Raw genomic sequence first — 57,671 nt, forward strand, 5'->3', positions numbered from 1 at the left:
CAGCGGCGCGTTCAGCGAGGCTGCCAACACCACCGGCTCGACCGCGCCGGACACGGCCTCGGGTTCGATCGCCTTTGCCGATGTCGACCTCTCCGACCACCACACGGTGAGCGTCACCGGCGTCACCGCGAGCGGCACCACCTCCGGCCTGGCCGGCAACGCCACGCTGCTGAGCTGGTTCACCCTGGGGGCGGAGACCGACTCCACCAATGGTGCCACCGGCACGCAGGCCTGGAGCTTCTCGGCACAGGACAAGAGCTTCGACTATCTCGCCAATGGCGAGAGCGTCACGCTGACCTACAGCGTGCAGGTCGATGACGGCCACGGCGGCACGGTTTCGCAGCCCGTCACCATCACCGTCACCGGCACCAACGATCTGCCGACCATCGTCGCCGGCTCGACCACCGCCAGCGGCGCGTTCAGCGAGGCTGCCAACACCACCGGCTCGACCGCGCCGGACACGGCCTCGGGTTCGATCGCCTTTGCCGATGTCGACCTCTCCGACCACCACACGGTGAGCGTCACCGGCGTCACCGCGAGCGGCACCACCTCCGGCCTGGCCGGCAACGCCACGCTGCTGAGCTGGTTCACCCTGGGGGCGGAGACCGACTCCACCAATGGTGCCACCGGCACGCAGGCCTGGAGCTTCTCGGCACAGGACAAGAGCTTCGACTATCTCGCCAATGGCGAGAGCGTCACGCTGACCTACAGCGTGCAGGTCGATGACGGCCACGGCGGCACGGTTTCGCAGCCCGTCACCATCACCGTCACCGGCACCAACGATCTGCCGACCATCGTCGCCGGCTCGACCACCGCCAGCGGCGCGTTCAGCGAGGCTGCCAACACCACCGGCTCGACCGCGCCGGACACGGCCTCGGGTTCGATCGCCTTTGCCGATGTCGACCTCTCCGACCACCACACGGTGAGCGTCACCGGCGTCACCGCGAGCGGCACCACCTCCGGCCTGGCCGGCAACGCCACGCTGCTGAGCTGGTTCACCCTGGGGGCGGAGACCGACTCCACCAATGGTGCCACCGGCACGCAGGCCTGGAGCTTCTCGGCACAGGACAAGAGCTTCGACTATCTCGCCAATGGCGAGAGCGTCACGCTGACCTACAGCGTGCAGGTCGATGACGGCCACGGCGGCACGGTTTCGCAGCCCGTCACCATCACCGTCACCGGCACCAACGATCTGCCGACCATCGTCGCCGGCTCGACCACCGCCAGCGGCGCGTTCAGCGAGGCTGCCAACACCACCGGCTCGACCGCGCCGGACACGGCCTCGGGTTCGATCGCCTTTGCCGATGTCGACCTCTCCGACCACCACACGGTGAGCGTCACCGGCGTCACCGCGAGCGGCACCACCTCCGGCCTGGCCGGCAACGCCACGCTGCTGAGCTGGTTCACCCTGGGGGCGGAGACCGACTCCACCAATGGTGCCACCGGCACGCAGGCCTGGAGCTTCTCGGCACAGGACAAGAGCTTCGACTATCTCGCCAATGGCGAGAGCGTCACGCTGACCTACAGCGTGCAGGTCGATGACGGCCACGGCGGCACGGTTTCGCAGCCCGTCACCATCACCGTCACCGGCACCAACGATCTGCCGACCATCGTCGCCGGCTCGACCACCGCCAGCGGCGCGTTCAGCGAGGCTGCCAACACCACCGGCTCGACCGCGCCGGACACGGCCTCGGGTTCGATCGCCTTTGCCGATGTCGACCTCTCCGACCACCACACGGTGAGCGTCACCGGCGTCACCGCGAGCGGCACCACCTCCGGCCTGGCCGGCAACGCCACGCTGCTGAGCTGGTTCACCCTGGGGGCGGAGACCGACTCCACCAATGGTGCCACCGGCACGCAGGCCTGGAGCTTCTCGGCACAGGACAAGAGCTTCGACTATCTCGCCAATGGCGAGAGCGTCACGCTGACCTACAGCGTGCAGGTCGATGACGGCCACGGCGGCACGGTTTCGCAGCCCGTCACCATCACCGTCACCGGCACCAACGATCTGCCGACCATCGTCGCCGGCTCGACCACCGCCAGCGGCGCGTTCAGCGAGGCTGCCAACACCACCGGCTCGACCGCGCCGGACACGGCCTCGGGTTCGATCGCCTTTGCCGATGTCGACCTCTCCGACCACCACACGGTGAGCGTCACCGGCGTCACCGCGAGCGGCACCACCTCCGGCCTGGCCGGCAACGCCACGCTGCTGAGCTGGTTCACCCTGGGGGCGGAGACCGACTCCACCAATGGTGCCACCGGCACGCAGGCCTGGAGCTTCTCGGCACAGGACAAGAGCTTCGACTATCTCGCCAATGGCGAGAGCGTCACGCTGACCTACAGCGTGCAGGTCGATGACGGCCACGGCGGCACGGTTTCGCAGCCCGTCACCATCACCGTCACCGGCACCAACGATCTGCCGACCATCGTCGCCGGCTCGACCACCGCCAGCGGCGCGTTCAGCGAGGCTGCCAACACCACCGGCTCGACCGCGCCGGACACGGCCTCGGGTTCGATCGCCTTTGCCGATGTCGACCTCTCCGACCACCACACGGTGAGCGTCACCGGCGTCACCGCGAGCGGCACCACCTCCGGCCTGGCCGGCAACGCCACGCTGCTGAGCTGGTTCACCCTGGGGGCGGAGACCGACTCCACCAATGGTGCCACCGGCACGCAGGCCTGGAGCTTCTCGGCACAGGACAAGAGCTTCGACTATCTCGCCAATGGCGAGAGCGTCACGCTGACCTACAGCGTGCAGGTCGATGACGGCCACGGCGGCACGGTTTCGCAGCCCGTCACCATCACCGTCACCGGCACCAACGATCTGCCGACCATCGTCGCCGGCTCGACCACCGCCAGCGGCGCGTTCAGCGAGGCTGCCAACACCACCGGCTCGACCGCGCCGGACACGGCCTCGGGTTCGATCGCCTTTGCCGATGTCGACCTCTCCGACCACCACACGGTGAGCGTCACCGGCGTCACCGCGAGCGGCACCACCTCCGGCCTGGCCGGCAACGCCACGCTGCTGAGCTGGTTCACCCTGGGGGCGGAGACCGACTCCACCAATGGTGCCACCGGCACGCAGGCCTGGAGCTTCTCGGCACAGGACAAGAGCTTCGACTATCTCGCCAATGGCGAGAGCGTCACGCTGACCTACAGCGTGCAGGTCGATGACGGCCACGGCGGCACGGTTTCGCAGCCCGTCACCATCACCGTCACCGGCACCAACGATCTGCCGACCATCGTCGCCGGCTCGACCACCGCCAGCGGCGCGTTCAGCGAGGCTGCCAACACCACCGGCTCGACCGCGCCGGACACGGCCTCGGGTTCGATCGCCTTTGCCGATGTCGACCTCTCCGACCACCACACGGTGAGCGTCACCGGCGTCACCGCGAGCGGCACCACCTCCGGCCTGGCCGGCAACGCCACGCTGCTGAGCTGGTTCACCCTGGGGGCGGAGACCGACTCCACCAATGGTGCCACCGGCACGCAGGCCTGGAGCTTCTCGGCACAGGACAAGAGCTTCGACTATCTCGCCAATGGCGAGAGCGTCACGCTGACCTACAGCGTGCAGGTCGATGACGGCCACGGCGGCACGGTTTCGCAGCCCGTCACCATCACCGTCACCGGCACCAACGATCTGCCGACCATCGTCGCCGGCTCGACCACCGCCAGCGGCGCGTTCAGCGAGGCTGCCAACACCACCGGCTCGACCGCGCCGGACACGGCCTCGGGTTCGATCGCCTTTGCCGATGTCGACCTCTCCGACCACCACACGGTGAGCGTCACCGGCGTCACCGCGAGCGGCACCACCTCCGGCCTGGCCGGCAACGCCACGCTGCTGAGCTGGTTCACCCTGGGGGCGGAGACCGACTCCACCAATGGTGCCACCGGCACGCAGGCCTGGAGCTTCTCGGCACAGGACAAGAGCTTCGACTATCTCGCCAATGGCGAGAGCGTCACGCTGACCTACAGCGTGCAGGTCGATGACGGCCACGGCGGCACGGTTTCGCAGCCCGTCACCATCACCGTCACCGGCACCAACGATCTGCCGACCATCGTCGCCGGCTCGACCACCGCCAGCGGCGCGTTCAGCGAGGCTGCCAACACCACCGGCTCGACCGCGCCGGACACGGCCTCGGGTTCGATCGCCTTTGCCGATGTCGACCTCTCCGACCACCACACGGTGAGCGTCACCGGCGTCACCGCGAGCGGCACCACCTCCGGCCTGGCCGGCAACGCCACGCTGCTGAGCTGGTTCACCCTGGGGGCGGAGACCGACTCCACCAATGGTGCCACCGGCACGCAGGCCTGGAGCTTCTCGGCACAGGACAAGAGCTTCGACTATCTCGCCAATGGCGAGAGCGTCACGCTGACCTACAGCGTGCAGGTCGATGACGGCCACGGCGGCACGGTTTCGCAGCCCGTCACCATCACCGTCACCGGCACCAACGATCTGCCGACCATCGTCGCCGGCTCGACCACCGCCAGCGGCGCGTTCAGCGAGGCTGCCAACACCACCGGCTCGACCGCGCCGGACACGGCCTCGGGTTCGATCGCCTTTGCCGATGTCGACCTCTCCGACCACCACACGGTGAGCGTCACCGGCGTCACCGCGAGCGGCACCACCTCCGGCCTGGCCGGCAACGCCACGCTGCTGAGCTGGTTCACCCTGGGGGCGGAGACCGACTCCACCAATGGTGCCACCGGCACGCAGGCCTGGAGCTTCTCGGCACAGGACAAGAGCTTCGACTATCTCGCCAATGGCGAGAGCGTCACGCTGACCTACAGCGTGCAGGTCGATGACGGCCACGGCGGCACGGTTTCGCAGCCCGTCACCATCACCGTCACCGGCACCAACGATCTGCCGACCATCGTCGCCGGCTCGACCACCGCCAGCGGCGCGTTCAGCGAGGCTGCCAACACCACCGGCTCGACCGCGCCGGACACGGCCTCGGGTTCGATCGCCTTTGCCGATGTCGACCTCTCCGACCACCACACGGTGAGCGTCACCGGCGTCACCGCGAGCGGCACCACCTCCGGCCTGGCCGGCAACGCCACGCTGCTGAGCTGGTTCACCCTGGGGGCGGAGACCGACTCCACCAATGGTGCCACCGGCACGCAGGCCTGGAGCTTCTCGGCACAGGACAAGAGCTTCGACTATCTCGCCAATGGCGAGAGCGTCACGCTGACCTACAGCGTGCAGGTCGATGACGGCCACGGCGGCACGGTTTCGCAGCCCGTCACCATCACCGTCACCGGCACCAACGATCTGCCGACGGTGACGGTGACGGCGACCGGCTCGGTGACGGAAGATACGCCGGCCGGCGCCACCGAGGCGACCTCGGGCACCATCAGCTATGCCGACGCCGATGTGACTGACAGCCACACGGTATCGGCGACGTTTGTGTCGTCGACCAATGCGGGCGGCGTCCAGCTGGGCGCGTTGACTGCCTCCAAGACGCTCGACACGTCGGGCGGTACCGGCGGCACGGGAAGCTGGAACTACAGCGTCAATAACTCGGCGATCCAGTTCCTGGGCGCTGGCCAGAGCATTCAGGAGACCTACCAGGTCAAGGTTGACGACGGCCATGGCGGCACCGCCACCCAGAACGTGGTGGTGACCATCAACGGAACCAACGATGCGCCCACATTGACCGTCACACCAGAAGCCTTGAGCAACGAAGCGCAGAATTCAGGCGCTCCGATCGGCGCCGTTGGCACGTTGGTGTCCTCCTTGGTCAGCATTGGGGGCAACGTAACGGACGTCGACAGTGATTCTGTCACTGGCGTCGCCATTACTGCAGCCGATACCTCGCACGGCACTTGGTTCTATTCCACCAACAACGGAAGCACATGGACCGCTCTGAGCGCCGTCAGTGTTTCGTCAGCACAACTGTTAGCGGCCGACGCCAACACGCGTATTTATTTTCAACCCACCTCCGGCTTTGCCGGAACGATCTCCAACGCCATTACTTTCCAAGCCTGGGATCAAACGAACGGAAGCAACGGCGGAACGGGCAACGCTAGCGTTAGCGGCGGATCGACCGCTTTCTCGACAGCCTCCGATATAGCTTCAATTTCCGTTGTCAGCACGACACCCTTCACGCTAACGACAGGCGCTGATACGGTGTTCTTCCTCAGCGGCACCAACACGGTCAGTGGTGCAATCGGGGCGGGCGCGACGCTCAACAATGCCGACAGTCTGACCGGCGGCAGCGGCACGGATACGCTGGCGATCTCGGGCAACAGCGGCACGTTCAACCTCAACAGCCTAGCGAGCTTCACCGGCTTCGAGAACGTGACGCTGAGCGGCACAGGCGACAGCCTGACGCTGAAGAATGGTCAGAACCAAACGATCAATGCCGGCAGCGGCAACACGATCACGCTTGGCACCGGCAATGACACCGTGTCGTTCACCTCGGGCACCAATACCGTGAACGCCACGAGTGCGACGCTCAACGCCGGTGACAGCCTGACGGGTGGGTCTGGTACGGATACGCTGGCACTGAGCGGCGGCGGGACCATCAACTTGAATACGACGCCGGGTGTGTTCACCGGTTTCGAGAACGTCACGACCGACAATACAGTTACAACGCTGACGCTGAAGAACTCCGCCACGCTCGCGGTGACGCTCGGCAATACGACGGGGACGGCAAGCACAGTTACGGGCGGCACTGGATCCGCCAACGCCACGGTGACGCTCAACACTGGCACGGCTACGGTGAATTTGGGCGCCGGCAGTGGCACCAATACCGTGAATGGGGTGATCGGGACGGGAGCCACGCTGCTCGCGGCCGACAGCCTGACTGGTGGGTCGGGAACCGATACGCTGGCGATCTCGGGCAACAGCGGCACGTTCGATCTCAACAGCCTGGCGACCTTTACCGGCTTCGAGAATGTGACGCTGAGCGGCACAGGCGACAGCCTGACGCTGAAGAACGGTCAGAACCAGACGATCAATGCCGGCAGCGGCAACACGATAACGCTTGGCACCGGCAATGACACCGTGTCGTTCACCTCGGGCACCAATACCGTGAACGCCACGAGTGCGACGCTCAACGCCGGTGACAGCCTGACGGGTGGGTCTGGTACGGATACGCTGGCACTGGGCGGCGGCGGGACCATCAACCTGAACACGACGCCGGGTGTGTTCACCGGTTTCGAGAACGTCACGACCGACAATACAGTTACAACGCTGACGCTGAAGAACTCCGCCACGCTCGCGGTGACGCTCGGCAATACGACGGGGACGGCAAGCACAGTTACGGGCGGCACTGGATCCGCCAACGCCACGGTGACGCTCAACACTGGCACGGCTACGGTGAATTTGGGCGCCGGCAGTGGCACCAATACCGTGAATGGGGTGATCGGGACGGGAGCCACGCTGCTCGCGGCCGACAGCCTGACTGGTGGGTCGGGAACCGATACGCTGGCGATCTCGGGCAACAGCGGCACGTTCGATCTCAACAGCCTGGTGACCTTTACCGGCTTCGAGAACGTGACGGTGAGCGGCACAGGCGACAGCCTGACGCTGAAGAACGGTCAGAACCAGACGATCAACGCCGGCAGCGGCAACACGATAACGCTGGGCACTGGCAACGACTCAGTGTCGTTCACGTCCGGTATCAATACCGTAAACGGGGCGATCGGAACCGGCGCGACGCTCAACACGGGCGACAGCCTGACCGGTGGCACCGGCACGGACACGCTAGCGATCTCCGGGAGTAGCGGCTCGTTCGATCTCAACAGTCTTGCGACCTTTACCGGCTTTGAGAACGTGACGCTGAGCGGCACGGGCGACAGCCTGACGCTGAAGAACGGTCAGAACCTGACGGTCAACGCCGGCAGCGGCAACACCATAACGCTGGGCACTGGCAATGACGCCGTGTCGTTCACTTCCGGTACCAATACGGTGAACGCGACGATCGGAACGGGGGCGACGCTGAACAGCGGCGACAGCCTGACCGGCGGCACGGGCACCGACACGCTGGCGATCTCCGGCAATAGCGCGACGTTCGACCTGAACAGTTTGGCCGTGTTCAGCGGGCTCGAGAATGTGACGCTGAGCGGCACTGGCGACAGCTTGACCTTGAAGAACGGTCAGAACCTGACGGTCAACGCCGGCAGCGGCAACACGATAACCCTGGGCACTGGCAACGACACAGTGTCGTTCACTTCCGGTGCCAATGCGGTGAATGCGATAAGCTCGACTCTTAACAACGGCGACAGCCTGACCGGCGGTTCGGGTACCGATACGCTCGCCCTGACCGGTGGCGGCGGTTTCAATCTGAACAGCCTGACCGCATTTACCGGATTTGAGAATATCACAGTCGACAACGGCAATACGACGCTGACGCTGAAGAATGCGGCGACGATCAATGTCACCTTGGGTAACGGCACTGATTCGTTGACCGGCGGCACAGGCGTTGCGAACACCACTGTCACCCTCGGAACGGGTACAGACACGGTCAACTTGGGCAGCGGCAGCGGCAGCAACACAATCAATGCAACCGCTACGGCTCTCTCCGGCTTTGCTGATAGTCTTACGGGTGGCAGCGGAATCGATAGATTGGTCGTGACGGGGGCGGGGTCGAGCGGTGCGCACCTTCTTGGCGGACTGGCTACTGGGTTGCCAAACTTCGAACAGGTTGATCTAACGGGGTCGATCTTTGTCGATCTTCAGTTGGGCGGCAGCAGCCAGACGATTACGGTTACTGAGGGAAGCAACGACACCATTGCCTTCTCAGGAAACAGCAATCTCATAACACTAGGTAGTACGGGAGGTACGCTCAACTTCATTGGCGTAGCGTCTTCAGGTAACACCGCAACACTTGGTACTGGGGTCGACACTGTTTCGTTCGTCGCTGGCACCAACGCGGTGAACGCGACCAGCACGACGCTGAACAGCACCGACAGCTTGACCGGCGGGTCGGGCACGGACACGCTGACGTTGATTGGTGGAGGAACGTTCAGCCTGAACAGTCTGGCGGCGTTCAACGGGTTTGAGACCGTGACGGTCGACAACGCGGCGACGTCTCTCACCTTGCGGAACGGCGGCACCATTGCGGTGACGCTCGGCAACGGCACCGACACCGTGACGGGTGGCACCGGCGCATCGAACGCGACCATTACGCTGGGGACCGGCACCGACACCATCAGCCTGGGTGGCGGCAACGGCACGAATGTCGTCAAGGCGACGAGCGCTACCCTGGTTTCGACGGACAGCCTGACCGGCGGCACGGGGGCGACGGATACGCTGGCGCTGAGCGGCGGCGGGACGTTCAACCTGAACAGTCTGGCGGCGTTCAACGGGTTTGAGACGGTGACGGTCGACAACGCGGCGACGTCTCTCACATTGCGGAACGGCGGCACCATTGCGGTGACGCTCGGCAACGGCACCGACACCGTGACGGGTGGCACCGGCGCATCGAACGCGACCATTACGCTGGGGACCGGCACCGACACCATCAGCCTGGGTGGCGGCAGCGGCACGAATGTCGTCAATGCCACGAGCGCTACCCTGGTTTCGACGGACAGCCTGACCGGCGGCACGGGGGCGACGGATACGCTGGCGCTGAGCGGCGGCGGGACGTTCAACCTGAACAACCTGGCAGCGTTCACCGGGTTTGAGACCGTGACGGTCGACAACGCGGCGACGTCTCTCACCTTGCGGAACGGCGGCGCCATTGCGGTGACGCTCGGCAACGGTACCGACACCGTGACGGGTGGCACCGGCGCGTCGAACGCGACCATTACGCTGGGGACAGGCACCGACACCATCAGCCTGGGTGGCGGCAGCGGCACGAATGTCGTCAATGCCACGAGCGCTACCCTGGTTTCGACGGACAGCCTGACCGGCGGCACGGGAGCGACGGATACGCTGGCGCTGAGCGGCGGCGGGACGTTCAACCTGAACAACCTGGCGGCGTTCAACGGGTTTGAGACCGTGACGGTCGACACCGCGGCGACGTCTCTCACGTTGCGGAACGGCGGCTCCATTGCGGTGACGCTCGGCAACGGCACCGACACCGTGACGGGTGGCACCGGCGCATCGAACGCGACCATTACGCTGGGGACCGGTACCGACACCATCAGCCTCGGAGGCGGCAGCGGCACGAACGTCGTCAATGCGACAGCAAGCACACTGCTTGCCGGCGATAGCCTAACAGGTGGCAGCGGCACGGATAAACTGGTGCTGACCGGCTCGGCAACCTTGGCCGTCGCGAGAATTAACCTGAGCACGGGTCACTTTTTGGACAGCTCAGGCTCACTGCTGTCAGGAGGTATTTCTGGATTCGAAACGATAGACGCGACGAATTATACCGGCACCACTGGCCTGGTCCTGACAGGCACACCCGGAGCCAATACGCTGATAGGTGGATCGGGTGCCGACGTTCTGAATGGGCTTGGCGGTGCCGACACCCTGACCGGCGGTAGTGGCAACGATCAATTCCGGCTGCAGACTAATGGAGGTGGAGTCGCAACGATTACGGATTTCAGCAAAGTAGCCGGTAATCAAGATACAATCGGATTCCTCGGCGGAACGGGTGCTGGTGCTGTGTCGTTTGCCAACACGACAGCCACCAATGCAGGCGCAACAATTTCTGCTGCAGACTTCGATAAAACACAGAACAGCATATCTGCTATCGCAAACGATGAGTCAAATAAGGTCATCGTCATACAAGCTTCACTGACGACTTCGCAGATTCAAACTCAGACTGGCGGAAACGGGCCGCATCCACCCCTCAACGATTATGTTGTCGTATTCAACTCAACTGACGGCAAGGCTGAAATTTGGTTTGACACTAATTGGGCCGATACAGGGAGCAGGGTGCAAGTAGCCACCCTAAACAACATCACTACACTTGCGGGCGTCACCAGTCTAAGTGCGTCGGATTTCGTAGTCTACACTAGCACCTACGCTACGCAGCCTGCCGGTATCTCTGGCGCCCCGATAAATCTTGGTCTGGACAGCCAGGCGCCCGACGACTCGCTCGTGACTGTTTCTGCCTCGGATCTTCTCCCTGGATGGACACTCAATGGCGCTACCCAAAATGCGGATGGCTCCTGGTCGCTGCAGACTGGCGACGTGCGATCGTTGACCGTTAATACGCCGGCCAACTTCACAGGCGCGGCAGTGCTTCACCTGTCACTCACCTGGACGAACCCGGACGGGACAATCGGCAACAGCTCCGTGCCGGACAACGTGGAAGCATATGCACCGGGCTCACCGATATTTGCATGGTCCGGAAACGACCATCTCACCGGATCAAGCGGCAACGACCTGTTCGTCTTCTCTCAACCGATCGGCAACGATGTCATCCATAGCTTCGACATTTCAGCCGACACTCTCGACCTGATCAGCTACGGCTGGCAGAGCTTCAGCGACGTTCAGGCCCATACCGCCGACGATGGCAACGGAAACGCCGTGGTCACGCTTGCTGATGGCCAGACGATCACCCTCGACGGCGTCCATGCGGCAGACCTCACCGCAGCAAACTTCGAATTCGACGTAATGCCCACAGTCGAAAATCCGGGCGCGATGACCATCGGCGACGGCGCGATGCTACCGCTGTCGGGGGTCATCCACAACACCGGCGAGATCGACTTGCAGGCCTCCGGCGACGACACGCTGCTGCAGCTGATCCAGACCGGGATCACGCTCAACGGCGGCGGTCATGTGGTCCTGTCCGACGATGACCACAACGTCATCGCCGGCACGGCCTCCAACGTCACGCTCGACAACGTCGACAACGTGATATCCGGTGCGGGCCAGATCGGGCAGGGCAGCCTCACGCTGAGCAACGAGGGCATCATCGATGCCACCGGCACCCATGCCCTGGTGATCGATACTGGCGCCAACCTGATTGCCAACGACGGCACGTTGGAAGCGACCGGTGCGGGTGGGCTGGTGCTCGCCAGCGCGGTGGCCAACAGCGGCCTGATCTGGGCCAATGGCGGCGCGGTCACAGCGGAGGGAGAGGTTACCGGCAGCGGCAACGCCTTGATTAGTGGGGCCGGCACCATCGAGTTCGGGTCAGCCTCGGCGGCAGGCGTCACCTTCGACACGACCGCCGCTGGTCACCTGATCCTGGACGATGCCTTCCACTTCTCCGGCACGGTGAGCGGCCTCGATGGCAATGACGACATCGACATCAAGGGCGTCGGCTTCGGCGCTGGCACCACGTTGAGCTTCACGGAGAACCAGGCGGGGACCGGCGGCACCCTGTCGGTGTCGGATGGCGCTCACACGGCCAACATCGTCCTGCTCGGTCAATACGATCCGACCGGCTTTGCCGAGAAGGCCGACACCACGAACGGCACGTTGATCACCTATGATCCGCACCACGTCGGCTGAGGGGCGTGAACGCATCTACCATGGGAGAGAACCACGCGAGGAAAAGGCGAACCCCGTATGTTTACTCTCCTGCCTGTTTTGCGCCGGCGGCGGCTATCAACGCGGCCGCCGCCCATGCTAAATGGGGGGATTGGATGATTGATTTTTTTGAATCGTTCGACTGCTGCCCAGGGCAGCCAGCGATCATGTTTAGAAGGTGGCTCCGGCCAATTTCCGCGTGAGTATTTCCCGTAAAAAAGCGGATGAATTCCGGCAGTCGCTGCAAGCCTGCCAGACCTATTTTGTCACTGCGGCCATATTCAGCCTGGCCATTAACCTTCTCTATCTGGCTGGCCCACTTTTCATGCTGCAGGTCTATGACCGCGTGATCTCAAGCGCCAGCGAGATCACGCTCCTGATGCTGACGCTTGCGCTGTTGCTGGCGTTCATGGCGCTAGCTGGACTCGATGCGGTCCGCGCACGTGTACTGACACGCACCAGCATTCGCCTCGATCGGATGATCGCGCCGCGGGTGATGACCGCCATCATCGACCATTCGGCAAAAATCGGCGGCGCGCGCAGCCAGCTGCTGCGCGATTTTGATACGTTTCGCCAGTTCATAACCGGGTCTGGAATTCACGCAGTCTTCGATCTACCGTGGTCGCCCATCTACATCGCGGTGATCTTTTGCCTGCACCCGTTCCTGGGCGCTTTTGCGCTGGGGTGCTCGATTATCCTAGTTCTAATGGCCTTTCTCAACGAATCGATCGTCAAACCTCCGCTCTCCGAATCCAGCGAGGCGGCAAATCGAAATTACAGTTTTACGGAGATGAGCCTGCGCAACACCGAAGTGGTACGCGCCATGGGGATGACCGCGGGCCTTCTGAATCGCTGGAGTAAGGACCGCGACCGAATGCTGGAGCGCCAGGTCGCCGCGAGCGATCGCGCGGCAACGATGCAGAGCATGATCCGTTTCCTGCGGCTGTCGATGCAATCGTTGATCCTTGGTCTCGGTGCCTATCTCGTGATAGAGCGCATGACCACCGCCGGTGCCATGTTTGCCGCCAGCATCCTGCTTGGCCGTGCGTTGCAGCCGATTGAACAGATCGTCGGATCCTGGCGCAGCCTCATCTCCGCCCGCGGTGCATTCCTGCGGGTGCGCGAGTTGTTGGGAGCCAATCCGCCGCGCCAATCTGGACTGACGCTGCCGCGACCCGAGGGCCGTCTTTCCGTCGAAGCGCTGTCTTTTGCCGCGCCTGGAACATCAAAGCCCATTCTGCGCGGCGTCACCTTCCAAATCGAACCGGGTGAAGTCTTGGGGATTATCGGCCCCTCTGGCGCCGGCAAATCCACGCTCGCGCGCCATATCGTTGGCGTTCAGGCACCGTCCGCAGGTGCCGTCCGGCTTGACGGATCCGATGTTTCGACCTGGATCAGGTCGTCACTTGGCCAGCATCTCGGCTATCTTCCGCAGGATATCGAGCTGTTTGCCGACAGTATCGCGGCCAACATCTGCCGGTTCGATCGAAAAAAGGACAGCGAGATCATTGCGGCGGCGAAGATGGCCGGTGTGCACGAGATGATCCTGCGGCTGCCCGAGGGTTATGATACGCAAGTCGGGGAGGGCGGCGCAATTCTGTCCGGTGGCATTCGCCAGCGCATCGCCCTTGCTCGTGCGGTTTACGGCAATCCGAGCCTCGTTGTACTCGATGAGCCAAGCTCGAACCTCGATTCGGAAGGGGATGCCGCGCTCTCAGAGTGCATCATGGAGCTAAAAAAGCGCGGAACCACCGTGGTGATCATTTCGCATCGGCCGGCCACCATCGGCGTGGTGGATAAGGTCTTGGTGTTGCGTGAGGGCGTCGCCGAGATGTTCGGGCCCCGCCACGAAATCCTCTCGCGTCTCACGCGGCCCGTGCCGGTTCCGGCGGTTCGGGGAGCGGCCGGTTAGGAAAAATCATGGCATTGCTTGATGTCCCAGACTTATCGATGCGCCCCGCCGCCCCACGCGGGACAAAGCGCGCGAACCAGGACAGCGCGCCAAGCGACTCCATTCGCAAGATTGCGTTGGCAGGATGGCTGATCATCGCCATCTTTTTCGGCGGTATCGGGACCTGGGCGGTGACAGCGCCGCTCAACGGCGCGGTGGTTGCGAACGCGGTCGTGAAGGTCGATGGCAACCGCAAGAGCCTCCAGCACCTCGATGGCGGGATCGTCAAGGAATTGCATGTGAGGGAAGGTGACAGGGTGCTCGCAGGCGATTTGCTGATCGTCCTGGACGAAACCCAGGCTCGCGCCGAACATGAGGTGCTGACGCAGCAATATGCCGTGCTTCGTGCGTCGGAAGTCCGGCTCCTAACCGAGCTCGACCATGGCTCCCAACTTGTCATGCCGCCGGATCTGAAGGCGCGCTCTGACGATCCCTATTTCAAGAGCGTCTGGAACGGGCAGCTCAGTCAGTTTGACACCCGCCGAGCATCGCTCGAAGGGCAACGAAGCGTTGTCCGCGAGAAGATCAATCAGCTGGGGTCCCAGATCGTTGGCGCGGAAGCGCAGGTGAAGTCGTACACCAACCAGATCGACTCAGTGCGCAAGGAGGCCAAGGACGTCGCTCCGCTCGTCGAGCGAGGGCTAATCGCCCGTCCACGCATCCTGCAGCTGGAGCGGACCGCGTACGGCCTCGAGGGCCAGATCGCCGATGCAAACGCCAGCATCGCCAAGGCGCGCCAGGCGATTGCGGAACAGGAACAGCAGATCGCGCAGTTCGACAACGACCGGATGACCGATGTCACCAAGGACTTGCGCGACACCCAAGCCAAGCTGCTGGAGGTTATCCCGAAGGCGATGAACGCCAAGGCGGTGCTGGGCCGAATGGAAATTCGTGCGCCCTATACCGGACGCGTGGTTGGCCTTAGCGTGTTTTCGATGGGAGGCGTGATCCAACGCGGCGACAAGATCCTGGACATCGTACCTGATGAGGATTCGCTGACGATCGAAGCGCAGGTGGCGGTCGAAGATATCAGCGACGTCCATCCGGACACGCGCGCCGAAGTTCACCTGACGGCCTACAAGCAGCGCATCGTTCCAATCATTCACGGCGACGTCATTCAGATCTCGGCGGACCGTTTGACGGATCCCAAGACCAACAACCCCTACTACACGGCCTTCGTTCGGATCGACCAGAACGAATTGGCCGCCATGCCCAACATCCGCCTCTACCCGGGGATGCCGGCAACCGTGATGATCCCAACGGTCCAGCGAACCGCTTTTGATTACATCGTGGGGCCGCTGGTGATGTCGTTCAATCACGCGTTCCGGCAGAAGTGAGTGAGTCTTGGACCGATCCCTTGAGGCCAGTCTGGTTCGCTGGCGCCCAATTGTTTTGAAGTCGCTGTTGCACCTTCGCCACCAATAACGCTGCTGTGCAGGTCTATGCTGCTCCCTGCAACAGGGCGCTCTCATGTATGACGTATATTTGGGTAGGAAAAACGATCTGCTGGTGATCCGGCGTGGGCTTCCCATCCCTTCGAAGTTGGGCGGAAGCTGGCGCAAAAAGAAGCGCACCGTGTGATCGGTGAGCAAAAGTATTCGGGAGGACGCCGAAAAGCGTGGCTACCACTGGCGCAAGCTGGCCAGTCGGGTTCGGTGAGACAGCTACGTTGAAGAGCACGTTCTGCTCTAACGCTCGCCTTAAGGCTCTGGTTACCGTTTTCGGCCAGCATTCGCTATTGTAGGTAGGTCGTGATCAGCGACAGCGAAGTTTCGATCCAATGTGAAACTCTGACAGCCCGGTTGGCGGTCTCTTTCGTAGGGGGGCCCATTATGATCAAGGGCTTTGCAATAGCCGCATTGGCGATGTTGGGAGCATCGCAGGTAGATCAGTATCTCACACATGGTCGGTACACCGACGCGACGCTGGCCATGCTGAGGCAGATCAGGCACTCATTTCGCATTTGAAACGCCCGGCGCGTCAACACACGCAGCAGCTCCAGCCTCTCTGCCTGTTCGAGCGAACATTCAGGTCCAGAAGCTTCATTCGCAGCTCCTCGACGAGGAACGCAGCAGGCAATCCGCGGCGCCGGTGGGCGCGAGCAAGCCGCCGCTGCCGATCACGCAGTAGCGACAATCGATGAGCGCCATCATCGCTGCCATACTGGACTAATGCAACGCGACAGATCGATCCCTAGCCCGCTGGATGCCACCGGCAAGCGCCTTTGCGTATAGCTCGCGTGCCTTCGTCACATCGCCGCGTGTTCCGTACGTCTTCCACGTGGAAAGAACGAGGGGATCATATGTCTCCGCGAGCATGAAGCTCGCCTGTGCGTTACCCGTCTCGACAGCGTGTTCGAGCACGATCCGCGCTGCACCGATATCCCCCTGGCCGAGCAGGGCGCTGGCGCGCATCAGCAACCTAGCCGCTTCCGGACCGCCTTGCGCCTCAGCGACCGCTGGCTGCTCTGTCGCAGCCGCCTCCGCGGCTTGAGCCAGCGTGGGTTCGCGGCCCGGCGCCTCGGTCCGGTCACGCTCCTTCTTCAGAGACTGTCGCAGCTCCGCCGTCATGCTCTCGGCAGCTTCCTTGAGTTGCTTGAGCTGCGCCGCTTCGTCACCCGCCCTGCTCGCCAGCGCCACCTGCCTCTCGATGTCCCGCTGCGCCCTCGCGAGCTCGCTCGTCAGTGCCTCGGCCCTGTCGTGCTCTTTCTGCAGAGACTGTCGCAACTCTGCCGTCGCGCTCTCGGCGGCCTTCTTCTCCTGCGTAGCCACGTCGCCCGCCTTGCTTGATAGCGCCACCTGCGTCTCGAGGTCCCGCCGCACCCTCGCAAGCTCGGCAGTCAGTGCCTCGGCCCTGTCGTGCTCCTTCTGCAGAGACTGTCGCAGCTCCGCGGTCGCGCTCTCGGCTGCCTTCTTCACCTGCACCGCTTCGTCACCGGCCTTGCTTGACAGCGCCAGCCGGGTCTCTAGGTCCTGTCGCGCCCTCGCAAGCTCGCCAGTCAGCGCCTCAGCCCTGTCATGCTCCGTCTTCAATGACTGTCGGAGCTCCGCCGTCGCGCTCTCGGCGGCCTTCTTCACCTGCATCGCCTCGTCACCGGCCTTGCTTGACAGCGCCAGGTGCGTGTCGAGGTCCCGCCGGGCCTTCGCGAGCTCACCAGTCAGTGCCTCGGCCCTGTCGTGCTCCGTCTTCAAAGACTGTCGAAACTCCGCCGTCGCCTTCTCGGCGGCCTGATTGCGCTGCGCCGCCTGGTCGCGCGCCTTGCTCGGCACCGCCAGTTGCGTTTCGATGTCACGTCGTGCCTTCGCCAGCTCGTCCGCCAGTGCCTCGGCCCTGTCGTGTTCCTTCTGCAGAGACTGTCGCATCTCCGCCATCCCGCTTTCCGCGGCTTGACGGAGCTGCGTCGCCTGATCGCGCGCCTTATTCGCCCGCGCTACCTGCATCTCAATGATCTGCTTCGCGCTCGCCAGTTCATTTGCTGGGGCCTCTGCGCGGCGCCGCTCCTTTTCCAAAGACTGCTGCGCTTCCGGCTGCATTGCCTCCGCACCTTGCTTGCCCTGCGCAGTATCCCGCGGTGCCGGTGGGATCGCTCGGTCGGCTTGCTGATGAGGAGCCGAATCCCGCGCCGATGAACCGGCTTTTTGGAGGTCCTCTACTGGGACTTGGGTCTCTTGCTTGACGGCCTCCACGCCAACTGTGCCAGGGCTGACGTTATCCTGCTCACCAATGTATCGCGTCACATAGGAGCCGAGCTCGGCGTGGAAATACCAGCCGATGAGCGACGTCCCGACCATCAGCGCGGCGATCGAGGCGATGGAGCGCCGCGCAGTCGGTCCGCGCTGCTGTCTGCTCTGCGCGGCCCGCACATCAGCGAGGACGCCAGTGACCGAGTCCGCGTTCGTAACCAGACGAGTTAATTCCGTCACCCTCGCGCGTTCGGCCAGGCCCGAGGGGAAACAAAAGGAGCGCGGCGACGCCGGGGGAGCGATCGATCCAGTTTCCCTCGGCGGAAGAGATTCATCTTGCAGAATAAATTCATCACCTTCCTCGGGAAGGTGCATTGTTAGCCAATGCGTCGCCGTGATCTCGCTTGGCTCGCCATTTTTCTTAATCCACCCGCGCCCGTCGGCCGACCACTGAGCAGATTCGAAGCTTCCGCTCACGTCATCCTCAAGAATGACGAATGTCCCATCCTTTGGAGCGGTGTCGATCAAGCGGCGCATGAAAAAGACGCCTATTCGAAGCGGCTATCCAATTTTTCAGAAGGACTTCGCGAATACACAGACCGTACTCCACCCCATCAAAGGCCTCAAGATAATAGTCATTTGGGTGCCTGAGCTGGAGGCGGACTCGCTGCAGAGCGCGAGGGGCTGGAGACTTCGGTTGCGGTCCGATCGTGGATGGCGTGGCCCGCATCCGATCTACCAGGCTGCGCGCGCCACGGCCGCGAGCCGAAACTTGTCCGCCCGTGCCGCCAAAGCAGATTACCGCTTATGCGCGTCGACGCGGAGCAGGTTCAAGCAAGAACAATGTCCTGCCGGAGCGAAACGTCCAGAAGCTTCATTCGCAGCTCCTCGAGGAAGAGCGCAGCAGGCAATGGGCAGCGGCGGCCAACGCGGAAAAAGCCGCCGGCGGTCACCCAGTGGCGGCAATCGACCGCCGAGAGTTGCGGGGGCCCGGAGGGATTCCGGGACCTGTTTCTGAGACGTGCGAACCTTGAGAACGACGGATTTACCGATTTTTCCCGGAAAGACATGCCGTCGATCGGATTTTGAGGCTTCATTTCGGATGGTCGTTTTCGCGGAATCTTCCTCGGTTTCGAACTTGGCGGGCTGTCACCGTATTTGCACGGAGCAGCCAGGCTTGCAATGTCCTGAAATGCAAAAACCCCTATAATTCAAGAGATTTCGCGCGTTCGGCTCGAAGCATCCTCCGCCAAAGAGGCTGTCAGCAGCTGCACCGGTAGGGTTAACGAACGATTACCAATCGACAGCATTCTCGCAGCGGATTATAAGAAAATCCTAGTTGGCACCGGATTTTGCCCCGCCAACACGTTGCGTAAATTCATTCGTAAAAGGGATATTTTCCTATGCTCAAGATTTACATTCAGACCTCGGAAGCCTTCAAGCGTCTCGGCTCGGACAAGGACGGCGTTGTGTCGTTCGAGTACGTGATCGTCGCTGCCTGTATCGTCGGCGCCGTTGCCGCTGCGTTCGGCACCGACGCTAACGGTGCCATCGGCAAGGCGCTGACCACTGCGATCGGCAAGATCACCACCGCGGTCGCCAACGCGGCCTGATTGATCAGCTGCAGCCAGAGGCGCGACCTGGGCTCGTTCGCAGCCGACCCGTTGGCGGGTTTTCTGCCAACGGTGCCTTACGATTACGCGCATCATTCATTGTCAAAGCAGGGATTACCTCTATGCTCAAGATTTACATCCAGACCTCGGAAGCCCTCAAACGTTTCGCCTCGGACAAGGACGGCGTTGTGTCGTTCGAGTACGTGATCGTCGCCGCCTGTATCGTCGGCGCCGTTGCCGCTGCGTTCGGCACCGACGCTCAGGGTGCCATCGGCAAGGCGCTGACCACTGCGATCGGCAAGATCACGACCGCGGTCGCCAACGCGGCCTGATTGATCGCCTGCGGCGAGAAGCGAGCCCTGGGCTTGTTTGCAACCGATGCCGTTGACGGGATTTTCTGCCAACGGTGCTTCACGATTACGCGCATCATTCATTGTCAAAGCAGGGACTACCCCTATGCTGAAATATCACATTATGCTGAAATATTACATCAAGGCGAAAGAAGCCTTGGCACTTCTGCGCACGGACAGGGACGGCGTTGTGTCGTTCGAGTACGTGATTGTCGCCGCCTGCATCGTCGGCGCCGTTGCCGCTGCGTTCGGCACCGACGCTCAGGGTGCCATCGGGACTGCGCTCACGACTGCAATCGGCAAGATCACCACCGCGGTCGCCAATGCCGCTTGAGGCAGAGACCGTCTGACGATGGGGGCATTGCTATGTGCCCCCATCTCGCCCGAGGCAGAGTTTCATGAGCTGGATTGCGTCCACGACCTCGTGTCTGGAAATCGCATTGTTGTTGTATGTCGCAACGATCGATATCGCGACACGGTTGATCCGCAACGAAATCTGTCTGGCACTGGCGCTCCTTGGGATCGCTGGTCAATTGGCCAGCCCGATGCAGATCGGCCAGTCGTTGATCGTTGCCGCAATCCTGTTTCTGGTGCTGTTCGTGATGTACCAGCGCGGAATGATCGGCGGCGGTGACGTCAAGTTGCTGGTTGCTCTGGCGGTCGGTCTGCCTTTGGAAGGCGTGATTGGGCTGTTGACCGTAACTGGATTGGCCGGCGGCGTCCTCGCTGCGGTGCACCTGATGATGCGCCGCCTGCCGCATCCGAAGCTGGCGCCCGCCGGATCGTCGCTGGTGCGAAGGGTCTACGCGGTCGAGCGCTGGCGTCATTTGCGACATGCGCCGCTGCCCTACGGGGTTGCCATCGCATGCGGCGGTATCTGGACTATTTTGAACGAAGGACTTTTTTGAGCAAAGGATTTTGACATGTCGTCCGCTTTGCGCGTCTCAATCATTATGGTGCTGTTGCTTGCGGCTACGGCGCTCGGGCTAATTGCCTTCAACCTGAACCAGCCGAGAGACGCTGTCGTGGCGCAGGTGGTCGCGGAAAAGGCGCCGCCCGCGCCGGCGACCGTCGGTTACTTTGTTACGACACGTGCGCTTTCGAAAGGGACGCTGGCGCGCGACGAGGATTTCGCGGTGCGCCAGGCGGCGCCGAACCGCATCCCCGCTGGGGCGATCCTCGAAACGCCTGACTCCAAGGCCGGACTTCCCGGATCTCTGGTTCGCAAGTTCGTCGAAGCCGGCAGCGCGATTACCCTGGAGGACATTCTGCGTCCGAAGGATCGTGGCTTCCTTGCCAGCGTTCTGGCGCCGGACAGCCGCGCGATCAGCATCAAGGTCGACGAGGAAACCGGCGTCTCGGGGCTGATCAGGCCCGGCGACAATGTCGACGTGGTGTTGACCCAGGTGTTCGAGAAGGTGGATCCAGCGCGTCGCGCCGTGAGCGAGACCGTTCTTTCCAACGTTCGCGTGATCGCGATCGATCAGGAGATCGCGCAAGGCGGGCGTACCGTCACAAATGCTGTTGTAGGCAAGACGGCGCAAACCGTATCATTGGAGCTCACTCCGGAGCAGGTCAAGAAGGTCTCGGTCGCAAAACAGCTTGGAACGCTCTCGCTCGTGGTTCGAGCGGCGGCTGAGCAGTGGGACAGGGCCGATACGGGTGCGACATCTAGCTGCGATGTGTCGCCCGAACTGGCGCGACAGAACGCGGTCGCCGGCCAGAGCACAACGGTGGCGATCTACACTGGCAGTGACGTCAAGCAATACTCGGTCAGGAAACAGGACCAGGGTGGCTCCGTCCTCGTCGGTTGCGACGGAGTATCAGAGGTCCGTCAGTCGAGAGCGGTGGTGGGTGACGCCAGCAAGGGGCCGGAGAAACGTTGATGAGTGTGAACATGGCTGTGATGGAAACACCCGAAGAGACGACGTCTGTTCTCACGCGTAACCGTATCGTCTGCTTCGTGAACGATGAGCTGAGCGCTGCGGCCCTGCGCAAGGGACTCGATGGCAGTAACCTGGTGATCCGGCGTGGCACCATCCGTCATGCAACACGCATGCTCGAGACCGACACCGAGCTGTCCGCGCTGGTGACCGATATCAGCGGGATGGATGATCCCTTTACTGAACTTGAGCGTCTGGCCAGCGTCTGCCCGCCCGATGTCAAGGTGTGCTTGATCGGCGACAACAGGGAGATCACCTTCTACCGCGAGTTGATGGAGATCGGTCTTACCGAGTATCTTCCGACGCCGATTACCCGCGACATGGTGCTCGACCAGTTGCGTCCCAAACTGGTCGGTGATGTTACGCCGACCCAGAATGATCGTGGCGGCCATGTGGTCTCGATCTGTGGTGCGCAGGGTGGCGCAGGTGCCACGAGCATCGCCATCAATCTCGCGCTGCAACTGGCCGAAACCACAAAGGCCAAGGTTGCGCTGCTCGACCTGCATCTGCAGAACGGCGAGACCGCGGTGATGCTAGGTGTCCGTCCGGGACCTGGCTTGCGCATTGCCCTTGAAAACCCAATGCGGGCCGACACGCTGTTTCTGGAGCGGACGGCGATCGAAGTGAACGATCGGGTTGTCCTGATTTCCGGCGACGAAGAGCTTGATGCCAAGCTCGACATCACCGAGGCGGGCGTGCGGCATGTGCTGGGTCTGCTCCGCCAGCGGTTCAACTACGTCGTCGTCGACGTGCCGGTGCCCTTCCCGGCCTCGATCTATCCGGTCATCCAGATGTCGCGTCACGTGCTGGTGCTGCTGGAAGCCGAGGTGACCGGTCTGCGAAACGCGCACGCGCTGCGCAACGCGGTCACCAACATCGCGGGCAAGGATCGTGTCTTTACGTTGCTCAATCGTGCCGACCGCCCCGGCGGTCTGCCCAGAGCGACCATCGTCAAGGCCCTCGGTGCAGAGCCGGATATGATCATCCCCGATCTCGGCAAGGGAATGACCCAGGCGGTCAACCTCGGAATTCCGGCGCTGAAGCACGTATCCAGGCTGCGGCGTCACCTCGCGCCGATCGTACGGGAGATCACTGGCGTCGGCTCCATGAAAAAGGCCGGCTGGAAGAGGTGGCTCGGGCTATGAAAAGGTTTGGCAGGCGCGCAGACGACGCACCACTTCGTTTGCCCACACTGATGAAAGGTTCGCCGACGGCTGCACCCAGCGTGCCGCCGGTGCTGCTTGCCACGTCGCCCGCCGCGCCAGATGTGGCGGCGTCGGCGCCGCATGTGGAGCCACCGCCGCTGCCCACGTCGATGCCGAGGCGCGAGGAGCCTCCGACACATCTTCCGGCGATGTCGGCCTCGTTGCGCGAACGCGTTATCGAGCAGATCGAGCCGGCAGCAGCCGCGTCGGTCTCGCGCGAGGTACTTCGGCGGCAGATCGAGGAGATCATTCACGGCATAGCCAACCAGGAACGACTGGAGTTGTCGGGCCGCGAGCAGTTGCTGTTGGCGGAGGAAATTGCGGACGACATGACTGGCTACGGGCCGCTTCGTCCGCTTCTGCTCGATGAGACCATCAACGACATCATGATCAACGGGCCGAGCAACGTCTACGTCGAGCGGAGCGGCAAGCTGGAGCGGATCGCGGTGCGGTTCCGCGACAACGACCATATTGCCGCGGTCGGGCAAAAGATTGCCGCGCAGGTCGGCCGGCGCGTGGATGAATCCAGCCCGATGGTGGACTGCCGCCTGCCGGACGGCAGCCGCGTCAACATCATCCTGCCACCGCTGGCCATCCACAGTCCCTGCATCTCGATCCGAAAATTTCCGAGCCGGCGTCTGAACATCAATGGGATGATCGAGAACGGATCGATGACCCCCGCTCTCGGACAGCTGTTGGAAATTGCCTCCCGCTGCCGGCTCAATGTTCTGGTCTCCGGCGGCACGGGGTCGGGCAAGACGACACTACTGAACGCCCTTAGCCAGTTCATCGACCACAGCGAACGCATCGTTACGATCGAGGACGCCGCTGAGCTGCAATTGCAGCAACCGCACGTGATCAGCCTGGAGACGCGGCCGCCCAGCCTCGAGGGTACGGGGCAGGTCACGCAACGCGATCTCCTTTGGAACGCCCTGCGCATGCGGCCGGATCGCATCATCGTGGGCGAGGTCCGCGGCGCCGAAGCATTCGACATGCTGCAAGCAATGAACACCGGCCATGACGGATCGATCTCGACGGTGCATGCAAACAGTGCGCGCGATGCGTTGACGCGCGTCGAGAACATGGTGCAGATGGGGCAGGTCAATCTGCCATCGCGCGCGATCCGCTCCCAGATCGTCGCCGCGCTTGACCTGATCGTGCAGATCGAACGCATGCGGGACGGACAGCGTCGGATCGTCCAGATCACCGAGGTGATCGGGCTGGAAGGCGAGGTGATCACCACCAACGACGTCGCGTTGTTCGAATACAAGGAAGAGGATGTGCACGGACGGATATCCGGCACCTATCGATCCACTCAGGCAGTCCCGAAATTCAAGAGCCGCCTTGTCTATTACGGGCTCGATCGAGCCTGGGCCGAGGCGATGAGGCACATCTGATGTCGGCGCCCCTGATCATCGTTCTGCTGCTTCTGCTGTGCGCGACGGTCAATACGCTGTGGCTCGACTCGCGACAGCGGCAGATGGACCGCCAGATTGAGATTGCTCTGCCGGCGTCCGAGGCGGCAACTCTGGTGTCCATCCGTCGTGCGGAAAAGGCTTCGCGTTGGGATATGCTCCGGCGCGTCGCCAATTATCAGCCTGACATCACTTACGTTCTGCATCCGGCCTACGTATTTCTGGCTGGCGCGACGGCCGCAGGTCTGGTCGTTTACGCCAATCATCGCCTGCTGCAATGGTCCACGCCCACGGTATCGATCGTTGCTGGTGGCGTCGCCCTGCTGGTGGTGCGGGGCATGTTCGGATGGCAGCGCAGTCGCTTCATTAATCAGCTTTTCGGCCAGCTTCCCGACGCAATCCAGCTGGTGACCAGCACTGTTCGGTCGGGATTGCCCGTCAACGAGGCCTTTCGCGCCATCGCTCGGGAAATGCCGGAGCCAACATCCGGCCAGTTCAAGATCGTCTGCAGCGAGCTGGCGATGGGGGGGGCTCCGGAAGAGGCTGTCGAAGGCATCTATCAGCGAACGCTGGTTCCTGAATACGCGATGTTTGCAGTAACGCTTGCAGTCCAATTGAAGGCCGGCGGAAGTCTGGCAGAAACCTTGCAGATCCTGGCCGACACCGTAAGCCAGCGGGTTGCGTTGGCTGCACGTGCGAAGGCTCTGGCCGGAGAGGTCATCTTCTCGTCGCGTGCGCTTTCACTATCGCCGTTCATCATTGGCGGATTGCTCTACGCGATCAATCCACAATCGGTCGACCTGCTGTTCTATGACCCAACCGGAAATATGCTGCTGGCGTACGCGCTCGGATCGGTCGTTGTCGGACACTTCGTGATACGCTGGATGATCAAGAGGGAGACGGCCCTATGACTGCTGTCTTCGGTTTTGCTGCCCTTGCCACGGTCGTTGCAGCCGCAATGTGCATTCTGATCATTCGCGAAGTGCATAGCCGCGCGCTGGATACGCGCGTGGCGAATGCCGTGCTGGGCATCCCACACCGCTCAAGTTCCTCGCAGGACCTGATCGGCTGGCTTTCCTCGATCGGCGCTCGCTATAAGCGCTTCTATGCCGAGGAAAATCTTGAGCAGCTCAGAACCGTCATTCAGGCGGCGGGCTTCAACCATTACCGAACCTTGCCGATCTGGATTGGCGTCAAAGCGGTCAGCATGTTCCTGTTTCCGTTGGCGGCCTTCTTTGCGGCGCAGTTTCTCAGAAAGCCGTTCTCGGAAGTGATGATCTTCACGCTGTTCGGGGTGGTCGCCGGAATCATGGGGCCGCGTTTGATCCTTCTGTTCATGAAAAGGCGCTTTGATGCCGCCATTCGGCTCGGGACTCCGGATACCATCGATCTGCTCGTTGTATGCAGCGAGGCGGGAATGGGCCTTGAGGGCGGGCTTGAGCGGGTGGCGGCGGAGATGAAGCAAACGAACCCGGCGATGACCCAGGTATTGCGCGGTCTGCTCGACGATCTCCGCATATTGCCGAACCGCACCGAGGCGTTCGAGAAACTGGGCGCCAAGTCGGAAGGGCTTCGCCGCTTCGGAACGGTGATCGCTCAAAGCCTGCAGTATGGAACGCCGCTTGGGCAGGCCCTGCGCGGCATCGCCGTTGACCTGCGGCGGGAGCGCATCACCAAGCTGGAGGAGCGGGCGCACAAGCTCGGCGCCAAGCTGACCATTCCGATGGTGCTGTTCATGCTTCCCGCCATGTTTGTCATTCTGGGCGGGAGCCCGTTTTTGCATCTCATTAATGCGTTCAAGTAGGAAAATTCATGAGCACCGTCACTCTATCGAATAATTCGACTTACGAGCGGACGATGCAACTGCTCGGCGGCATCTGGTTCATGCTGCTGGCGCTCTGCTACGCCATCAAAGTCGGATCGTTTTCTGATTCCTGGCTGGTGCTCCTGTCGAGTTTTTGTCTCGCCAGTTTCTACGTCGTTCTCGGGCTGTTGGTCATGACTCGGCCGCCGGCAAAGGCGCTTGCGGATGGTTGGCTGCCAAGAATGGCGGCATTTGTCGGCACCTATATGCCATGGACGATCGGCTTCTTCGGCGAGACCGATAAAGCGTTGCCAAACCTTGCGTCCACAATTTGCGTGTTGATCGGCATGTTCATGATGTTCGTCACGATCAGGCACCTCGGCAAGTCCTTCAGCCTGGTGCCGCAGGCGCGCTCCGTGGTGCAAACGGGTCCGTATCGATGGATCAAGCACCCGCTCTATCTGGCGGAGGAGATCGCAATATTCGGCGTGGTGCTCAAGGTCATTTCGCCGGTGACGCTGGCGCTGTTTGTGCTACACATCGGCGTTCAAGTATGCCGGATTTACTACGAGGAGGATTTGCTCCGGCGCAACTGCCCAGAGTACGCGAGTTACGAGGCCTCGCGCTGGAGATTGATACCGTATGTCTGGTGATCGGCGGGGGGGGGCGCGAGATTTGCCGCGGGCGATACGTTTTGAGATGCATCGGTCTAGCTGAAGTGTGAGGGTGCCAACGTGCTGCATTCTTTGCTCTGTCGAAAAAGGATTGTGAGAGGCAAACGCTCTCTGATCGCCGATCAGCGCGGCAGCGTCGCGTTCGAGATGCCGTTCGTCTACCTTATTCTGCTGATAGTGATCCTTTTGCCGCTGGCTGATCTTGCAGTGGCCGGCTACCGCTACATTTCTGCGCTTGCGGCGTTGCGCGCGTTCGGGCAATCCATCCTGTATTCCCCGCCACCCGACGTCACGAATGCGTCCAGTTGGGCATCGGCCGCGCTCGCGAAGGCCGATAGCCGCTTTCCGATCCCCAGCATCACACTGATTTGCGGCGACAGCAATGCGGTCTGCACGTCGGCAAACTCCGGTCCTGCGCTGGCGAAGTATTATTCGTACTCAACGACGATCACGTTGGCGCCGATCGTGCTGACGTCCGTGTTGTGCACGAGCACCAGCGGCAATGCCTGTTCGTTCACACTGACTTACTCAGAACGGTTTCAATAGGTGTCCCATGCGTAACATGCTTCGTTGCCGTCGAGGGTCCGCCGCGTTCGCGACCGTGGTTGCTCTTGTGCCGTTGATCGGAGCGATGGCGCTCGGCGGTGAGGCTGGCTCCTGGTACGTGACCTGGCAACGCGCCCAGGGCGCGGCCGATGCGGCTGCCTATTCGGGGGCCTTGCGGCTGGCGTGCGACAATGCGCCGCAGCCTGGCGTGACCTGCAGCAATACACAGACGGTCGATTGGCGCGGCAAGCAGGTTGCAGCCCAGAATTCGTTCTGCAATTCAGGCGACACGTCCTATCCCGGCGCCACCTGCGCTGCGAGCCTTCCGACAGGCGTGTCGAAAACGGTCCAGATCGCTACATTGGGGTCATGGAACGGGACCGCGGGAAATTATGTCCAGGCCACTGTGAGTCAGCAGCAACCGACATACCTGGCCCAGTTGCTTGGCTTATCGACGATCAATGTGGTCGCGACGGCGGTTGCCGGCGTTGACAGCTTGGCGAAACCTCCATGCGTGTTGTCGCTGAAGGACCCCATTACGTTCCAGGGAAGCCCCACGGTATCGTCGCCGACGTGTGGCATCTCGTCGAACAGTACGGCCGACAACGCAATTGGCTTCAAGGGCAATTCCGGCATCCAGGTGAATGCGCCGAGCTACACGGTCGGCGGCTGCTCCCAGACGGGGGGAAGCCAATGCACGGGCGTGAAAACCTATCAGCAACCGATTCCCAATCCGCTGAGTGGATTAAGCGCAGCGATCGGAGCTTTGAAGGTGCCGGGTAGTTTTCCCAACGGGTCGTGCGGTGGGACAGTCAAATCGTATGAGACGGGTGCCTGTTACAATACTGCCACCTCGCTCCCTTCGACGCTGAGCGGCACATATTATTTTACGGGAAATGTCAGAATCAATGGCAGTCCAACCATAACCGGAACGGCTACCTTGATATTTTTCAGTGGAGGATCGCTCACCATTACGGGAAACCCGACGATCCAACTGACAGCGATGAAGTCACCGACGGGGCCGTCCGCATTGTCAGCATCGGCAAAGGCTCTGATGAAAGATCTTCTCATCTATGATGATGAATCGACCCCGGGCGGTGTCAACATCAGTGGCAGCTCCACTAGTTATTTCAATGGCACGGTCTACGTACCGAATAGTCCCATCACGTACGCAGGCAACAGCTCGGGTGCGCCCGCTACCGGGTGCTATCAGGTCATTGCCTATTCGGTGAAATTCCAGGGCAATACGTCGCTGGACAATTCCAACTGTACAGGCGATGGGGCGGTCAGGCCGAATATTCAAACCGTGCGTTTGGTGCAGTGATGAGAAAGCTCGACCAGCGCGGGGTGGCGGCCTTCGAGTTCTGTCTCGTCGGCGGGTTCTTGTTCACGCTGATGTTCGCCATCATTGATTTCGGGCGATATGCGATCACGGTGCAATCGTTGCGCATGCTTGCGAGTGCCGGCGCGCGGGCGAACATCGTGACTTGCTACACGCCTGCGGTGATAGCGGGCACATCCCCATCCGCTTGTACCGCCGACTATCTGTCGGCCGCACAGAAGCAGGCTATCTCTCCCTTCCTGTACGGCGGGAATGTCGCTGCGCCGACAGTGACCACGACGGCCGGAGCCTCCGCGCTGACGATAACGGCATCGCAGACGGGCTTCACCATGCTGGTGCCCGTATGGGGCACGTCGCTCAACGCGCCGAGCGTGTCCACCCAAATTCCGTTCTGAGGAGACCCGAATCGTTGGAGTTTATCGGGGGAGCAGCCTGGCGGAGGTGGCCAGGCCGGGCTCGGCCCGCTGGCGATTGGCCCAAGTGGGCTACGGAAGTGGTGCGCGCTGGCAACATCGCGGAGTTTTCTCCCGAGTTGCCACGGCCTTACGAAGCTCTCTCCTTGCAATCAGGGCGCGCGGCGGGAGATGATCTGGGAGCCGCCATTGCGGCCTGGCGCCGGGACGGGTCCGGACCGAACGGGGTGGTTCCTCAAAGGCGTGCCAGGGAATGGGAATTTGCGAGTAACGATTTGTAGTCGGACAGACTGTAAGCTCTGCGGCGTGGTGCGCGAAGGAGAGCGATCAGGAAGTCGGGGGCCGTAAATCTACGGGATTGGCCGTAGGCAACACGGCAAAGGGGATTCGCATGGTTGGTGGTCGCGTTTGGGGTAGCGCGGGACACGTGATTGTCGCCTTGAGCATGACGGCTCTTGGCGCTTCGGTCGCCTTGTTTGATTCCACGGACCGCGCAAGGGCAGCAGACCGCCGGGGCAATTCGGGCGGCGGCGTCTTCGTCAACGAAATGAGCGACGTCCAGCGGGTCCGGGTGACAGTCAACAAGTCACGCACGTTCAGGGTCGATTCGGCGTTTGCGACGATCGTCGCAGGCTCGCCGGATGTTGCCGACGTGAAGTCGCTGAGCGACCACCTGATCTATGTCCAGGGCAAGAAGACCGGCACCACCAACGTTATCCTGTTCGACAGCTCGATGAAGCAGATCGGCATTCTCGATGTCGAGGTCACCGTCGATATCGGCAATTTGCAGCAGAACATCGCGTCGAGCACGGGCACGCGCGGCATTCGCGTGTCAGCCTCCGAAGGCCAGGTGGTGCTGAGCGGGACGGCATCCGATGCGGTCGTCGCGGAGCGGGCGATGACGATCGCCAAGGGCAGCGTTCCCGAGGGCGGCATCGTCGTCAACGCCATGAGCGTTGCGGCGCCGCAGCAGGTGATGCTCGAGGTGCGCTTCCTTGAGGTCAACCGGCAGGCGGGACGCGACCTCGGGGTGAACCTTTGGGCGGCAAACGCCAATGGCACGAATGTCGCGAATACGGGATTGGGGTCGGCCACGGCGGCGCGAGTGCCGATTGGTGGCATCAATACCAACGGCAATGTCGGTGCTCCTCCCACCGGGAGCCTTCCCGTGCTTGCTACGGCAGGCACGCTGATAGGTTCCGCCAGTGGCGTAGCTCCAGCTCCGTTCGGAAGCCTGCTGACGAGCATCTTGCGGACCAACAACGGCAGTTCGGTGGACCTGCTGATTACCGCACTGGAAACGAAGGGACTGATTCGCCGACTGGCGGAGCCGAACCTGACCACGCTTTCCGGCGATGCCGCACGCTTCCTGGCCGGCGGCGAATTTCCGGTGCCGATCCCGAACACAACGACAAATGGCTTCCCCACTGTCACGATCGAATACAAGAAGTTTGGTGTCGAGCTGGCCTTCGTGCCCACCGTGCTCTCGCGGGGCGTGATCAACCTCCGCGTCGAGCCATCGGTCAGCGAACTCGACTTCACCAATGCGATTACGATCCAGGGCACCACCGTTCCCTCACTAACTCGCCGCGACGCGCGTACCACGGTCGAGCTGCGCGATGGCCAGAGCTTTGCCATCGCCGGCCTGCTGCAGACCCGCAACCGGCAGGATGTCTCGCAACTGCCCTGGATCGGCTCAGTGCCGGTGATTGGAAGCCTGTTCGGCAGCAAGTCGTACCAGCAGGAGGAAACCGATCTGGTCATCATCGTGACGCCGCGCCTGGTCGCGCCGGCGGCACCCGGCCAGCAACTGGCATCACCGCTGGACTCGCGCCTGCCGGCCAACGACGTCGATTTCTTCCTCAACGGCCAGATGGAAGTCCGCAAGCGTTACGACGACTACGTCAATTCCGGCGGCGAGGTGAAGGGGCCCTACGGCCACATCATTGCGCCCGATGCGGTCGTGCGCGCTCCACCACCGGCCGTTGGTGCGAACCAGCCGGTCGTGAAAACCCTGAACTAGAGGAGCCGGGCGATGACCATCAGGTATCTGGCTCTGCTCGCACCCGTCCTGCTCGGCGGCTGCTACGGCGTCTACGGGCATGACGAGATGGACCGCTACGTCCAGCGTTCCGACACCATCACGATGAGTGCCGGCAATGCGAAAGAGGTCAACGCCGTCACCCACACGATCCACCCGTGGCCGGCCTATGTCGGCGATCGCAGGATCGCGTACGACGCGCGGCGGACGGGTGAGGCCGTGAAGCGCTACGGCACCACAACACGGCCAGTCGATCAGCTTCCCGACATGGGTGATCCGACCAAGGCGATGGGTCAGCCGCCGCCCGTCACCACCATTCAGAATGTCAACACAACCGGACTGGGGGCAGGGACCGGAGGATCGGTGGCCGTCGGGGTAGGCAAGTAACCAGCTGAAGGTTCAGCCTCTCAGGTACGTCCGTCTGTTGGGACAGAGAGTCTGGAAGTGAGGCTGTGACGTTGTGTTCTGGCGCTGACAGTGTCGTGCCGTCTGTTTCCTTTAGGTAGTTTCACAATGGTTTGTCTGATGACGCAGGGAAGTCGCCGGAGCTGGGACATGGGACGAGGATTGCGGCGTCTCATTCCGGCGCTTGCCTGCTGCTGGCTGGCGGTGGGCCTTGGGGCCTGCGACTACACGACGCGGGAGGCCGCGATCGTGGCGCCGGTGGATCCGCCCGGCGGCGACCCCGTGCAGGAGCCGACCGACGTCAAATACTATCCCTCCGATGAGCCGGTGCGGATGGGGCTCGAGCAATACAACCGCGGCAATTACGGTATCGCCCAGCGCTATTTCAAGGACGCCGTCGAGAAATCGCCGAAGGACATCACGGCTTGGGTCGGGCTCGCGGCGAGCTATGATCGGATACGCCGCTTCGATCTTGCCGACCAGGCCTATGCGTCGGCGATCCGGCTTGGCGGCGAGACCGTTCAGATCCTGAACGACCAGGGATATTCCTACATGCTGCGCGGCAATCTGAGCGCGGCGCGGAAAAAGTTCGAGAAGGCGTATTCGCTCGATCCGGGCAATCCGGTGATCGCCAACAACCTTGAGCTTCTCAACGGCAGCCGGAAGTTCATCGAGCGACCGCCGAACAATCAGCCATAGGCTGATTGCGAAACGGTAGCCTGATCTTAACGAGGCGTTTGGACGGTGGGGTCGATGCTTCACCAGCGCCCGAGCTTGGCATCGAGAACGGCGCCGAGAATGTTAGCATAGTCATCGGTCCAGGCAACCCGCGCGCCGGGATCGAGGCGCGTCCATCCCTGCGACGGTAGATCGCCAAGGTCCTTTACGTCCCGGGCAAACACGACCACGTCAGATGCAGTCCTTGCATCTTCTTGTGGAGTCGTCGGGGGAAGCTCAGCTTTGCCAAAGGCGACGAGGCCTTCGGCAAGGCCGACCGCGGCGGCCGGCCCCCGCAGCGCCATGTGCCGGTTCGAGATGTGCAGAACGATGACGCCATGGGCAGTGAGGTGTGCCATATATCCGGTAAACGCTTCGCGGGTCAGCAAGTGCACGGGAATCGCATCGGAGGAGAAGGCGTCGAGCACGATCAGATCGTAGCGCTCCGGTGACGCCGTCAGGGTGAGCCGCGCATCTCCGAGCACAATGCGGATATCCGGTCCGCATTCCGACAGGAAATGAAACAGTGCCGGGTCGCGCGCGATGCGGACCACTTGCGGATCGAGTTCGAAGTACGTCCACTCCTCGCCGTCCTGCCGATGGCAGGCGAGGCTGCCGGTGCCGAGCCCCACTGCTGCCACGCGCGTCAGCCGCCCCTGTGCATGCCGGGCCGCCGCGATCGCGTCGCTGATCGGCCCGCCGACATAATAATACGTGGTCGGTTCGGGACGGCCTTTGATCGGCGTCCCATCGGCATTGCGTACACGCTCGGCGCCGTGCGCGGTCGTGCCATGCATCAGGAGACGAAATTGCCCGGAGCGGTCCTCGACCACGCGATGCACGCCGAAGAAGCTGCGGACTTGCTCAATCGGTGCGAAGAGGGGATCGATCCTGGCAATCGCGAAGGCGAACACCGCAAGGCCGAAGAATACGGCCGGTTGCCGACGCACCAGTACCATCGCGCCGGCCAGCAAAATTAGCACGATGTCGATCGGCCGCGCCGCGCTGGCCGGAATGTGAAGGTGCAGCCAGACGATGCCGAGGGTCAGCGCGGCCAATGCCAGACCGGGGCCACTTTGCCGCAACATCCGGTGCGGCCCACCGTCAAACGCGCCGGGCATTGCCAGCAACGCGGCCAGCACCAGGATGGGATACTCGGCGACACCATCAAATATGTGCGGCGCGATCAACCCGGCAAAGATTCCGCCGATCATGCCGCCGAATGATGTCCACAGGTAGAATTCCGTCAGGCGCGCCGGCTCAGGCCGGCGGCGATAGAGTTCGCCGTGGCAAGCGAGTGCGATCACCAGGAAGCTCGCGAGATGCATCACCAGCAGGACGCCAAAATACGGCCGCACCACGACAGATGCAGTGGAGACGAGCGCCACAGCGGCAAACGGCACCAGCTTCAATACGGTCTTGTGCGCGACCCAGGCACGCTCGCGAAAGATCGCCACAAAGGTCAGAAGGTAGAGTGACAGCGGCAATACCCACAGAAACGGCGCTGCCGCCAGGTCGACTGAGATCGCAGCCGTGACGGCGACCACGAGGCCGGCCGGAATCGCGGCGAGCACGGTCCACATCGTTCGTTCGGCGGCCGTGGGGGCAGCGGCCGTTCCGGGACTTGCCTGGTCGATCGAGCGCCCGGCCGCGCCAGCGACGACGATCGCCGCGGCCACGATCAGCAAGGTCAAAAGAAAATAGCCGAACGACCACAGCTGGATCTGTGTCCGCAACGTCAACAGCGGCTCGACCACAAAGGGATAGGTCATGAGCGCGACGAACGAGCCCAGATTGGAAGCCGCATACAAGAGGTAGGGATTGGCAGCCTGCGGATGACCGCTCGCCGCGAACCAGTTTTGCAGCAGGGGAGCGGTCGCGGCGAGTGCGACGAACACCAAGCCGATCGAGGCGGCAAATAATGCCAACAGCCAGAGTTCGAGCCCTTGCTGTGACGCCGCTTCGAAGCCATGAGCTATGCCGACCGGCAATGTCGCGGCGGCAATTGCCAGCAACCCCAGATGAACGAGAGCCGATGGCCCTGGCGACAACGTACGGCTGAGCACGTGAGCGTAGGCGTAGCCCAGCAGCAGCGCTGACTGGAAGAAGACCATTGCAACCGACCAGATGGCTGCAGCACCGCCAAGCCGGGGCAGCACCATCTTTGCAAACATCGGTTCAATCGCAAACAGCAGGAGCGCAGAGAGGAAAAGCGCCGCAGGATATATCACGGGCGCAAAACGCAGTGCGGGCGCGGATATCATCGTTTGGAGGTTTACCTGGCCATCAAAATGCATGTTGTTTCTGAATTGTCATGCGGCACGCCGTGCCAAACTAACGTCTAAAAATCGCCGGTATCGAAACTGAAAAGGCTACGAGATCGCCAGGATGGTCTCATCCCCGAAGAAAAACATGTCCAAGAATAGCATCATCGCGTGGATTCAGGAAACTCTACCTGTCGGGCCTACCAAGGCACCCAGAGTCCGGTGGTGTGACCCTAGTTCGGCATCAACACCGCATCGACATGGCGGCTGTTTCTTCCGCTGATGATGATCGCGCCTTTGCGGGTCGCTAATCTCGCACCGATCAGTCGCGGCATTTTCTCCGTCAGCGGTGACGGCAGCGGAATCATTCCGCCGGTGACGGGATCACCGACGTTGATCGGCGTTCCGCCGGCGCCGGCCGAAGGGGTTGCCCGGACGCTCGATGCCGCAAATGTCGGATTGGCCAGATCACGCTATTGATGATGTCCACGCGTTCGGCCGGCACGAGCCCCGTTGCAGGATATTCGTCTGGTTTCGGCACGCACGCCGTGCCAAACAGAATGTCCCAGAACGGAAAAAAGGCGGCAAAGTTTTTGTCCCGATGCTCGGGCAGGACCGAGTGATGGACGCGATGCCATTGCGGGTTGTTGATCCACGTCACATACCGACCGAGCGGGATGCGCACGTTCAGGTGAGCACAAGCGTCGGGAAGAAAAAAGATGACGCCCGTGGCGATCGCTATATCCGGTGGGATTCGAAATAGGATCGCCAGAATAGGAAGTAAGGCGTCAGCCAGGACGCGCTCGAGCCAATAGTGCCGGGCACCGGTAATGAACGTCACGGCGTTTGCGCTGTGATGGAACGAATGCATCGACCAAAGAAACGGGATGGCATGCTGGAGACGATGGAATGTGTACTTGTAGAGATCTAGCACCACCACCACGAATGCGAGAGAGACGTACCACCAGTAGCCTTCGGTCGGTAGGTGAATCCAGCCGACCCCGGTAATGCTCGCTATCTTGCCCGCGACAATTGCTGCTAGTGGAGCGAGCGAGATTGACAATCCGAGGTTGGCAATAACCGCAAGCCAATCGTCCTGAAATTCGGAGGCGGGGACGTCCGCGATAGGCCATTTCTTCTCAACAAGGCGACTGCCGTAGATGGCTCCCAGCAACAGCGCCAAGTAAAAGGCAGCATGCGCAATTTCACTCGACATACGAAATGACTCGCCGATTAAATGTAGTCCTTGGTCGGTAGGGCAGGCCCTTGGCGTTGCCAGCGAAAATCAAATGCCAATAAAAATACGAGACAAGATCGAAAGCATCCGCCGTCTGGATGCTGAAAAAGTTATACTTCCTCAAACCTCAAGCAAGCGCAAGCCGGGATTTTTGCGGGATTCCGTCGCGTGTTGGTCCCAACTCGCTTGGACTGAGGAAAGATAACGCGCGTCGCGCAGCGCTTCCTTAAGGAAGGCTTGGATCACCGCTTTAACCATATTTGGCTTACGGCTGCCGTGCGAACGAGCCAGCAGGAGACGAGCTTTCGATCGACCGAAATATAGCTGCGTTCTCTATATGTTCAATGTTCCAGGGGCAAGGCGTTTGCTCTGCTGCCCAATTGCACGTTCGAGCTGGCCGCTCGGGCAGCAACAAATCCGGAGGAAGCGCCATTGAGGCGCGGGGCGGCTCGGTGAACGCCGGAAGCTTGGGAAAATATAAAGGTTTTTGGCTTAGACACCCTCCAATTGCATCCTCGCCGGTCCTTTCAACTTCGCCATTGCCTCAGGATCCTTCGAATGACCAAACCAGGCATCTTCAGCATCGAGGGCCTAAAGGCGAATTGGGTCAAAACGCTCTGGCTGCTTTCCTGCTTACTGCTGGGGTGCGCCGACCTCGTGACGACGAATGTGATCCTGGATCTCGGGATGGGCGAACTGAACCCGTTCATGAGGCTGGCTCAGACCTGGCTCGGCGTCTGGTGGCTTGTTCCCAAGCTCGGTTTGACGTTTCTCGTGACGTGGCTCCTTTGGCGCAGCAAGAACGTTTACAACGTTGCCCTTGTGGTGGCCTTCTGCTCCACGCCCGTACTGAACAACCTCGTCCTCATCATCGCCGGCACGAACTGAACCGGTCGCTTCGCCTCAGCACAATTGGCGAATTGGTAGGCAAGTGGTAGAGTTCCGCTATCTTCGAGGCGGCCATTTGCATGGATGAGCTATTTGGACTGAGCAAATTTTTGCTGACGCTTTTGATCTTCGTTCCGATCGAGCGGTTGTTTGCTGCGAGGCCTCAGAAGATATTCAGACGCGGCCTGCTGACCGATCTGGCCTTCCAGTTTGTCAACGGGTGGCTGATCCTGATCGGCGTGATTGTTATCGTCACGATGGCCATTCTGGTCAATCAATCCATGCTGCCGTCGGCGGTGAAGCATATGATCGACGGTCTTCCTTATTGGGTGCAAGTGGTCCTCGTGATCCTGATCGGGGACCTCGGGGTCTACTGGACCCACCGCATCCTGCATGCCGTGCCCGCCATGTGGCAGATGCATGCGGTCCATCACGCTGTCGAAGAACTGGACTGGCTCGCTGCGGTTCATCAGCACCCGCTTGACGTGGCATTCATGAAAGCCGGCTCGCTGTTTCCGCTCTACGCGCTCGGCTTCTCCACAGAAGCGATCGGGACTTACTTCCTCGTCTACTACTGGCAGGCCTATCTCGTTCACGCCAATGTATGCTTGAGCTACGGCCCTCTACGGTACGTCTTGGTGTCGCCCGAGTTTCATCACTGGCACCACAGCAGCGAGGTGGAAGCCAAGGATAAAAACTTCGCCGGCGTATTCTCGTTCTACGATTGGCTGTTCGGAAGTGTCTACCTTCCAAGGGAGAAAAAGCCGAAGACATTTGGCGTTGGTCATCCGATGCCATCCGGATATTTGCGGCTTTTGGCGCACCCGTTTCGCGTATGGACATCGCGCCAAAGGCGCGATGATCAGTTAAGTCGTGCATCGTCTTCCGGCGTAGTTCGTCCGGGCCAAGACGAACTGACCTCGCGGGAACGATCGCGCTAGGTCTGAAAGCGATGTCTCTTAATCTCCCTTGGGAGCAACAAACGTCTAGTCTGAGCAGAATTGAGCAGCCCTTCGAATAAGACGAAGACCTCGCGCGCCTGGACGTAGACATCGGTGTTGATGGAATGCTGATCAAAGCCGTGCGACGCCAGACGCGTCTCGATCTCGGACGACATCCATTCTCCGGACGAATGAGCGAGGACCGTTGTTAAATGAACAAGGCCCGTCGCTTGGTCGATACCTGTCGTTTCAATCGTTGCGATCTCATGGTTCCCTAGGCACTTGCGGAATAAATCCAATCCACCTCCAATGACCCCGGCAAACTCCGCCCCTGCATTGCAGGCGCTCCTATCGACCATTCGGAGCGCTGCGATCCGAGGTCACGGGAGCTTAATGCCGAACAACTGAGGAGCCTCGCCGGTCTCGACGCAGCGCCAGAATTTCTTTCTCGCCGTCAGTCGTAAGTGTTGGTGCATCTTATCCAACGCTATCCTCGGCGGTTGCGTGTGCTGGAACGTTATTGGAGGCCTCGTGGCAACCGCGGAAATATGCTGAGCGTTTCAGTTCGATCCAGTGATAATGAGCAAATTGTTTAATACAGGCGTACAGCAGAACGCCACCACCAGAGCGATGTTGTACGGGTTGTTGCTTCGCCAAAGCAACCACATCATGACATACGTCAAGCCGAGCTTAGGGATCAGCCACCAAGCACCGAGCCATGTTTGAGCAATGTGCATAAACGGGTTCAACTCACCGAGACCAAGATTCAGGATCGTGTTGGTAGTGAAGAGATCGGCTAGTCCAAGAAGTAAAACGGAAAGCACCAGGAATGTCTTAGCCAGGTAACCCGGCTCTAAGATGATTTCGTAAGCGATTGCGACGCCGTGAGGGTCGTTCTGCTTAAGCCAAGGCTGCGCGGCCTCGCTGGTCGCAAAAACCTTCAGGTACTGCGGATCGCCAATGTTCTTGCTTGTGTCTGTGTAGATCCAAACTTTCATTTTTACATCTCAAACAAGGATAGAGTTTAATCTCGGCGAGCCCGGAGAAAATTCAACTAAAGGGTCATGACCTCGGTTAGCGCATCTGCTCTAGCTCCAACAAGCATAACGGCAATTCAAGATCGGTACCACCGCAACTGCCGCTCGGAGCGCAAGGCGAGGCGCCGACGCGCGGGTTTAGTCGGGGAGTCGCCTCCTGATATCCCTAATGAGCAACAACCGCCTCGTTTGGGCGGCATTGAGCAGGGCCTCGAACAAAACGAGGGCCTCACGTGGCCGGATGTAACCTCCGTGTTGATGGAATGCTGATCAAAGCCGTACGACGCCAGACGCGTCTCGATTTCGGTCGTGACGGCGGGATCGAGCCGCCAGCTAAGCGCATTTTGACGCGCGTAGTACTCAGCCTCGCCCTCTAGTTCGGGCACGACCCCGGCCATGTCGACGCCGCGTAAGGCAGCCTCAATGGCTTTTTGCCGGAAGATCGACAGCAGCCGGTGCCGCAGGCTGCGATGGCGCTGGATCTCCGAGGACAGTTCGGCGACGTCGATCGCAAGCAGCCATTCGATGGTCGACCGCGGCCCCAAATCAGCGAAAACCGCCTGGCGCAGCGCATGGTGGTGGTCAAGGCGTTCACCGGGAAGCAGAAGGGCAGGTGCCGCCAATACCTCGAACTCGACCGGCACCGTCGTTGTCAGCCCCTGTGCGGTATGGGTGGTTTGGAATGGCCTGTTCATCTGGGACGAGCCTCCGACCGCAGGCGGGAGGAGGTCGTCGCGCTGACGACGGCGGTGAGCGGGCTGTGGATTGGGCTTGCCGCCTATAGGTCATGCGCCACCTCAACGGTTCGATCTTCAGGTTCGCCCACCAGGCCCTTTCGTTGATCTGTCGATGCAACTCGTGGTGATGGGCGCGGCACAACGGAACGGTGGACTCGTCGCTGACGCGGCCGAGAGCCCTAGGTTGCTCCATTTGATTGTTGCGCTGATCTCTGATCTCTGCCGCGCTCCCGGAGCCTGCCGGGGGGCGGGACCGTCGCTCTCTGAGCTCGAGCGGCGATCCCTCATCGCACGATATGCATGGTCGGGGTGTGGGGTTCGGTCGGCCAATCCGCACGATTAGGCAGATCGTAAATCGACAAATGCCCGCGGCAAGTGCCATTCCGAACTAGCAAGCGGATAGGGCAAGGTCGAGCTCTGGCGCAAAGGTGGTAGCGCGCCGCACCAATTGCGATAACCATCGTAGAAACACGGGAATTTCCAGAGAGGACAATAGCGGCACAAGCCGCACATAGCAGTTGGCAGCAATCCTGTCACGAAACTAAAATGCGACAAGCGCTTCGAGGAGCTTTTTGCGTGCAAGTCATACGAAATGGATTTCTATCGCTTCTGGCCTTAGGGGTGTTGACCCTGGAAGGTCACGCGCAAACTCTGGTCGCATCCTTGGAGTGCGATTTTCCGCCCGCTTCGACTGGTGACTGGAACATGGCCGCGTCGACCCTGCAGTACTACATCGACACAGCAAGAGGTTGGAGAGTGAACGAAGATTCGTTCTCCTTTGATGGCCCTGCAAACATTACTGTCGATGGAAAGGATCACGTAGTTTCGCTTTCGATCACTATTTCCAGACAGTCAGGCAAAGCTAACAAAACCCTGTCGTCGGAAGGGAAATCCCTTGCAGTCAGCGGGGAATGCAGAAAAATGGAATCCTCCGGACGGAAGTTCTAAGCGCCGGGGCATGGAGGACACTGAGAAATTAATGCTCGGGTTGTCCTTTCGGAGTGGGCTTTTCACCCGCAGGGCCTATTGGCTTAGGACCGGCCAGGGGCGCGGGGCTTATGGGTGGAAAAGAGATCTGATCTGCATCGTTGGTTGATTTGTCCGGTCGTTTTTTGGAGCGACTCTCATTGTCCAACCAGGGTCAGATCTTCTCCCAGCCTGGACTGTATGCCGTGTCTAGAAAATCGATCTGATCAGTCTTGAAGGTTTGAACAATTCGCTGCTTACTGCAGCCTGGGACGACTGCGATTCTTGCAACGCTGTCGAGGGGGCTCTTGACCAAATAGCGCATCACTACCGGTGGCCGCAACGATTCACGACAGTCCAGTTTTGCAACGAGCCGTCCTTCGTTTTGATGGGCCTCTCGCAGTGAGCTCAGTGATTCGGCAAGCCAGAAGGACGATGCAGCGCCAAGAGGCGACCCTCACTGCGCACAATTCGTGCGCTGAGTGAGATGTTCGCCCGTACCTTCCCGGATTTTGCTGCAAATGCGAAGGGCGCTAATACTCTCAATACCGGGGATAGATTCATCAAGGTCAATATTGCGGATTTCCGAGTAAAGGGGCCGCCTCGCGCGCGGCCCCTTTTCATTTCACGCCATGACGAGTGCTCCGGCTGACCCTCCCGCCAAAAAGCGTCTGGCTAAGTTGATCTGCGATCCTGAACAGACAGTTGAAGTATGCCGTTGACAGCTTGACATCCTCGACCTTGAACTCGCGACTGAACTTACGTCTTCGCATGACCAACTTGGTGTCCATCAAACCGGCAGCAGCTCAGCCGTGCCAACCACGGCCGACGTGGGCGGGCTGTGGATCGGGCTTGCCGTCCACAAATCATGGGCCAGCCGCAAAGGCTCGATCTTCGAGTTCGCCCACCAAGCCCGTTCGTTGCCGTGTCGATGCAGTTCTTGGTGATGAGTGCGACACAACGGAACGGTGAACTCGTCGCTGACCTTGCGGCTGAGAGCCCTGGGTTGGGCGAACTTCAAATGGTGGGCATCGCACGGGCTTTTCCGGCAAACGAGGCAAGGCTGTTCCCGGACAAACTGCAGGTGGGCCTTGCTGCGCTTGCGCACGGGCTCTTTGGGAAAAGCAAGATTGGCCGTCGCATCAATCGGGAGGGCCTCAACGGACACATCCGTTTGTGAGCAGTCGTTTGTGGCAGGAGGCACCTGCGGCACGCCTGCGAGCTTCTCAGGGTAGGCAGACTAATTGCACGGGCATCTGCCTCTAGTAGGGTGTTCTTTTTGGGCAGTCCGACTGAGGCCCAAGCGAGAAGGTCTTTCTCACTCGTTAAGCAATCGAGCTCCGCCAACATCTCCTCCCTCAGTTGGACTGATTGATCCAGGCTGAGTAGCGGAGGCCGCTGCGCAGCGCCTTTATTTCCTTTGACGTCGGGCCGATTGCCGGCCCTAAACTCGGGGGGCGGCGGGGCCGCTGTCGCGTCCGGCGCATCTAAGTCGTCCTCGCCCGCGATACCCACAAGGGCGAAGAGAGCGTATCGCCGGGCATAAGTGAGGGCAGCTCCCATCCGGTGTGGAGCATTGATTTCGCTGACGGGACACACCGGCCACTCGAAGACATCCATTCTCCGGACGAATGCGCGAGGACCGTTGTCAAACGAACAAGGCCCGTCGCTTGGTCGATACCTGTCGTTTGAACCGTTGCGATCTCGTGGCTCCCTAGGCACTTGCGGACCAAATCCAGTCCGCTCGCCAGAGAGGCGTATCTGAAGCTGCGTGCCTCTTCGCGCGGAAAGACTGCAGGGATGGTCGCAGTCAGCGCCTTTTCGAAGTTGGAAAGTTCGAGTTGGGCCTTGGCCAGCGATCGCGCCGATCGTTTCGCTAGACTGCTGCATGACCGGCCTCCTGAATAACATGAAAGCTGATTGAACCGGATTTCGAGCGGGTGGCCCTAAGCCCGTGGCCAGTCGCTTCTCTTGCGTCTTCTGGCATCAACTTCTTCAGCTCAGATTTTGCGGCATCGTGCTCGAGATGGGCTGAGCGCGTCCGATGAAAGACCCCGGCAAACTCCGTCCAAGCATTGGAGGCGCTCATATCCACGGTTCGAACAGCTTCAACCCGGGGGCGTGGGGATTCTATGCCGAACAGCTGAGGGAGCTCGCCGGTCTCGACGCAGCGCCCAGAATTTCTTCTCTGCCGTAAGCAGCAAGTGTTGGTACAGCGGGTCGGCCGGAATGGTCATCTCTACCCATTTGCCGCCGCCAGTAATGATTGACAGCACCGCCGTTCTTGACGCGGAAACCCACATATTGTGCTGCAATTGTGCGATATGTTTTTCGGCAGCCGCTTCTTCAGAAAACGACCAAGGCAGCATGAACTTGGCCTCGAATACCGCGCCGGTGGCCTCCACCATGCCGTCGAGGGTTGCCGCCATCCAGCGCTTGACGGGGTGGAAGACCCGCCGCTGCACCTGAGTTACGACTTGGCCGGTGTTCTTCTCGTACCAGTGACGGTTAAGCTGCTCGGTCGCCGTGCCCAGCTGGACGATCAAGTTGCTTGATAAATCCTCGGGCTCGATTTCGCCCCGCTTCTCTCGCCAGAGACGGACCAAAGCGGCTTCATCAGCCCCCATGATAATGCGGGCATCAGATCCGCCTACGAAGCGACGACGATCCGTCTTAAAAGCAATGTGAGATTTTGATTGGGAATCATTGCATTCTCCACGTTTGTACAAAATGTTGATAAGGCATCAGGATAGTCAACATAAAATGTTGAAAATCATTTCTCCTGCTCAATGCCGCGGAGGACGGGCGCTGCTCGATATGACCCAGCATCAGCTGGCGTCGATCGCCGGCCTCGGCCTCTCAACGGTCGTTGATTTTGAGCGGCAGCGGCGAACTGTGTCGGAAGAAGCGGTTCGGAAAATGCAGGAGGCGCTCGAAAAAGCCGGGCCGCACGCACTCAGGACAAACAATTTGGCAAACAGATTGTCTTAGTGGACTTCGGCGACGAGGTGCCCGATCAACACCAAGCCGATTGCAAATCCCCTGATCGCATCCAGCCCCGAGCTGTGCTTCATTCTAAAATCTGCATTCCAAAATCTGCGGTGAAAGAATTCAGCCCCATTCAGTCGCGGCCAGCATATGCCTGATGCCGACCGCGTTCTGGTCGCGTTGGATATATCCCGTCGGTGTGAAAGGTCCTGCATGTCCGCTGCAACTTGGTGGGCGACCTCGGGCGGGATCTCGATCGGCTTTCGTTTGATGGACATCCAAGGACGGATCGCCTCCACGATAGGGGCGGGACCGTCGCTCCGTGTGGGCTGAGAGTGGCGGTCCCTCATCGCGCGATATGCATGGTCGGGGTGTGGGGTTGGGTCGGCCAATCCGCACGACTGGCACATCGTAAATCGGCAAATGCCCACGGCAATTGCCATTCCTAGCTAGCCAGGGGGATATAGCGGGAAGGTCAGTTCGTGGCGCAAAGGTGGTAGCGCGTCGCACCAATTGCGAATCTCGGCCACCGTAGAAACACGGGAATTTCGGGTGGGGAGACACGGTTGCATGGCCCGCACATTACGGATGGCACCAATCCCGTCACGAAACTAAAATGCAGGATGATTTGGTGAGACCGCGATAAGCGCTTCGAGGAGTTCTTACGTGCAAGTCATACGCAACGGATTTCTATCGCTTCTGGCCTTTGGAGCGTTGACGCTGGAAAGTCACGCGCAAAATCTGGTCGCATCATTGGAGTGCGATTTTCCGCTCGCTTCGACTGGTGATTGGAACATGGCCGCGTCGACCTTGCAGTACTACATCGACACAACAAGAGGTTGGAGAGTGAACGAAGATTCCTTCTCCTTCGATGGCCCGGCAAGCATTACTGTCGGTGGAACGGATCACGCAGCTTCGCTTTCGATCACTATTTCCCGACAGTCAGGCAAAGCTACCAAAACCCTGTCGTCGGAAGGGAAACCCCTTGCAGTCAGCGGGGAATGCAGAAAAATGGAATCGTCCGGACGGAGGTTCTAAGCGCACCACGGGTCGTGGAGGACGAAAGGCGAGACAATGACGACCACAACGCCTGACCGTTGATGCAATCTTCTTCGCTCGTTATCGAACTGATCCAGGTCCGGCCGCGGCTCGCGGTCTGGATCGCAGTGCTGCTGCAGGCCACGTTGTGGCTCGCGGTCGCGCTGCTGTTCTATGCAGGTCCACCACCCAATCTTGCGATCGTGCTCGCTTATGGCCGCGAATATCAGCTCGGCACCGATCTCGGTCCTCCACTGGCGTTCTGGCTTGCCGACATCGCCTTTCGCGCCGCCGGCAATCATGTCTTCGGTGTCTACCTCCTGGCGCAGCTGTGCTCGATCGTGACTTTCTCGGCACTCTATCATCTAGCGCGCGCCATCGTCGGCAGCCAGCAGGCGGTGCTGGCCGTGCTTTTGACCATGACGGTCACGGCGTTCTACGGGCCGAATTTTGGTCCGCTGGTGGCAGCGCGGCCGCTTTGGGCGTTGTTGCTGCTGCATTCCTGGCGGTTGATCGGGCAGAACCGGCGCAATGTCTGGCTTGCATGGTCGATCGAAGCCGGCCTCTTGCTGCTGACCACGTCCGTCGCCCCCGGCCTGTTGCTCCTCATAACGTGCTTTGCGCTGGCGACCGCGCAGGGGCGCCGCGTCTTGATGTCGGTCGATCCGCTGTACGCGCTGCTCGTCATCATCGCACTGACGCTGCCCTATCTGAACTGGCTGATCCGAGCCGATACCGTGGCGGTCCAGCCACTGCCGGAGCTTTCGGACTTGAAAGCACTGGTGACGGGTTGGGCTTTGCAGGCCGGCGGCCTGCTGTCGGCGAACGGGGAAATTTTGCTGCTGATGGTGTTCAATTCCCGCATGTTCGGCCGCTCGCCCGAGGATACGCCGACCATCTATCGGCCGCCGCTCGAGCGTCTGGCGCGCAACTTCGTGTATTTCTTCGCGATTGCGCCTGCGCTCGGCGCAAGTCTGTTCTGGGGTCTATTCGGCTTCGATCTTGTAGCGGGCGGATTGGGAGTTCCGCTCATGATGACCGGGCTCGCCGCGATCGTCGCCAGCGGCAATCCGATTCACCTTCGGCGCCCGCGGCTGTTGCGGACGTTGTGGGTTGGGGCCATCGTGGCTCCGGGGCTTCTGGTCATCGCCTCGACCCTGCTCCTGCCATGGACCGGCGGCAGTGCGGTTGCGATCTCGTTGCCAGCCCAGCCGATCGCGCGGTTCTTCGTCGACGGTTTTGAGCGGCGAACCGACAAGCAGCTTCGTGCGGTAGCCGGTGATGCGGAGATCGCCAGTCTGATCTCGCTGGATCGGGGGCGGCCGCATCTTTTTCTTGATGCCACTCCGGAGCGGACGCCTTGGCTGACGTCGCAAAAATTCAACGAAACAGGTGGCATCGTGGTCTGGCGTGCCTTCGATACCATCGGTAGGCCGCCCGCGCCGATCGCGCAGCGCTTTCCGGGCCTCGTGCCGGAAATCCCGCGCGCGTTCGAATTGTGGGTGAATGGACGCCAGCCCCCATTGCGGATCGGATGGGCCATTGTGCGGCCGAAGGCGCAGTAGGAGCGGTTAATGTATGGCGACCGCGAGCGTCGCATCCGGGATTTGAGAGGTGCGGCGTGGAGCCTTGCATACAAGCCGCTACTTCACCTCTAGCCCGATCTTGTCCAGCCGTCGGCTATTGTGCGGACAGCGGGCGCCGGGTAACAAGAACGGGCCGGCTGCGAGACGGAACACGGTGTGCTCGAAACCTCAAGACGAAGATTGAATACGAAATAACCTAAGTTCCCGGGGCAACGAGGCAATGTCCGACTTCAGGGTAGAGTTCCGGCCGAGCGCAATTGCGACGGCAACGCGCGCAACGACCGAGATAAGGCTTAGACAGGCGGCGGCGAGCCCCGTCACTCCAGATCGCGGGCCTTCCGATTTTCACTGCAAGTCGGGCAGATGTATCATTTGTCCGCGAGCGCTTTGGGAAAGGGACCGGGTAGATCCGACGGTACGCTGCCGCGCTCGCACATAGGTAGCAGGACTAGCAGCAGCCCGCATTGTCTCGTTCCAGCTCTCGCGGAGCAGGTCGTCGGCCTCACGGATCAGCGCCTCGTCACCGGCACGCTTCACGGCAGAACGGGTCGCTTGTTCCCGTCAACTCTACCGAAACGATCCGGCTTTCTGGATTCTGGTCTCCAAAAGGGACAGCCGGAATGCTGTGCCTTTGCCTGCGACTAGCCGCCACTTCACGTCCGGCTCGCGCGAGCTGCCGATCCGGATCGAATTATGCGAGCGTTGAAAGCAAGCGCGCATCGGAAGAAGAAATAGTGCCTGGCGACTGCGACATGCAGATATCACCGACGAGCGAGATTCAGTCCGTCCTCTACTACCAGACCTGACGGAAGATAAGCGAGCAACTTTCCGTCCGGTGGACCGTACTTCCAGAAGCGGGCGGCACGATGAAAGCCGTCGATCAATATCGGAAAGCTGAACGAGCGACCAAACGTGATCGGATCTGTGGGAAATTCATAGCTCGTTCCTTTGGGAAGTACGCTTCGAGGATCGTCGAGATCGACGCTGGTCGTCGTCATATATTCCTCGAACGAAACAAAACGTCCCTCGCTTTCGGGATGCCATACATTCGGTGGCACGAACATCGAGCCCAACCTCGCTCGCCCGACCTTAACGACCTCAAACGAAATTACGCCGGTCAGAAATGCGAGCAGGACCGGCCGAGCGCACGCGGTACCCAAGGCGAGTTCATACTGCTCATCCTCAGAGAGCTGCTCGAATGAAGTCCCGCTTGATCGCTTCGCGACGAGATGCCCTAGATCCGCATAGTGCCGGGCGGCCGGAGAATCCGTCAACTCGCTGTAACCCCATCGGGCTTGAACTTCCAACAGGGGTACATTTTGCAGTCTCAAACCGTTCCCCTTGCTTCTACAGGTGTCACACGAAACTGTTTTTTGCCTATGCTCAATGGCCGAGCGGCATCGATGGGATTTGCGACTACCTGGTCTTCAAGCGGTCGCTGACACCTTCGTCGCGCTGGACGACGAGGGGCGGCACACAAACAAAACTGCGCATAGCTTGGTAAGCGGTGTTCATCGCCCCATCGATCCCCTGATCCTCGATTACGATCGGTGTTCCAGGAAACGGTATGAGCTGCTTCTTGAGAGGCAACACAGCACTCAGGAGGCGGCTCGCTCCGCTTGGGCTAATCGAGTATGCCTGCGTTCCGAAGGCGTGTCTGAGCCGCTGGGGACGATAAATGGGTCGGCCGTCCGAGGTATCGCTCCAGGTAAAAGGTTCGGTTCGATCGTAAAATCGAAGTTCCGCAGCTGAAAATCCGAGATCGATCCAAAGAAAAAGCGGATCGTAAACATAGCCCCATAGGATCACGTCCCAGTCGGCGGGAAGTCGTGCCAACACGGCCGATCGATGCTCATCGAACGCGGGATGGCTAAGGGCGTCGTCCTCGAAAACCGTCATAGGTTGATCCTGAGACGCGGCATTTTGCCAAAGTTGGATGTGAGAGAGTGCGCAACCCAAGGCTCCGGCACTGTAATCAAGTCCGAGGGCAATTAGCCCCTGTCTTTCGAGTTGCGAGCGATCTAGCTTGCTCCCATCGATCGCGGAGACTCGTTTAAATCTGCCTAGGTGGGCATTGCGGGTTCTGAACTTTTCCCAGCGACTGGTGCTTTGGTCCAAGTTGAGTACACAAATCTCATCCGTTGATTGCGTGGCCTTCTTGGGTCGGCCAGGAACGCTTGCTTCCTGCGCGAGCAAGAACGAACCGAGGCCATCTGCAATGATCGAGCGCGCCACGACCTCTGCGCCGACCGAATTTAGGTGAAATTCATCCTGATAAATATCGGAGCGGTTGGCCAGCTTCGCTTCTAAATCGCACAAGGTGTGCCCAGCCGCACGAGCGGCCGCGCGAGTCGTCTCGTTGACGGATGCGCGAGTTCTGGTCACTGCTGGGTTGACCCCTTCGCCTTGCAAATGGGGAATGGTCGCGAACCAAAGCTCGATGCCAAAGGATCGAGCGGCGAGCGAAAAGAGATCTAGCAGCCGACGACGATCCGTGAAGTTCGGAGCGGGAAGCAGACTATGGTCCCGCCACGAGTTGTTTGTGTTGAGGTCAACGATCGGCTCGAGCCAGCAGTCATGACTCCAGAAGCTAGCCCCCAGGCTCGCCACATCGACGTCGACAATTCCCGTCATCAGAATGACGAGGTCGGGCTTGAGCGGTATGATCTTGTTGAGAAACAGATTCAACATGTGGAGGGTTGTCGCTCCACTGTAGCCACCGTTTCTTACTATGACATCTAGAGCACTCTCACTCCGCAGAATCGTCTCGAGTTTGGCGCAAAACCGTTCATCGGGGTCGAGATACATGCCCTCGACCACGCTGTCGCCGAGAACGATCACTGTTCGAGCCGCCGTATCCGAAGACTTGGATCCGCGAATGAAGCCGAGGGCGTCGGTCTCCATGAGATATGGCTTCCGGACGAGTGTATGCTTTCGGCTTTCGACGTACTCATCTGAAGGCGTGTGAGACAAGGATACGTTCGCTGGATATTCCTTCAATCGTATCGTCCTTTTTCCATTGCCAGCCGGAACAGTCTCCTTTCCCGGTGTCTCCTGTGAGGGTTTTGCTACAAGTTCTCCAGCGATCAGCGGTCGAATTGCCTCCCCATCGGATGCGAACGTCAACCATCCGTAAATCTCGCGAGTGTCCAACGTTTGCGAAATGCCCGCGCGACGCGCGCTATGGGAAAATATGACATATTCATACCGGCCCGAACCATCATCGTAGGTCAGTTGCGGTATGGCGTCTGCGCGAACCAGATATGTGCAATGGACGACAGGTACCTCGTAGAGCCCTGGCGAGGAGCGGCTCAGGATAATGTTGTATTCATCGCTGGGTAGAAAATATCCGTTCGCGTCGATCTTTTGATGGTAGTTTGAGTACAGCGGTCTGTCCCCGTCTACGCATTTGAGTAGCGGCGCTACGATCGGACGATTCAAATCTACGAGGCTTCGTAGGGTGAGGGGGCGCAGATAATTGTCGACGTCGACCACGAGATAGTAGTCGCACCCCAGGGCCAGAGTCCGGTTCATGCTGTGCTGGCGAATTCGACCCAGCACGGAGAAGCGAGTGGCATTCCACTCGTGGTCGGCAAAGTCCTGGACGCGTTCCGATACGTCGCTGTCGTCAAACTCTACGTGCGAGTATCGCGGTCCGACACGTTTGAGCCAGTCTCGGAGAATTTGGCCGGTGTCATCTTGATTGTTGTTGGTCCGGATGTGAATCGCAATTCGATCCGGCGGATAGTCGAGCGCCTCAATGCATTCCAGGAATAATGGCAGATGGCCAGCCTTGTTTTTAGCGAGAATTGCAATCAGCACCTTGGGAAGAAGACGCGCTGCGCCGGGCTGCCTGGGCACATCCGCAGGCTTAACCTTTTCGGAAATCTGGTCTTTCGCAAAACGCAGATTGTCTTCTACGCGTTTCCTCAGACCTTCATCGATTGATGAAATTTGAAGGATGCGAGTGCAGGCGTCGATGCAGCCTTGATAATCGCCAGACCAATAGGCATTAACCGAGAATTCGTCGAGGAGCCCGAATTCATAAATCCATTCTTCGGCGAACAGCGCTCCAATAGGCATCGGCAAATCTATGCCACGGCGAGCGAAGTCAGCTCCCTGCTTGTTGCGGCCCTTTAGACGGCAATAACGGCTGGCTCCGTGTAACGCTTCAGCTCTCGCGGGCTGTGAGTCGCTGGCTCGCTGATAAGCCGCAATGACGTCCTCTTCAGGATGGGCAAGAGCCTCCTTAAGCCGCGCCGCACCATAAAGGGACATGAAGACCTCTTCCTGCCAGAAGCCCATTTCAGCCCGGGCCAGGTAGAAGGTGAGTGCTTTTTCCGGCTCATTGCAGTCGCGATAGCTCTGAGCAAGGTAGAACGTATAACGAGAGCGGAGGAACGGGTCCGTCTCGTTCTGCAGCGCGCTCTCTAAAAGCGCAGCATCTTTGCGGTATTTCTTGGGATCTTGGCTGCGCGCGCCGCCGCCACCGATCTGGATCGCGAAGCCGGAGGCGGTCTCCCGACCGTGGGCATCGGCCGGCGCCTCCACGAACTCGTGCAGGACGCCTCGGAAATAGAATTCTTTTCGATTGCTGCATATGTGCGGTCGATAGTGACGGATGCCATTGTGGTTGATGGTCACGTCATAGAGGTCTGCGGTCATGCCGGACTTGAAGGCAGCGACATCAAATTTGGGCTCGATGGTGAGGGCGTCATCGGCGTCGACGATGAGGGCGTAGTCGACGTCCGGGTTACGGCGCAGGCAAGCGAGCGCATGCGATCGATTGTATGCGAAATCCCGCCAAGGCTCGTCGATGACTTCGCCTGCCAGTTTATTTCTGTCGAGCCACTGTCTTATAATGTCCTGTGTGCCGTCGGTTGATCCTGTGTCTTCGATCAGCACATAGTCGATCAATGGTCGAACGCTGTCGAGACAACGGACGATGACCGCCGCCTCGTTCTTGACGATCATGCATAGGCCGATCGACTTTCCCTTTCGCGGTGACAATCCAGACTCCTTAACCACGGGCTCTTTATTTCTGCGTGCGTTCTCGGACGGCGGGGGAGGCGGTGCAGCGGAAACCGCGGCCAACGACGTCGGATCACTCTCAAGTGCGGCACGGACCTCGGCCGCATCGATCGAGGCGATCCAGGACTCACTGTCGGCGACCCCGTAGGATACGAGCAAGCGACAGCCGTCGGGATGCCAAGCCAGACCAGCCGCGAATTCGACCCCTTTGTCCTTGAAATAGAACGGGCGACTAAGCCGGCGCAGACCATTATCGCGATCGAACCAGACAAAGCGATGCTGATAGAACCGTCGACCGCTCTGCCACTGAACTTCATGAACGAGCGCGAGCCAGCCATCGTCAAATTCGACGAGTTGCGTTCCGCCTCGGAAATGCTCGACGGCAAAGTTAGCAACACTTTCTGAGACGATATCGCCCCTGTCGCTTACGATCCTGGTCGGGTCGCACGAGTAGACGAAACGCAGACTTGCACCGTTGGCCTGTGGCATCCAGTTCTTTTCGTGCCGTCGAGGACCCTTAGGACGAACCACGCGCCAGTCAGTAAGCCGAATTTCGGAGCTGCTTTGGTGTTCAATCCGGGCGATTAACTGCTCGCACCAACCTTGAGCGTTCAGCTCGCGCACGCATGCGCTGCCCCACAATGAACCATTCCAACTGAACAGACGGATATCCTCAAGTCCTTGCACGTCTTCGAATTGGGCTTTTGGGAAGTCGGCAGGCGGCAGGATCTCGGCCGCCGTTTGCACTCCAAGATGGGTGTTGAGCCGTAGCAAGAAATTGCGCGTCCGAATGGGCGTATTGTCGTCCGTTTCATATGAGCCGTCTTCGAGCAAGCGAAAATTCACCGCGCGCTGCGCGAGATAGAGGTCATCTCCATGAAGCGAAACGGAAGGATTGGTCAGCCGGTAGCCTTGGGACGCATCGTAATCCACCGGCCGGGCAGAAAAAGATGCAAAGAGCGTTTGCGCTGGCCGCAGGTAAAAAAACAGGTTCGTCCGGGCGAGGTCGCGGGGACCGTCCGGAATTGCTCGGTTAAGCGCTAGGCCATTGCAGATCGAGAATCCCCGATTCCAGCGAGCCGCGTCCTGACTGTAGTTTGCAGCAATCGAAAATTCCTCACGTAGACCGGTCTGATAAACATCGCTTTCGATGAAAAGGATGTCGTTCTCAGGGGTTGTTATCGAAAGTCCACGCTCGGAAAAAGGGAGGCTCGTCTCATGCATCCCGCGTTCCCGATAGTACCGTGCGAGATCGTACAGCGGCTCAGCGCGTGCCGGCCGTTGCTTGAACGCTTCAAGCGCCTTGCCGACAAACCCGTCTTCATCACCTAGGTCTCGCAGGCAGCGCGCGTGCTGCAGCCGTGCCATCCACGCCTCTTCGTCCCAGCCTCCCATATCCGCGCGCTTGGCAAAGGTAGCAGCGGCCTCGGCGTGTCGGCCGGCATCTCGATAGGACCACGCGAGGTAGAACCAGTACCGGGTGTTGTCGGGCTCGCTTTCGAGCGCAGCTTCGAGCAGTCGAATATCCCGCTCCGATTTGTCGCCGCGGTTCGCTCCACTGGCGTGATCGAGATACCAGGCGCCCTGCAATTCCGTGACCTCTCCGGGGACGTCGACGTATTCGTGCGTGACTCCAACATATCTCGAGCCGCTGTCACGCCGCACCAATCGCGTATTCCAGTAGCTCAATCCCCCCGACGCGCGCTGCAAGAGGCGGTAACCGGGGCCGGTAAGGGTTTTGCGAAAGTCGGCGTCGTCGACAATGAACTCCATATCTGCGTCGTTGAACAGGACGTAGTCGAAATCAAGCTTTGAGGCGCAGGCACGATCAAGCGCGTTGTTTCGGGCCTGCCCGAAATCGTGGAAGGGAATTGTATGGAGTTCGCCCGGAAGATTGCGCCGGGCAAAGAATGTCTTGATGAAGTCTTGGGTGCCGTCGGACGAGCCGGTATCGCAGATGACCCAACAATTGATGTGGTCAGCGACTGCCGCCAGGCAGCGCTCGAGATTTGCCATCTCGTTCTTAACGATCATGTTCAGGCAAATGCGTTTGTTTTCTACCACCGCCAAACTTTTTTGGTTGCTGCAAGAAATTGCGAAAAGCTTAAATTAGATGAAAATTGACCTGCGGGACGCGCGAGGGTGACGCGGATCTTTGGTTCCATCAGCGGACCTCACTGAAAGCGCTAACAACTTAGCTGAAAATGTTCGGGCAGCAAATTCAGCAGGTTGTCGGCCTTAATGCGAAATCAACTCGCTGCTTATTGGAACTCGTCATGAAATAATTTGACTTAAGTCGTGTTAGATTCTGAATTTTCTTGCGCTGTTTTTCCCAATCTGCTTATGCTTAAAGAATAATTAATTTTTCGCGGTCCGTCTGCGCTTCAGGCGGGGGTATTTGGAATGACGTTCAATCTTGGAATGTGGTCGTCGGTTCGTTGCTGATGGCCTAAGTGAATCTAGCGAACAACCACCCAAGGTTGAATCACTGTTTTGTAGTTGGTTCGAGGGCGATCTCCGGACGTACGTGCTCCGGGTGTCGACCTCGTCCGTACGTTGGGTGGTATCGTATGGTTAAGTCAGGTCGAGCCGACAAGTCGGCGATTTCCCACAGCATTCCGTCCATTGCACCTCCGATAACGGCGCTAGGCGTTGCCAAGTATGCAGGGCTTCTCTCTGCGGGCATCTCTAACGAGATCCTGGTGACCGGATCGTTGCCGCGAGGCGAGACCACCCAAAACGTCACCTACTTCGTCGTCGACCAAGCTACGAAGACGATCGTTTCCCAGGTCATTCTGCCGGATGCGTCCGATCGCTTTAACGCGGTTGAGATGCGAGTGAAGGTCGGGCGCTATGTGAGCGCCTACGACATCGGCACCTTTAACGCGAACGGAGAGTTTACGGTTTGCCCGTTCCTGTCCGTCCGCAGTTCTCTGAATCTATCACCACCTGGCGGACCGAGCAGCGGATGATTTAACCGCGCTACGGGGAAGTCTGCATTTTGATTTTGGGTCGAGGCGGCACTCCGCGATCGGCGCGATGTGAATTGTTGTGAGCTAAAACAGGATCAATTTCATGGCCCACAAGTCAGAGCTTCTGTTCGTCGATCCATTCGTCCCCGATCTGAATACACTGCTGGAAAATCTGCGACCCGAGGTTCGGGCGGTCGTACTCGATTGCGAAAGGCCCGCGGCGAAGCAGATGGCGGAAGCGCTGAGTGGCGCTGAACGGCTGGACGCGATCCATGTTGTCGCGCATGGCGCACCGGGCCGGGTGGTCTTCAGTTCAGGAGAATGGTCGTCGGCGACGCTGGCAGGCGATAAGAGTGAGCTTGCAACGATCGGCCGAGCACTCAAGCAAGGCGGCGAGTTGCGCCTGTGGAGCTGTCGGACCGCGCTCACCGACGAAGGTGACCGTTTTCTTGAAGCGCTCGAGGATGTAACCGGCGCTGTTGTTCATGGGGCCAGCACCTTCATCGGTGCCGAAACGCTCGGGGGCAATTGGACGCTCGATTCCAGGAGCAACGACCGCTCGGCGGAGGCGCCGATGACCATGCTTGGCGCGCAAAGTTATGGAGGCTTGCTCGACGCTGTTTTGACTCTCAATGGTACGATCGGAAGCTCAGGTCAGCCCGTAGTCAACAACACATTCTATGTGGTTGATCTTAGCACTTTTTCAATTGTTTCCTCATTCCAACTCCCGTCAAAGGGGTTTGGCGCGGGCACGGGTAACGTCTCGGGCTTCAGCGTTGAAACGCTGCTTCCGAGTGCAACGGGAACCTACGGGGTATACTACAACTCCAACGGGAATAATTACATCTCGGTTGCAACCATCACGAACGGGGTGTTTTCGGCAGGTGGTACGGCGAACAATGATACGTTTACTTCGGGAAGCGTTTCCACCTCACTAGGAGCAACGGGCGCGACTGGTCCGACCGGAGCAACGGGCGCAACCGGCGCGACGGGAGCCAGCGGCGCAACAGGTGGGACCGGCGCCACGGGTTCGACAGGTGCTACTGGCGCGACCGGATCGACGGGTGCAACGGGAGCAACCGGCTCGACGGGAGCAACCGGCGCCACGGGTGCGACGGGCAATACCGGCGCCACAGGTGCGACTGGCGCGACCGGATCGACGGGCGCAACGGGAGCAACCGGCTCGACAGGTGCAACCGGCGCCACGGGTGCGACAGGTGACACCGGCGCAACCGGTGCCACAGGTGCGACCGGTGCTACGGGAGGTACCGGCGCAACCGGAGCCACAGGTTCGACTGGCGCCACGGGTGCAACGGGCGACACCGGCGCGACCGGAGCCACAGGATCAACCGGCGCAACCGGAGCCACAGGTGCGACCGGAGCTACGGGCGCGACGGGTGACACCGGCGCAACCGGTGCCACAGGCTCGACCGGCGCCACGGGCGCAACGGGTGACACCGGCGCAACCGGAGCGACGGGATCGACCGGTGCCACGGGTGCAACGGGCGACACCGGCGCAACCGGAGCCACGGGTGCAACAGGCGACACCGGTGCAACCGGAGCCACAGGCGCGACGGGCGACACCGGCGCAACCGGAGCCACAGGATCGACCGGCGCCACGGGCGCGACGGGTGACACCGGCGCGACCGGAGCCACAGGTGCGACGGGAGCCACGGGTGGGACGGGCGACACCGGCGCAACCGGAGCCACAGGTTCGACTGGCGCCACCGGTTCGACGGGTGCGACCGGCGCCACGGGTGCGACGGGCGACACCGGCGCAACGGGTGCGACTGGCGCCACGGGTGCAACGGGTGACACCGGCGCGACCGGAGCCACAGGTGCGACCGGCGCCACCGGTGCAACAGGCGACACCGGCGCAACCGGAGCCACGGGATCGACTGGAGCCACGGGTGCGACCGGTGACACCGGCGCAACCGGAGCTACAGGATCGACTGGTGCCACAGGTGCAACGGGTGCCACCGGTGCAACCGGAGCCACCGGATCGACCGGCGCCACGGGTGCAACAGGCGACACCGGCGCAACCGGAGCCACGGGTGCAACAGGCGACACCGGTGCAACCGGAGCCACAGGCGCCACGGGCGCAACCGGAGCCACAGGTTCGACCGGCGCCACGGGCGACACTGGCGCAACCGGAGCCACAGGATCGACCGGCGCCACGGGCGCGACGGGTGACACCGGCGCAACCGGAGCGACGGGCTCGACCGGCGCCACGGGATCGACCGGCGCGACGGGTGCAACGGGCGACACCGGCGCAACCGGAGCCACAGGATCGACCGGCGCAACGGGAGCTACGGGTGACACCGGCGCAACCGGAGCCACGGGATCGACCGGCGCCACGGGTGCAACGGGTGACACCGGCGCGACCGGAGCCACGGGTGCGACCGGTGACACCGGCGCAACCGGAGCTACAGGATCGACCGGTGCCACGGGCGCGACGGGTGACACCGGCGCAACCGGAGCCACAGGTTCGACCGGGGCAACGGGAGCAACAGGCTCGACTGGTGCCACAGGTGCAACGGGTGACACCGGCGCAACAGGATCGACCGGCGCCACGGGTGCAACGGGCGACACCGGTGCAACCGGAGCGACGGGCTCGACCGGCGCCACGGGTGCAACCGGCGACACCGGCGCGACAGGAGCCACAGGTGCGACGGGTGATACCGGCGCAACGGGAGCCACAGGTTCGACTGGCGCAACCGGAGCCACGGGCTCGACGGGTGCCACGGGCTCGACGGGAGCTACCGGAGCGACGGGTGCAACCGGTTCGACCGGTGCCACGGGCTCGACCGGAGCAACTGGTGCGACCGGCTCGACGGGTGCAACGGGAGCAACTGGTCGGACCGGCGCCACGGGTGCCACCGGCAACACCGGTGCAACGGGCTCGACCGGGGCCACGGGCGCAACCGGCTCGACCGGTGCGACTGGACGTACCGGCGCAACGGGTGCGACCGGACCAACAGGGCCTACCGGTCCGACGGGCCCGCAAGGCAACACTGGTGCAACTGGTCGTACTGGAGCAACGGGTGCGACGGGCTCAACAGGCGCCACCGGTTCGACGGGGGCAACCGGACGCACCGGCGCAACCGGATCGACCGGCGCCACGGGTGCGACAGGAGCAACGGGCTCGACCGGGGCCACGGGCACCACCGGCTCGACGGGGGCAACGGGAGCCACTGGCGCAACCGGAGCCACGGGCTCGACCGGTGCAACTGGAGCTACAGGTGCCAGCGGTGCGACGGGAGCTACCGGAGCGACTGGTGCAACCGGAGCAACGGGCTCGACCGGTGCCACAGGTGCCACCGGTTCGACGGGCGCGACCGGCTCGACGGGTGCAACGGGAGCTACTGGCGCAACTGGAGCGACGGGTGCCACCGGCTCGACGGGTGCAACCGGAGCAACGGGCTCGACCGGAGCGACAGGTGCCACCGGTTCAACGGGTGCAACGGGAGCGACGGGCTCGACCGGCTCGACTGGAGCAACGGGC

At 60.9% G+C, this 57,671-nt stretch carries 36 protein-coding genes and 3 pseudogenes; 27 read left to right on the forward strand and 12 right to left on the reverse strand.

Annotation, left to right across the window (positions count from 1 at the left end; all coding sequences use genetic code 11):
- Window positions 1-106: 106 nt before the first annotated feature.
- The 3 genes from AAFG13_RS00005 to AAFG13_RS00015 all read left to right on the forward strand — a co-directional run bounded on the left by AAFG13_RS00005 (window position 107) and on the right by AAFG13_RS00015 (window position 15,667).
- Window positions 107-12,361 (forward strand): VCBS domain-containing protein, encoded by a 12,255-nt coding sequence (locus AAFG13_RS00005; RefSeq protein WP_342710725.1) that lies wholly within the window; start codon window positions 107-109, stop codon window positions 12,359-12,361.
- Between the two features lie 217 nt (window positions 12,362-12,578).
- Window positions 12,579-14,291, forward strand: a complete 1,713-nt coding sequence (locus AAFG13_RS00010; RefSeq protein WP_342713521.1) for a type I secretion system permease/ATPase — start codon at window positions 12,579-12,581, stop codon at window positions 14,289-14,291.
- 38 nt (window positions 14,292-14,329) lie between these two features.
- Complete coding sequence (locus tag AAFG13_RS00015; RefSeq protein WP_342713522.1) at window positions 14,330-15,667, forward strand: HlyD family type I secretion periplasmic adaptor subunit; 1,338 nt, start codon at window positions 14,330-14,332, stop codon at window positions 15,665-15,667.
- An 831-nt stretch (window positions 15,668-16,498) separates the two neighbouring features.
- On the opposite strand, the gene AAFG13_RS00020 is transcribed toward AAFG13_RS00015, so the two are convergent.
- Window positions 16,499-18,550 carry a hypothetical protein gene (locus tag AAFG13_RS00020; protein ID WP_342710726.1) on the reverse strand — a complete coding sequence of 684 codons (2,052 nt, stop codon included), beginning with the start codon at window positions 18,548-18,550 and terminating at the stop codon, window positions 16,499-16,501.
- Between the two features lie 866 nt (window positions 18,551-19,416).
- On the opposite strand from AAFG13_RS00020, the gene AAFG13_RS00025 reads away from it, so the two are divergent.
- From AAFG13_RS00025 to AAFG13_RS00100, 16 genes are all read left to right on the forward strand, one after another.
- Entirely contained in the window at window positions 19,417-19,626 is a 210-nt protein-coding gene (locus AAFG13_RS00025; protein WP_342710727.1) for a hypothetical protein, read from the forward strand.
- Between the two features lie 122 nt (window positions 19,627-19,748).
- On the forward strand, window positions 19,749-19,958 hold the full coding sequence (locus tag AAFG13_RS00030) for a hypothetical protein (protein WP_342710728.1): 210 nt from the start codon (window positions 19,749-19,751) through the stop codon (window positions 19,956-19,958).
- A gap of 124 nt (window positions 19,959-20,082) precedes the next feature.
- The gene (locus AAFG13_RS00035) at window positions 20,083-20,310 is read left to right on the forward strand and encodes a hypothetical protein (RefSeq protein WP_342710729.1); all 228 of its coding nucleotides are present in this window, start codon (window positions 20,083-20,085) and stop codon (window positions 20,308-20,310) included.
- Between the two features lie 64 nt (window positions 20,311-20,374).
- Complete coding sequence (locus AAFG13_RS00040; RefSeq protein WP_342710730.1) at window positions 20,375-20,884, forward strand: A24 family peptidase; 510 nt, start codon at window positions 20,375-20,377, stop codon at window positions 20,882-20,884.
- Window positions 20,885-20,929: 45 nt separating this feature from the next.
- Complete coding sequence (cpaB, locus tag AAFG13_RS00045) at window positions 20,930-21,862, forward strand: Flp pilus assembly protein CpaB (RefSeq protein ID WP_342710731.1); 933 nt, start codon at window positions 20,930-20,932, stop codon at window positions 21,860-21,862.
- A complete protein-coding gene (locus AAFG13_RS00050; protein ID WP_342710732.1) occupies window positions 21,862-23,064 on the forward strand; it encodes an AAA family ATPase in 1,203 nt (400 codons plus the stop codon). The genes cpaB and AAFG13_RS00050 overlap by 1 nt, the downstream gene beginning before the upstream one ends.
- 170 nt (window positions 23,065-23,234) lie before the next feature.
- Window positions 23,235-24,521 carry a CpaF family protein gene (locus AAFG13_RS00055; protein WP_342713523.1) on the forward strand — a complete coding sequence of 429 codons (1,287 nt, stop codon included), beginning with the start codon at window positions 23,235-23,237 and terminating at the stop codon, window positions 24,519-24,521.
- Window positions 24,521-25,450 (forward strand): type II secretion system F family protein, encoded by a 930-nt coding sequence (locus tag AAFG13_RS00060; protein ID WP_342710733.1) that lies wholly within the window; start codon window positions 24,521-24,523, stop codon window positions 25,448-25,450. Before AAFG13_RS00055 ends, AAFG13_RS00060 begins: the two co-directional genes overlap by 1 nt.
- On the forward strand, window positions 25,447-26,343 hold the full coding sequence (locus AAFG13_RS00065) for a type II secretion system F family protein (protein WP_342710734.1): 897 nt from the start codon (window positions 25,447-25,449) through the stop codon (window positions 26,341-26,343). The genes AAFG13_RS00060 and AAFG13_RS00065 overlap by 4 nt, the downstream gene beginning before the upstream one ends.
- An 8-nt stretch (window positions 26,344-26,351) precedes the next feature.
- Window positions 26,352-26,996 carry a methyltransferase gene (locus tag AAFG13_RS00070; protein ID WP_342710735.1) on the forward strand — a complete coding sequence of 215 codons (645 nt, stop codon included), beginning with the start codon at window positions 26,352-26,354 and terminating at the stop codon, window positions 26,994-26,996.
- A gap of 114 nt (window positions 26,997-27,110) precedes the next feature.
- Window positions 27,111-27,563 carry a hypothetical protein gene (locus AAFG13_RS00075; protein ID WP_342710736.1) on the forward strand — a complete coding sequence of 151 codons (453 nt, stop codon included), beginning with the start codon at window positions 27,111-27,113 and terminating at the stop codon, window positions 27,561-27,563.
- 7 nt (window positions 27,564-27,570) lie between these two features.
- On the forward strand, window positions 27,571-28,887 hold the full coding sequence (locus AAFG13_RS00080; RefSeq protein WP_342710737.1) for a pilus assembly protein TadG-related protein: 1,317 nt from the start codon (window positions 27,571-27,573) through the stop codon (window positions 28,885-28,887).
- Window positions 28,887-29,300, forward strand: a complete 414-nt coding sequence (locus AAFG13_RS00085; RefSeq protein WP_342710738.1) for a TadE/TadG family type IV pilus assembly protein — start codon at window positions 28,887-28,889, stop codon at window positions 29,298-29,300. The genes AAFG13_RS00080 and AAFG13_RS00085 overlap by 1 nt, the downstream gene beginning before the upstream one ends.
- Window positions 29,301-29,709: 409 nt before the next feature.
- Window positions 29,710-31,341 carry a type II and III secretion system protein family protein gene (locus AAFG13_RS00090; protein ID WP_342710739.1) on the forward strand — a complete coding sequence of 544 codons (1,632 nt, stop codon included), beginning with the start codon at window positions 29,710-29,712 and terminating at the stop codon, window positions 31,339-31,341.
- A 12-nt stretch (window positions 31,342-31,353) separates the two neighbouring features.
- Window positions 31,354-31,746, forward strand: coding sequence for a hypothetical protein (locus tag AAFG13_RS00095; RefSeq protein WP_342710740.1), 393 nt, complete (start codon window positions 31,354-31,356; stop codon window positions 31,744-31,746).
- A 168-nt stretch (window positions 31,747-31,914) separates the two neighbouring features.
- Window positions 31,915-32,463 (forward strand): tetratricopeptide repeat protein, encoded by a 549-nt coding sequence (locus AAFG13_RS00100; RefSeq protein WP_342710741.1) that lies wholly within the window; start codon window positions 31,915-31,917, stop codon window positions 32,461-32,463.
- A 59-nt stretch (window positions 32,464-32,522) separates the two neighbouring features.
- Here the strand turns inward: AAFG13_RS00100 and AAFG13_RS00105 are convergent, their stop codons facing one another.
- Both AAFG13_RS00105 and AAFG13_RS00110 read right to left on the reverse strand, forming a co-directional pair.
- Window positions 32,523-34,778 (reverse strand): fused MFS/spermidine synthase, encoded by a 2,256-nt coding sequence (locus tag AAFG13_RS00105; RefSeq protein WP_342710742.1) that lies wholly within the window; start codon window positions 34,776-34,778, stop codon window positions 32,523-32,525.
- A gap of 331 nt (window positions 34,779-35,109) precedes the next feature.
- On the reverse strand, window positions 35,110-35,961 hold the full coding sequence (locus AAFG13_RS00110) for a sterol desaturase family protein (RefSeq protein WP_342710743.1): 852 nt from the start codon (window positions 35,959-35,961) through the stop codon (window positions 35,110-35,112).
- Window positions 35,962-36,540: 579 nt separating this feature from the next.
- On the opposite strand from AAFG13_RS00110, the gene AAFG13_RS00115 reads away from it, so the two are divergent.
- Window positions 36,541-36,870, forward strand: coding sequence for a DUF5658 family protein (locus AAFG13_RS00115; RefSeq protein WP_342710744.1), 330 nt, complete (start codon window positions 36,541-36,543; stop codon window positions 36,868-36,870).
- Between the two features lie 80 nt (window positions 36,871-36,950).
- Window positions 36,951-37,811, forward strand: a complete 861-nt coding sequence (locus tag AAFG13_RS00120) for a sterol desaturase family protein (RefSeq protein WP_342710745.1) — start codon at window positions 36,951-36,953, stop codon at window positions 37,809-37,811.
- On the opposite strand, the gene AAFG13_RS00125 is transcribed toward AAFG13_RS00120, so the two are convergent.
- The 4 genes and pseudogenes from AAFG13_RS00125 to AAFG13_RS00140 form a co-directional block, all read right to left on the reverse strand.
- The gene (locus AAFG13_RS00125; protein WP_342710746.1) at window positions 37,808-38,110 is read right to left on the reverse strand and encodes a hypothetical protein; all 303 of its coding nucleotides are present in this window, start codon (window positions 38,108-38,110) and stop codon (window positions 37,808-37,810) included. The genes AAFG13_RS00120 and AAFG13_RS00125 overlap by 4 nt on opposite strands.
- Before the next feature lie 261 nt (window positions 38,111-38,371).
- Window positions 38,372-38,809, reverse strand: a complete 438-nt coding sequence (locus AAFG13_RS00130; protein WP_342710747.1) for a DUF5658 family protein — start codon at window positions 38,807-38,809, stop codon at window positions 38,372-38,374.
- A 116-nt stretch (window positions 38,810-38,925) separates the two neighbouring features.
- Window positions 38,926-39,543 (reverse strand): hypothetical protein, encoded by a 618-nt coding sequence (locus tag AAFG13_RS00135; protein WP_342710748.1) that lies wholly within the window; start codon window positions 39,541-39,543, stop codon window positions 38,926-38,928.
- Window positions 39,540-39,772: pseudogene (locus AAFG13_RS00140) on the reverse strand (single-stranded DNA-binding protein); the annotation flags it as partial. The pseudogene AAFG13_RS00140 and the gene AAFG13_RS00135, both read right to left, overlap by 4 nt.
- Before the next feature lie 389 nt (window positions 39,773-40,161).
- Between AAFG13_RS00140 and AAFG13_RS00145 the strand changes: the two are divergent.
- Window positions 40,162-40,533, forward strand: a complete 372-nt coding sequence (locus AAFG13_RS00145; protein WP_342710749.1) for a hypothetical protein — start codon at window positions 40,162-40,164, stop codon at window positions 40,531-40,533.
- Window positions 40,534-41,341: 808 nt separating this feature from the next.
- Here the strand turns inward: AAFG13_RS00145 and AAFG13_RS00150 are convergent.
- Both AAFG13_RS00150 and AAFG13_RS00155 read right to left on the reverse strand, forming a co-directional pair.
- Window positions 41,342-41,764 carry a DUF968 domain-containing protein gene (locus AAFG13_RS00150; RefSeq protein ID WP_342710750.1) on the reverse strand — a complete coding sequence of 141 codons (423 nt, stop codon included), beginning with the start codon at window positions 41,762-41,764 and terminating at the stop codon, window positions 41,342-41,344.
- 663 nt (window positions 41,765-42,427) lie between these two features.
- A pseudogene (locus AAFG13_RS00155) lies at window positions 42,428-43,235 on the reverse strand (YqaJ viral recombinase family protein).
- A gap of 79 nt (window positions 43,236-43,314) precedes the next feature.
- Between AAFG13_RS00155 and AAFG13_RS00160 the strand changes: the two are divergent.
- The 3 genes from AAFG13_RS00160 to AAFG13_RS00170 all read left to right on the forward strand — a co-directional run bounded on the left by AAFG13_RS00160 (window position 43,315) and on the right by AAFG13_RS00170 (window position 46,142).
- Window positions 43,315-43,542 (forward strand): helix-turn-helix transcriptional regulator, encoded by a 228-nt coding sequence (locus AAFG13_RS00160; protein WP_342710751.1) that lies wholly within the window; start codon window positions 43,315-43,317, stop codon window positions 43,540-43,542.
- A 663-nt stretch (window positions 43,543-44,205) separates the two neighbouring features.
- Window positions 44,206-44,577 (forward strand): hypothetical protein, encoded by a 372-nt coding sequence (locus AAFG13_RS00165; RefSeq protein ID WP_342710752.1) that lies wholly within the window; start codon window positions 44,206-44,208, stop codon window positions 44,575-44,577.
- 62 nt (window positions 44,578-44,639) lie between these two features.
- Window positions 44,640-46,142, forward strand: a complete 1,503-nt coding sequence (locus AAFG13_RS00170; RefSeq protein WP_342710753.1) for a glycosyltransferase family 39 protein — start codon at window positions 44,640-44,642, stop codon at window positions 46,140-46,142.
- Window positions 46,143-46,924: 782 nt separating this feature from the next.
- On the opposite strand, the gene AAFG13_RS00175 is transcribed toward AAFG13_RS00170, so the two are convergent.
- Together AAFG13_RS00175 and AAFG13_RS00180 are read right to left on the reverse strand one after the other, a co-directional pair.
- Window positions 46,925-47,494: a hypothetical protein gene (locus AAFG13_RS00175; protein ID WP_342710754.1), complete on the reverse strand. Its 570-nt coding sequence runs from the start codon at window positions 47,492-47,494 to the stop codon at window positions 46,925-46,927.
- Between the two features lie 85 nt (window positions 47,495-47,579).
- Window positions 47,580-53,258 carry a glycosyltransferase gene (locus tag AAFG13_RS00180; RefSeq protein ID WP_342713524.1) on the reverse strand — a complete coding sequence of 1,893 codons (5,679 nt, stop codon included), beginning with the start codon at window positions 53,256-53,258 and terminating at the stop codon, window positions 47,580-47,582.
- Window positions 53,259-53,764: 506 nt separating this feature from the next.
- Between AAFG13_RS00180 and AAFG13_RS00185 the strand changes: the two genes are divergently transcribed.
- A complete protein-coding gene (locus AAFG13_RS00185; protein WP_342710755.1) occupies window positions 53,765-54,166 on the forward strand; it encodes a hypothetical protein in 402 nt (133 codons plus the stop codon).
- A gap of 103 nt (window positions 54,167-54,269) precedes the next feature.
- Window positions 54,270-54,719, forward strand: a pseudogene (locus tag AAFG13_RS00190) (DUF4347 domain-containing protein); the annotation flags it as partial.
- Window positions 54,720-55,006: 287 nt separating this feature from the next.
- Here AAFG13_RS00190 and AAFG13_RS00195 read toward each other — a convergent pair.
- Window positions 55,007-57,082, reverse strand: a complete 2,076-nt coding sequence (locus tag AAFG13_RS00195; protein WP_342710756.1) for a hypothetical protein — start codon at window positions 57,080-57,082, stop codon at window positions 55,007-55,009.
- Window positions 57,083-57,671: the final 589 nt, after the last annotated feature.

Origin of the sequence: Bradyrhizobium sp. B124, from assembly GCF_038967635.1 — a bacterium.
Taxonomy (GTDB): Bacteria; Pseudomonadota; Alphaproteobacteria; order Rhizobiales; family Xanthobacteraceae; genus Bradyrhizobium.

Coding starts and splice junctions, on each gene's coding strand:
- AAFG13_RS00040 (WP_342710730.1), top strand. CDS start 20,375: ATGAGCTGGATTGCGTCCACGACCTCGTGTCTGGAAATCGCATTGTTG.
- AAFG13_RS00080 (WP_342710737.1), top strand. CDS start 27,571: ATGCGTAACATGCTTCGTTGCCGTCGAGGGTCCGCCGCGTTCGCGACC.
- AAFG13_RS00105 (WP_342710742.1), bottom strand. CDS start 34,778: ATGCATTTTGATGGCCAGGTAAACCTCCAAACGATGATATCCGCGCCC.
- AAFG13_RS00095 (WP_342710740.1), top strand. CDS start 31,354: ATGACCATCAGGTATCTGGCTCTGCTCGCACCCGTCCTGCTCGGCGGC.
- AAFG13_RS00060 (WP_342710733.1), top strand. CDS start 24,521: ATGTCGGCGCCCCTGATCATCGTTCTGCTGCTTCTGCTGTGCGCGACG.
- AAFG13_RS00055 (WP_342713523.1), top strand. CDS start 23,235: ATGCCGAGGCGCGAGGAGCCTCCGACACATCTTCCGGCGATGTCGGCC.
- AAFG13_RS00065 (WP_342710734.1), top strand. CDS start 25,447: ATGACTGCTGTCTTCGGTTTTGCTGCCCTTGCCACGGTCGTTGCAGCC.
- AAFG13_RS00120 (WP_342710745.1), top strand. CDS start 36,951: ATGGATGAGCTATTTGGACTGAGCAAATTTTTGCTGACGCTTTTGATC.
- AAFG13_RS00070 (WP_342710735.1), top strand. CDS start 26,352: ATGAGCACCGTCACTCTATCGAATAATTCGACTTACGAGCGGACGATG.
- AAFG13_RS00135 (WP_342710748.1), bottom strand. CDS start 39,543: ATGAACAGGCCATTCCAAACCACCCATACCGCACAGGGGCTGACAACG.
- AAFG13_RS00115 (WP_342710744.1), top strand. CDS start 36,541: ATGACCAAACCAGGCATCTTCAGCATCGAGGGCCTAAAGGCGAATTGG.
- AAFG13_RS00170 (WP_342710753.1), top strand. CDS start 44,640: ATGCAATCTTCTTCGCTCGTTATCGAACTGATCCAGGTCCGGCCGCGG.
- AAFG13_RS00130 (WP_342710747.1), bottom strand. CDS start 38,809: ATGAAAGTTTGGATCTACACAGACACAAGCAAGAACATTGGCGATCCG.
- AAFG13_RS00035 (WP_342710729.1), top strand. CDS start 20,083: ATGCTGAAATATCACATTATGCTGAAATATTACATCAAGGCGAAAGAA.
- AAFG13_RS00160 (WP_342710751.1), top strand. CDS start 43,315: ATGTTGAAAATCATTTCTCCTGCTCAATGCCGCGGAGGACGGGCGCTG.
- cpaB (WP_342710731.1), top strand. CDS start 20,930: ATGGTGCTGTTGCTTGCGGCTACGGCGCTCGGGCTAATTGCCTTCAAC.
- AAFG13_RS00090 (WP_342710739.1), top strand. CDS start 29,710: ATGGTTGGTGGTCGCGTTTGGGGTAGCGCGGGACACGTGATTGTCGCC.
- AAFG13_RS00050 (WP_342710732.1), top strand. CDS start 21,862: ATGAGTGTGAACATGGCTGTGATGGAAACACCCGAAGAGACGACGTCT.
- AAFG13_RS00020 (WP_342710726.1), bottom strand. CDS start 18,550: ATGCGCCGCTTGATCGACACCGCTCCAAAGGATGGGACATTCGTCATT.
- AAFG13_RS00085 (WP_342710738.1), top strand. CDS start 28,887: ATGAGAAAGCTCGACCAGCGCGGGGTGGCGGCCTTCGAGTTCTGTCTC.
- AAFG13_RS00100 (WP_342710741.1), top strand. CDS start 31,915: ATGGGACGAGGATTGCGGCGTCTCATTCCGGCGCTTGCCTGCTGCTGG.
- AAFG13_RS00110 (WP_342710743.1), bottom strand. CDS start 35,961: ATGTCGAGTGAAATTGCGCATGCTGCCTTTTACTTGGCGCTGTTGCTG.
- AAFG13_RS00015 (WP_342713522.1), top strand. CDS start 14,330: ATGCGCCCCGCCGCCCCACGCGGGACAAAGCGCGCGAACCAGGACAGC.
- AAFG13_RS00185 (WP_342710755.1), top strand. CDS start 53,765: ATGGTTAAGTCAGGTCGAGCCGACAAGTCGGCGATTTCCCACAGCATT.
- AAFG13_RS00025 (WP_342710727.1), top strand. CDS start 19,417: ATGCTCAAGATTTACATTCAGACCTCGGAAGCCTTCAAGCGTCTCGGC.
- AAFG13_RS00030 (WP_342710728.1), top strand. CDS start 19,749: ATGCTCAAGATTTACATCCAGACCTCGGAAGCCCTCAAACGTTTCGCC.